General features: G+C 71.0%; 52 protein-coding genes and 1 pseudogene (2 of these 53 only partly in view). 14 read left to right on the top strand and 39 right to left on the bottom strand.

Annotated elements, in window-relative coordinates; translation table 11 throughout:
* Positions 1-748: the 3' portion of an adenosine deaminase gene (locus tag JNO44_RS30100; RefSeq protein WP_205366851.1), read on the top strand. The gene continues 275 nt to the left of window position 1, outside the view; only the last 748 of its 1023 coding nucleotides appear in the window; its start codon lies beyond the left edge, outside the window; its stop codon occupies positions 746-748.
* A gap of 229 nt (positions 749-977) precedes the next feature.
* Here the strand turns inward: JNO44_RS30100 and JNO44_RS30095 are convergent, their stop codons facing one another.
* The 3 genes from JNO44_RS30095 to JNO44_RS30085 form a co-directional block, all read right to left on the bottom strand.
* Positions 978-1586: an HXXEE domain-containing protein gene (locus JNO44_RS30095; protein ID WP_205366850.1), complete on the bottom strand. Its 609-nt coding sequence runs from the start codon at positions 1584-1586 to the stop codon at positions 978-980.
* Positions 1587-1658: 72 nt separating this feature from the next.
* Positions 1659-2840, bottom strand: a complete 1182-nt coding sequence (locus tag JNO44_RS30090) for a polyamine ABC transporter substrate-binding protein (protein WP_205366849.1) — start codon at positions 2838-2840, stop codon at positions 1659-1661.
* Between the two features lie 134 nt (positions 2841-2974).
* Positions 2975-4429 carry a gamma-aminobutyraldehyde dehydrogenase gene (locus JNO44_RS30085; RefSeq protein ID WP_205366848.1) on the bottom strand — a complete coding sequence of 485 codons (1455 nt, stop codon included), beginning with the start codon at positions 4427-4429 and terminating at the stop codon, positions 2975-2977.
* 180 nt (positions 4430-4609) lie between these two features.
* Here JNO44_RS30085 and JNO44_RS30080 point away from each other — a divergent pair, with 180 nt between their 5' ends.
* The 4 genes from JNO44_RS30080 (at position 4610) to JNO44_RS30065 (ending at position 8592) form a co-directional block, all read left to right on the top strand.
* A complete protein-coding gene (locus tag JNO44_RS30080) occupies positions 4610-5083 on the top strand; it encodes an Lrp/AsnC family transcriptional regulator (RefSeq protein ID WP_039640768.1) in 474 nt (157 codons plus the stop codon).
* Positions 5084-5085: 2 nt separating this feature from the next.
* A complete protein-coding gene (locus JNO44_RS30075; protein WP_039632344.1) occupies positions 5086-6447 on the top strand; it encodes an aspartate aminotransferase family protein in 1362 nt (453 codons plus the stop codon).
* Between the two features lie 241 nt (positions 6448-6688).
* Positions 6689-7429, top strand: coding sequence for an ABC transporter ATP-binding protein (locus tag JNO44_RS30070; RefSeq protein WP_205366847.1), 741 nt, complete (start codon positions 6689-6691; stop codon positions 7427-7429).
* Complete coding sequence (locus JNO44_RS30065; RefSeq protein ID WP_205366846.1) at positions 7411-8592, top strand: hypothetical protein; 1182 nt, start codon at positions 7411-7413, stop codon at positions 8590-8592. Before JNO44_RS30070 ends, JNO44_RS30065 begins: the two co-directional genes overlap by 19 nt.
* A gap of 991 nt (positions 8593-9583) precedes the next feature.
* Here JNO44_RS30065 and JNO44_RS30060 read toward each other — a convergent pair.
* The gene (locus JNO44_RS30060; protein WP_205366845.1) at positions 9584-10006 is read right to left on the bottom strand and encodes a RidA family protein; all 423 of its coding nucleotides are present in this window, start codon (positions 10004-10006) and stop codon (positions 9584-9586) included.
* 167 nt (positions 10007-10173) lie between these two features.
* Between JNO44_RS30060 and JNO44_RS30055 the strand changes: the two genes are divergently transcribed.
* The 3 genes from JNO44_RS30055 to JNO44_RS30045 all read left to right on the top strand — a co-directional run bounded on the left by JNO44_RS30055 (position 10174) and on the right by JNO44_RS30045 (position 13027).
* Positions 10174-10581 (top strand): MarR family winged helix-turn-helix transcriptional regulator, encoded by a 408-nt coding sequence (locus JNO44_RS30055; protein ID WP_102925966.1) that lies wholly within the window; start codon positions 10174-10176, stop codon positions 10579-10581.
* 1 nt (position 10582) lies between these two features.
* On the top strand, positions 10583-11752 hold the full coding sequence (locus JNO44_RS30050) for an LOG family protein (RefSeq protein ID WP_205366844.1): 1170 nt from the start codon (positions 10583-10585) through the stop codon (positions 11750-11752).
* 213 nt (positions 11753-11965) lie between these two features.
* The gene (locus tag JNO44_RS30045) at positions 11966-13027 is read left to right on the top strand and encodes a DMT family protein (protein WP_240167710.1); all 1062 of its coding nucleotides are present in this window, start codon (positions 11966-11968) and stop codon (positions 13025-13027) included.
* Between the two features lie 124 nt (positions 13028-13151).
* Here JNO44_RS30045 and JNO44_RS30040 read toward each other — a convergent pair whose 3' ends face one another.
* Both JNO44_RS30040 and JNO44_RS30035 read right to left on the bottom strand, forming a co-directional pair.
* Positions 13152-14288: a glycosyltransferase family 4 protein gene (locus JNO44_RS30040; RefSeq protein WP_205366842.1), complete on the bottom strand. Its 1137-nt coding sequence runs from the start codon at positions 14286-14288 to the stop codon at positions 13152-13154.
* A complete protein-coding gene (locus JNO44_RS30035; RefSeq protein WP_240167709.1) occupies positions 14194-15486 on the bottom strand; it encodes a glycosyltransferase family 87 protein in 1293 nt (430 codons plus the stop codon). Before JNO44_RS30035 ends, JNO44_RS30040 begins: the two co-directional genes overlap by 95 nt.
* A 485-nt stretch (positions 15487-15971) precedes the next feature.
* Here JNO44_RS30035 and JNO44_RS30030 point away from each other — a divergent pair, with 485 nt between their 5' ends.
* Both JNO44_RS30030 and JNO44_RS30025 read left to right on the top strand, forming a co-directional pair.
* Positions 15972-17126 carry a sensor histidine kinase gene (locus tag JNO44_RS30030; protein ID WP_205366840.1) on the top strand — a complete coding sequence of 385 codons (1155 nt, stop codon included), beginning with the start codon at positions 15972-15974 and terminating at the stop codon, positions 17124-17126.
* A complete protein-coding gene (locus tag JNO44_RS30025; protein WP_039632360.1) occupies positions 17120-17806 on the top strand; it encodes a response regulator in 687 nt (228 codons plus the stop codon). Before JNO44_RS30030 ends, JNO44_RS30025 begins: the two co-directional genes overlap by 7 nt.
* Positions 17807-17921: 115 nt before the next feature.
* Here the strand turns inward: JNO44_RS30025 and JNO44_RS30020 are convergent, their stop codons facing one another.
* From JNO44_RS30020 to rpsB, 9 genes are all read right to left on the bottom strand, one after another.
* Positions 17922-18992, bottom strand: coding sequence for an ABC transporter ATP-binding protein (locus JNO44_RS30020; protein WP_205366839.1), 1071 nt, complete (start codon positions 18990-18992; stop codon positions 17922-17924).
* Positions 18993-20642, bottom strand: coding sequence for an ABC transporter permease (locus JNO44_RS30015; protein WP_205366838.1), 1650 nt, complete (start codon positions 20640-20642; stop codon positions 18993-18995).
* Between the two features lie 53 nt (positions 20643-20695).
* Entirely contained in the window at positions 20696-21778 is a 1083-nt protein-coding gene (locus JNO44_RS30010; protein WP_205366837.1) for a thiamine ABC transporter substrate-binding protein, read from the bottom strand.
* A gap of 258 nt (positions 21779-22036) precedes the next feature.
* Positions 22037-23149 (bottom strand): dual-specificity RNA methyltransferase RlmN, encoded by a 1113-nt coding sequence (gene rlmN, locus JNO44_RS30005; RefSeq protein ID WP_205366836.1) that lies wholly within the window; start codon positions 23147-23149, stop codon positions 22037-22039.
* 167 nt (positions 23150-23316) lie between these two features.
* Positions 23317-24468: a phosphatidate cytidylyltransferase gene (locus JNO44_RS30000; RefSeq protein ID WP_205366835.1), complete on the bottom strand. Its 1152-nt coding sequence runs from the start codon at positions 24466-24468 to the stop codon at positions 23317-23319.
* Entirely contained in the window at positions 24468-25025 is a 558-nt protein-coding gene (gene frr / locus JNO44_RS29995; protein ID WP_016572240.1) for a ribosome recycling factor, read from the bottom strand. The genes JNO44_RS30000 and frr overlap by 1 nt, the downstream gene beginning before the upstream one ends.
* 175 nt (positions 25026-25200) lie before the next feature.
* Positions 25201-25971: a UMP kinase gene (gene pyrH / locus JNO44_RS29990; RefSeq protein ID WP_039632372.1), complete on the bottom strand. Its 771-nt coding sequence runs from the start codon at positions 25969-25971 to the stop codon at positions 25201-25203.
* A 161-nt stretch (positions 25972-26132) separates the two neighbouring features.
* On the bottom strand, positions 26133-26969 hold the full coding sequence (gene tsf, locus JNO44_RS29985) for a translation elongation factor Ts (protein WP_205366834.1): 837 nt from the start codon (positions 26967-26969) through the stop codon (positions 26133-26135).
* A gap of 107 nt (positions 26970-27076) precedes the next feature.
* The gene (gene rpsB, locus JNO44_RS29980) at positions 27077-27925 is read right to left on the bottom strand and encodes a 30S ribosomal protein S2 (RefSeq protein ID WP_039632376.1); all 849 of its coding nucleotides are present in this window, start codon (positions 27923-27925) and stop codon (positions 27077-27079) included.
* Positions 27926-28262: 337 nt separating this feature from the next.
* On the opposite strand from rpsB, the gene JNO44_RS45205 reads away from it, so the two are divergent.
* The gene (locus JNO44_RS45205) at positions 28263-29615 is read left to right on the top strand and encodes a peptidoglycan DD-metalloendopeptidase family protein (protein WP_420882703.1); all 1353 of its coding nucleotides are present in this window, start codon (positions 28263-28265) and stop codon (positions 29613-29615) included.
* 244 nt (positions 29616-29859) lie between these two features.
* Here the strand turns inward: JNO44_RS45205 and JNO44_RS29970 are convergent, their stop codons facing one another.
* From JNO44_RS29970 to JNO44_RS29890, 17 genes and pseudogenes are all read right to left on the bottom strand, one after another.
* Positions 29860-30399 carry a TetR/AcrR family transcriptional regulator gene (locus tag JNO44_RS29970; protein ID WP_205370751.1) on the bottom strand — a complete coding sequence of 180 codons (540 nt, stop codon included), beginning with the start codon at positions 30397-30399 and terminating at the stop codon, positions 29860-29862.
* Between the two features lie 416 nt (positions 30400-30815).
* Positions 30816-31652, bottom strand: coding sequence for an RNA polymerase sigma factor WhiG (whiG, locus tag JNO44_RS29965; protein ID WP_205366833.1), 837 nt, complete (start codon positions 31650-31652; stop codon positions 30816-30818).
* Positions 31653-32026: 374 nt separating this feature from the next.
* Complete coding sequence (gene dprA, locus JNO44_RS29960) at positions 32027-33436, bottom strand: DNA-processing protein DprA (protein ID WP_205366832.1); 1410 nt, start codon at positions 33434-33436, stop codon at positions 32027-32029.
* 346 nt (positions 33437-33782) lie between these two features.
* Positions 33783-35376 (bottom strand): annotated as a pseudogene (locus JNO44_RS29955) (YifB family Mg chelatase-like AAA ATPase); the annotation flags it as partial.
* Positions 35376-35774 carry a YraN family protein gene (locus JNO44_RS29950; protein ID WP_205370749.1) on the bottom strand — a complete coding sequence of 133 codons (399 nt, stop codon included), beginning with the start codon at positions 35772-35774 and terminating at the stop codon, positions 35376-35378. The pseudogene JNO44_RS29955 and the gene JNO44_RS29950, both read right to left, overlap by 1 nt.
* 599 nt (positions 35775-36373) lie before the next feature.
* The gene (locus JNO44_RS29945; protein ID WP_003980220.1) at positions 36374-36682 is read right to left on the bottom strand and encodes a DUF2469 domain-containing protein; all 309 of its coding nucleotides are present in this window, start codon (positions 36680-36682) and stop codon (positions 36374-36376) included.
* A 38-nt stretch (positions 36683-36720) separates the two neighbouring features.
* On the bottom strand, positions 36721-37197 hold the full coding sequence (locus tag JNO44_RS29940; protein WP_102925976.1) for an NUDIX hydrolase: 477 nt from the start codon (positions 37195-37197) through the stop codon (positions 36721-36723).
* A 199-nt stretch (positions 37198-37396) separates the two neighbouring features.
* On the bottom strand, positions 37397-38125 hold the full coding sequence (lepB, locus tag JNO44_RS29935) for a signal peptidase I (RefSeq protein WP_205366830.1): 729 nt from the start codon (positions 38123-38125) through the stop codon (positions 37397-37399).
* A gap of 54 nt (positions 38126-38179) precedes the next feature.
* Positions 38180-38953 carry a signal peptidase I gene (gene lepB / locus JNO44_RS29930; protein ID WP_039632387.1) on the bottom strand — a complete coding sequence of 258 codons (774 nt, stop codon included), beginning with the start codon at positions 38951-38953 and terminating at the stop codon, positions 38180-38182.
* A 130-nt stretch (positions 38954-39083) separates the two neighbouring features.
* Positions 39084-40121, bottom strand: a complete 1038-nt coding sequence (gene lepB, locus JNO44_RS29925) for a signal peptidase I (protein WP_102925978.1) — start codon at positions 40119-40121, stop codon at positions 39084-39086.
* Positions 40114-40878 (bottom strand): signal peptidase I, encoded by a 765-nt coding sequence (lepB, locus tag JNO44_RS29920; RefSeq protein WP_205366829.1) that lies wholly within the window; start codon positions 40876-40878, stop codon positions 40114-40116. The genes lepB (JNO44_RS29925) and lepB (JNO44_RS29920) overlap by 8 nt, the downstream gene beginning before the upstream one ends.
* Before the next feature lie 96 nt (positions 40879-40974).
* A complete protein-coding gene (rplS, locus tag JNO44_RS29915; protein WP_039632393.1) occupies positions 40975-41322 on the bottom strand; it encodes a 50S ribosomal protein L19 in 348 nt (115 codons plus the stop codon).
* A 134-nt stretch (positions 41323-41456) separates the two neighbouring features.
* A complete protein-coding gene (trmD, locus tag JNO44_RS29910; RefSeq protein ID WP_067346621.1) occupies positions 41457-42266 on the bottom strand; it encodes a tRNA (guanosine(37)-N1)-methyltransferase TrmD in 810 nt (269 codons plus the stop codon).
* Positions 42266-42811 carry a ribosome maturation factor RimM gene (rimM, locus tag JNO44_RS29905; protein WP_073447692.1) on the bottom strand — a complete coding sequence of 182 codons (546 nt, stop codon included), beginning with the start codon at positions 42809-42811 and terminating at the stop codon, positions 42266-42268. Before rimM ends, trmD begins: the two co-directional genes overlap by 1 nt.
* A gap of 184 nt (positions 42812-42995) precedes the next feature.
* The gene (locus JNO44_RS29900) at positions 42996-43235 is read right to left on the bottom strand and encodes an RNA-binding protein (protein ID WP_003980229.1); all 240 of its coding nucleotides are present in this window, start codon (positions 43233-43235) and stop codon (positions 42996-42998) included.
* Between the two features lie 2 nt (positions 43236-43237).
* Positions 43238-43678, bottom strand: a complete 441-nt coding sequence (gene rpsP, locus JNO44_RS29895) for a 30S ribosomal protein S16 (protein ID WP_039632400.1) — start codon at positions 43676-43678, stop codon at positions 43238-43240.
* A gap of 155 nt (positions 43679-43833) precedes the next feature.
* On the bottom strand, positions 43834-44424 hold the full coding sequence (locus JNO44_RS29890) for a hypothetical protein (protein ID WP_205366828.1): 591 nt from the start codon (positions 44422-44424) through the stop codon (positions 43834-43836).
* Positions 44425-44981: 557 nt separating this feature from the next.
* Between JNO44_RS29890 and JNO44_RS29885 the strand changes: the two genes are divergently transcribed.
* The gene (locus JNO44_RS29885; RefSeq protein WP_205366827.1) at positions 44982-45833 is read left to right on the top strand and encodes a methyltransferase domain-containing protein; all 852 of its coding nucleotides are present in this window, start codon (positions 44982-44984) and stop codon (positions 45831-45833) included.
* 79 nt (positions 45834-45912) lie between these two features.
* On the opposite strand, the gene ffh is transcribed toward JNO44_RS29885, so the two are convergent.
* From ffh to nsdA, 5 genes are all read right to left on the bottom strand, one after another.
* Positions 45913-47463, bottom strand: a complete 1551-nt coding sequence (gene ffh / locus JNO44_RS29880) for a signal recognition particle protein (protein WP_205366826.1) — start codon at positions 47461-47463, stop codon at positions 45913-45915.
* A gap of 146 nt (positions 47464-47609) precedes the next feature.
* A complete protein-coding gene (locus JNO44_RS29875; RefSeq protein WP_205366825.1) occupies positions 47610-50120 on the bottom strand; it encodes a [protein-PII] uridylyltransferase in 2511 nt (836 codons plus the stop codon).
* 70 nt (positions 50121-50190) lie between these two features.
* A complete protein-coding gene (locus JNO44_RS29870) occupies positions 50191-50529 on the bottom strand; it encodes a P-II family nitrogen regulator (RefSeq protein WP_205366824.1) in 339 nt (112 codons plus the stop codon).
* Positions 50526-51875: an ammonium transporter gene (locus JNO44_RS29865; protein ID WP_205366823.1), complete on the bottom strand. Its 1350-nt coding sequence runs from the start codon at positions 51873-51875 to the stop codon at positions 50526-50528. The genes JNO44_RS29870 and JNO44_RS29865 overlap by 4 nt, the downstream gene beginning before the upstream one ends.
* 180 nt (positions 51876-52055) lie before the next feature.
* Complete coding sequence (nsdA, locus tag JNO44_RS29860; protein WP_205366822.1) at positions 52056-53540, bottom strand: transcriptional repressor NsdA; 1485 nt, start codon at positions 53538-53540, stop codon at positions 52056-52058.
* A gap of 487 nt (positions 53541-54027) precedes the next feature.
* Between nsdA and JNO44_RS29855 the strand changes: the two genes are divergently transcribed.
* Positions 54028-54729, top strand: a complete 702-nt coding sequence (locus JNO44_RS29855) for a bifunctional DNA primase/polymerase (RefSeq protein ID WP_205366821.1) — start codon at positions 54028-54030, stop codon at positions 54727-54729.
* A 257-nt stretch (positions 54730-54986) separates the two neighbouring features.
* On the opposite strand, the gene ftsY is transcribed toward JNO44_RS29855, so the two are convergent.
* The gene (gene ftsY / locus JNO44_RS29850) at positions 54987-56222 is read right to left on the bottom strand and encodes a signal recognition particle-docking protein FtsY (protein ID WP_205366820.1); all 1236 of its coding nucleotides are present in this window, start codon (positions 56220-56222) and stop codon (positions 54987-54989) included.
* Between the two features lie 111 nt (positions 56223-56333).
* Positions 56334-56576, bottom strand: coding sequence for a hypothetical protein (locus JNO44_RS29845; RefSeq protein ID WP_073447683.1), 243 nt, complete (start codon positions 56574-56576; stop codon positions 56334-56336).
* 435 nt (positions 56577-57011) lie between these two features.
* Here JNO44_RS29845 and JNO44_RS29840 point away from each other — a divergent pair, with 435 nt between their 5' ends.
* On the top strand, positions 57012-57671 hold the start of the coding sequence (locus JNO44_RS29840) for a purine-cytosine permease family protein (protein ID WP_205366819.1). The gene runs 834 nt beyond the window's last position; only the first 660 of its 1494 coding nucleotides appear in the window; it begins with the start codon at positions 57012-57014; its stop codon lies beyond the right edge, outside the window.

Raw genomic sequence — 57671 nt, 5'->3', positions numbered from 1 at the left:
GATCCGCTACGCCGAGCTGACCATCACGCCCTTCAGCTCGGTCCGCCGCGGCATCCCGGACGCCGCCTTCGTCGAGGCCATCGAGGACGCCCGGAAGGCGGCCGAGTCCGAGTGGGGCGTGGTGCTGCGCTGGTGCTTCGACGTCCCCGGCGAGGCGGGCCTGGAGGCCGCCGAGGAGACCGCCCGGATCGCCTGTGAGCTGCAGCCCGAGGGCCTGGTCTCGTTCGGGCTGGGCGGCCCCGAGATCGGCGTCCCGCGGCCCCAGTTCAAGCCGTACTTCGACCGGGCCATCGCCGCCGGGCTGCGCTCCGTCCCGCACGCCGGCGAGACCACCGGCCCCGGCACCATCTGGGACGCCCTGACCTCCCTGCGCGCCGAGCGGATCGGCCACGGCACCAGCGCCACCCAGGACCCGAAGCTGCTGGCCCATCTCGCCGAGCACCGCATCCCGTTGGAGGTCTGCCCGACCTCCAACATCGCCACCCGCGCGGTGCGCACCCTGGAGGAGCACCCGATCAAGGAGATGGTCGACGCCGGCGTCCTGGTCACCATCAACAGCGACGACCCCCCGATGTTCGGCACCGACCTCAACACCGAATACGCCGTCGCCGCCCGTCTGCTGGGTCTGGACGCCGCGGGGGTCGCCGCCCTCGCCAAGAACTCGGTCACCGCGTCGTTCATGGACGACCCGGCCAAGGCGCGGCTGGCGGCCGAGATCGACGCCTACGCGGCGGGCTGGCACGCCTGACCGGCCTCCGGGTGGCAGCTGGGCGACTGGGCGGCGGCCGCCCGCGGCGCGTACCGCCTCGGCACCGGAACTCCCGCCTACCGCTTGCCGGTTGGCGGGTGCCTGTTGGGGGCCCGTTGGGGGGTGCCGGTCGGCGATCGGCGGCTGGCGATCGGCCTATCTTCGGCGGCGACGGGGACTCAGCCGCGCACCCGCCCCGCCGAGGGCCGGACCGAACCCCCGGCCGCCCTCACTCCTTGACCAGGCGCCGCGCCACGGCGTGCGAGACGACGGTGGCGGCGGCCGCGGCGGCGATCCCCCGTGCCGTGCTGCCCGGGGTCGTCGGCCGCAGCCGACCGGCCCGCCGCAGCCGACCGCGGGCCCAGAGCGTGAACGGGATCACGAGCACCGGCGAGGTGGCGACCCCGGGCGTGTAGCCGCGGACCACGGCGGCCTGCGCGAGGTGCATCAGGCCGTGCAGCCCGAAGCCGTCCAGCGTGGCCTGGAAGAACGCGGACCGGCCGCCGCTGCGGTACCCGCTGGCCGCCGCCGCGGCCACGATGCCCGCCATCACCGTCACCGCCACGGCGAACTCCCGCTCGGTGACGCCCTCCACGGCCCGCCAGACCCCCATGGGCACCTGCGGGAACCGCTTGCGCAGCGCCGGTACGTTCTCCCGCACCCAGCGCGGCCCGAAGGCCACCTCCTCGGCGTCGTGCAACGCCCAGGCGGCGAACAGCCCCAGGGTCACGGCCGGCGATATCCGGCCCCCGGACGACGCGCACGACTCGGACGCTCCACACGGCCCGGACAGCCCGGACGGCTCCGGGAACTTCGACTGCATCGCGGAGATCGACATAACCGCCAAGTCTGGCAGGCAAGTTGATCACCTCGGCCACCGCCCCACCCCGACCACGACCCCCACCAACGGCTACAGCCCCACGATCCCGTTCCACGCCTTGGCGAACTCGGGCCGCTCCTTGGCCGTGACATCCCGCGCGATGGCCAGCCGCCTGCGCATCGCCCCGTCGGGGAAGATCAGCGGATCCGCGGCGAGTTGGGCCTGCTCCTTGTCCTTGGACGAGGCGAGCACCTCACGCGCGGCCGGCACCGGGCAGACGTAGTTGACCCAGGCGGCCAGTTCGGCGGCGACCTCCGGCTGGTAGTAGTAGTCGATCAGTCGCTCGGCGTTCCGCTTGTGGGCCGCGAGGTTGGGGATCATCATGCTCTCCGCCCACAGCTCCGCGCCCTCCTCGGGGACCACGAACTCGATGTCCGGGTTATCCGCCTTCAGCTGGATCACATCGCCGGAGTACGCCTGCGCGGCGAGCACATCGCCGGAGTCCAGGTCCTTGATGTAGTCGTTGCCGGTGAACCGGCGGATGTGGCCCTTGTGGACCAGGGCGCGCACCTGGTCGATCATCCGGTGGAAGTCGGCGGCGGTCCAGCGGGTGATGTCCACGCCGTTGCCCTGGAGCAGCATGGCGAACGCCTCGTCCATGCCGGACAGCAGGGTGACCCGGCCGCGCAGGTCGTCCTTCCACAGGTCGGAGGTGTGCTTGATCTCCCGGCCCAGCTTCTTGCGGTTGTAGGCGATGCCGGTGATCCCCGACTGCCAGGGCACCGAGTGCGTGCGGCCGGGGTCGAAGTGCGGATCGCGCAGCAGCGGATCGAGGTACCGGGCGACGTTGGGCTGGGCCGCGCGGTCCATCGTCTCGACCCAGCCCAGCCGGACGTACCGGGCGCACATCCAGTCGCTGATGACGACCAGGTCGCGCCCGGTGGCCTGGTGGTTCATCAGCGCGGGGCTGATCTTCCCGAAGAACTCGTCGTTGTCGTTGATCTCCTCGGTGTACGTCACGGAGATCCCGGTGCGCTTCTGGAACGCGTCCAGCGTGGGGCGGCGCTGCGGGTCGTGGTCGTCGACGTCGATGTAGAGCGGCCAGTTGGCGAAGACCAGCTTGCGCTCGCGCGCGGAGCGGTCCGGGGCCTCGCGGTCGGCGGCCTCGACGTACGCCGGCGGCACCCCGCATCCCGTCATGGCGGCCAGCGCCCCGGTCACACCGATTCCGCCCATGCCCCGAAGCAGCGAACGCCGCGAAAGATCAGCCATGGCGAGCACTCTCACGTGCCGCGGGCGGAGGCGGCAAGAGACAGAGCGTCCATTGCCGGGCCTCCGCCCGCGACGGTGTGTCGAGCGTTCCGTGCCGCCCGACGGTGGGGATCCCCCGGTGGGTACCGGTCGGTTCAGCCGTCCAGCGAGGTCATCACGTGCTTGATCCGGGTGTAGTCGTCGAAGCCGTAGGCGGACAGGTCCTTGCCGTAGCCAGACTTCTTGAAGCCGCCGTGCGGCATCTCGGCGACCAGCGGGATGTGGGTGTTGATCCACACGCAACCGAAGTCGAGGGCCTTGGACATCCGCATCGCGCGGGCGTGGTCCTTGGTCCACACCGAGGAGGCCAGGGCGTACTCGACGCCGTTGGCCCACTCCACCGCCTGCTTCTCGTCGGCGAAGGACTGCACGGTGATGACCGGGCCGAAGACCTCGTTCTGGACGATCTCGTCGTCCTGCTTCAGGCCCGAGACGACGGTCGGGGCGAAGAAGTAGCCCTTCTCGCCGACCTGTTCGCCGCCGGCCTCGATCTTGGCGTGCGCGGGCAGCCGCTCGATGAAGCCCTTGACCTGCGCCAGCTGGTTGGCGTTGTTCAGCGGACCGTAGAGCACGTCCTCGTCGTCGATCGCACCGGTCTTGGTCTCCGAGGCGGCCTTGGCCAGCGCGGCGACGAACTCGTCGTGGATGGACTCCTGGACGAGCACACGGGTGGCGGCCGTACAGTCCTGGCCGGCGTTGAAGTAGCCGGCGGTGGCGATGTCCTCGACGGCCTTGGCGATGTCGGTGTCCTCGAAGACCACGACCGGGGCCTTGCCGCCGAGCTCCAGGTGGACTCGCTTGAGGTCCTTGGACGCGGACTCGGCGACCTGCATGCCGGCGCGCACCGAGCCGGTGATCGAGGCCATCGCCGGGACCTTGTGCTCGACCATCAGGCGGCCGGTCTCCCGGTCGCCGCAGATGACGTTGAACACGCCGCGGGAGTGGCCCAGTTCGTCCAGGACGCCACCGATGATCTCGGCGATCAGCACCGTCGAGGCGGGGGTGGTGTCGGAGGGCTTGATGACCACGGTGTTGCCCGCGGCGAGCGCCGGGGCGAACTTCCACACGGCCATCATCATCGGGTAGTTCCACGGCGCGACCTGGGCGCAGACACCCACCGGCTCACGACGGATGATGGAGGTGAAGCCGTCCATGTACTCGCCGGCCGAGCGGCCTTCGAGCATCCGGGCGGCACCCGCGAAGAAGCGGATCTGGTCCACCATCGGCGGGATCTCCTCGGAGCGGACCAGGGCGATCGGCTTGCCGCAGTTCTCGGACTCGGCGGCGATCAGCTCCTCGGCACGCTCCTCGAAGCGGTCGGCGATCTTGAGCAGGACCTTCTGGCGCTCGGCCGGGATCAGGTCACGCCAGGCGGGGAACGCGGCTTCCGCGGCCGCCATGGCCGCGTCCACGTCCGGGGCGCCGGAGAGCGGGGCGGTGGCGTACGGCTCACCCGTGGCCGGGTTGACCACCTCCGTGGTCCGCCCGTCGGCGGCATCCCGGAACTCCCCGTCGATGTAGTTGCGCAGACGACGCAGTGCGGTGGTCACTGTGCGCCCCCTTCAATGTCAGATGTCCGGTGGTTGCGACCCCACACTATCCGCGGGAGCCACGTTTTCAACACACCCACACGGCTCGAACAACGAAATCAGTGAAATCCACCTCGATCAACAACTGATTTCATCGCTTTGGGGTTGCCATACCGTCGAACCTCGTGCACAGTGAAGGACGTGGCCACTCGTGACAGAAACGGCACTCCGTCGATCGACTCCGTCTCCCTGGCGATCATCGAGCAGCTCCAGGAGGACGGGCGCCGTCCGTACGCCGCGATCGGCAAGGCCGTGGGCCTGTCCGAGGCGGCAGTGCGGCAGCGCGTACAGAAGCTGCTCGACCAAGGCGTGATGCAGATCGTCGCGGTCACCGACCCCCTCACGGTCGGTCTCCGCCGGCAGGCAATGGTCGGCATCAACGTCGAGGGCGACCTCGACCCCGTGGCCGACGCCCTGACGACCATGGAGGAGGTCGAATACGTCGTCATGACGGCAGGCTCCTTCGATCTCATCATCGAGATCGTCTGCGAGGACGACGACCACCTTCTGGAAATGATCAACAAGCGGATCCGCACGCTTCCCGGCGTCCGATCCACCGAGAGCTTCGTGTACCTCAAGCTCCGGAAGCAGACCTACACCTGGGGAACGAGATAGCAATGAGCGCCGACCTCTCCAAGACGGCGTACGACCACCTGTGGATGCACTTCACCCGCATGTCGTCGTACGAGAACGCCCCCGTGCCCACGATCGTGCGCGGCGAGGGCACCAACATCTACGACGACAAGGGCAAGCGCTACATCGACGGCCTCGCCGGCCTCTTCGTGGTCAACGCCGGCCACGGCCGGGTCGAGCTCGCCGAGACTGCCTACAAGCAGGCCCAGGAGCTGGCCTTCTTCCCCGTGTGGTCCTACGCCCACCCCAAGGCCGTGGAGCTTGCCGAGCGCCTGGCGAACTACGCCCCGGGCGACCTGAACAAGGTCTTCTTCACCACCGGTGGCGGCGAGGCGGTCGAGACCGCCTGGAAGCTCGCCAAGCAGTACTTCAAGCTCACCGGCAAGCCGATGAAGCACAAGGTCATATCCCGCGCGGTCGCCTACCACGGCACCCCGCAGGGCGCCCTGTCGATCACCGGCCTGCCGGGCCTGAAGGCCCCCTTCGAGCCGCTGGTCCCCGGCGCGCACAAGGTCCCGAACACCAACATCTACCGCGCCCCGATCCACGGCGACGACCCCGAGGCCTTCGGCCGCTGGGCCGCCGACCAAATCGAGCAGCAGATCCTCTTCGAGGGCCCGGAGACCGTCGCCGCGGTCTTCCTGGAGCCGGTGCAGAACGCCGGTGGCTGCTTCCCGCCGCCCCCCGGCTACTTCCGTCGGGTCCGCGAGATCTGCGACCAGTACGACGTGCTGCTCGTCTCCGACGAGGTCATCTGCGCCTTCGGCCGCCTCGGCACGATGTTCGCCTGTGACAAGTTCGACTACGTCCCGGACATGATCACCTGCGCCAAGGGCATGACCTCGGGCTACTCCCCGATCGGCGCCTGCATCATCTCCGACCGCCTCGCCGAGCCGTTCTACAAGGGTGACAACACCTTCCTGCACGGCTACACCTTCGGTGGCCACCCGGTCTCCTCGGCCGTGGCGCTCGCGAACTTCGACATCTTCGAGCGCGAGGGCCTCAACCAGCACGTGCTCAAGAACGAGGGCAACTTCCTCAGCACCCTGCAGAAGCTGCACGACCTGCCGATCGTCGGCGACGTCCGCGGCAACGGCTTCTTCTACGGCATCGAGCTCGTGAAGGACAAGGCCACCAAGGAGTCCTTCAACGACGAGGAGACCGAGCGCGTCCTCTACGGCTTCCTCTCCAAGGCCCTGTACGACAACGGCCTCTACTGCCGCGCCGACGACCGTGGCGACCCGGTCATCCAGCTGGCCCCGCCGCTGATCGCAGACCAGCCGGTCTTCGACGAGATCGAGCAGATCCTGCGCTCCGTCCTCACCGAGGCGTGGACCAAGCTCTGATCATCGCGTCACCTCCTGGTGCGCCAGTGGATAGCTGAACAACTGAACACCAGTGCACAACTGCACATCCGACGGCCTGGATTCGCTCGTTCCCATCCATACGAGTGAATCTGGGCCGTTGTGGCTGCCGAGCCACAAATGACCGAGGATGCGATTCCTTACCGTGCTGGTGACCGATACCCTCCGTGGTCGTTCCCCCCGCCGGGGGAAGCGAGCAGCGAAACAAGCGAGAGGTGTGCAGATGGTGGCCCCGCCTGACAACGACGTTCTGCGGGCCCACGGCCTGCACCACACACACGGCGCCACCGTCGCCCTCACCGATGTCTCGCTCGATGTCCGCGAAGGCGAGATCTTTGCCGTCTCCGGCCCCCGCGGCAGCGGCAAGACCACGCTCCTCAAATGCCTGTCCGGACAGCTCGTCCCGACCCAGGGCGAGATCTGGTTCAACGGCTCCCCCGTCCACACCCTCTCCTCTCCCAGCCGCGAACGGCTGCGTCTCGACCGGTTCGGCTGGATCGACACCGAACCCCATCTCGTTCCCGAACTCAGCGCCTGGGAGAACGCCGCCCTCCCGCTCCTGCTGCGCGGCGCCGGCCACCGCGCGGCCAAGCACACCGCCATCGAGTGGCTGGAACGCCTCGACGTGGGCATGTGCGCCCGCCGCCGCCCCGGCCGGCTCGACCAGTCCCAGCGCCAGCGCGTCGCCATCGCCCGCGCCCTGGTCACCACCCCGCAGGTGCTCTTCGCCGACGAACCCACGGCTCCCCTGCACAGCGCCGACGGCACCCAGGTACTGCGCACCCTGACCACCGCGGCCCGCTCGCACCACATCACCGTTGTCCTGGCGACCTACGACCCCAAGGTCGCCGCCCTCGCCGACCGGACCATCGCGCTGCTGGACGGCCGCCGCTCGGGCGCCGTTCCCGAGACCGCCGGCGCCTCCGATGAGGAAAGCAGGGCAGCGTGCTCGCTCTCCGTCTAGCCCGCGGCACCCACCCCCTCGTCCTGCTGCGCCGTCTCCTCGTCACCGCCGCCGCGGCCGGCACCGGCTTCCTGGTGCTGGCCGCCCTGGGCCACGCCGCCGCCCACCCCGCCACGGCCGGCGACTCCCTGGCCCGGCTCCTGTGGTGCACCGCCCCGCTCGCCGCCACCGCCCAACTCGCGGTGTCCATGGCCCGTACGGACCCGGCCGCCCGGCTGCAGCGCGGCATGGCCGCCGCCGGCCTCGGCCCGTTCCGGCTCACCCTGCTCGCCGCAACCTCCACCGCCCTCTTCTGCGCCCTCGGCGTCCTCCTCTCGCTCGTCGTCTTCCTGGCCCTCCGCGGCGACCTGGGCACCGCCGCCTCCGGCACCGCCACCGGCTCCCGCGCCATCGACTCCGGTTTGCTCGGCGCCGGTCACCCGCTGCCGTGGATCGGCGCCCTCATGCTGATCTCCGTCATCCCGCTGACCGCAGCCGTGGCCACCGCCTTCTCGCTCCGGCCCCGCACCGAAGCGGGCGCCGTCGACACCGACACTCCTTCGACCACCGAAGCCCCCTCAGGTCTCCCCTGGGGTGTCGCCCTGGCCGCGGCGGGTCTGGCCATCGAGGCATACACCAGCCCCGCCGCCGGCGCCGCCGGCGAACTCCTGCCCCTCTCCGGTCGGCTGATCGGCAGCCCGCCGGGCATCCTGGCCGGCTGGGCCCTCGCCGCCATCGGTCTCGTACTGGCCGGCCCCGGCCTGGTCTATCTGTCCGGCCAACTGCTGTGCGCAGGCCGTCCCGGCGCACTGCGCCTGCTGTCCGGGCGCGTCCTCCAGGAGGAGTCGCACCGGCTGGGCCGCCCCCTCGGCGTCCTCTGCGCGGTCGCCTCCGGCGTCTACGCCGCCGGCGTGCTGCACCAAGCCGCTCCTTCCCGTCCCCTCGGTCCGTTCACCGCGATCGGCGCAGCGGTCGTCCTTGCCTGCGTCACCGTCAGCGCGTTGAGCTCCGCCCTCGAATCCCGGGCGGCCCGCGCCCGCAGCACGGCCACCCTGCGCCGGCTGGGCGCATCCGCCTTCGTCCTCCACCGCGCCACGGCCCTGCGCGCCACGGCCCTCGTGCTCGTCCTCGGCCCCCTGACCTGGACCGTCGCCGAGATGGCAACGCTTCCGCTGGTGCATTGAGTCGCGGCGTGCAGAGCTCGGGCGCGCCGGCTCCCGTGCGTTGCACTTGGGTTGGGCAGCTCCTGGCACATGGGAGTGTGCGCAAGCCGCTGATGTCTGCGGCGGAGTCCCGTGAAGCGGCGTTCCTCCAGTCGACGTTCTCCTTCAGGCGACATTCCTTGAGGCGCTGTTCCTTGAGGCGGTACCTCTCTGAGGCGACATTTGTCGAGGCGGTGTTCGTCGAGGTGGTGATGCCCGGTGCCGCCTGGTCCGCAGCGTCGAAGGGCCATGTGGCGAGTTATGACGCGGCATAGGGCTGTGTGTCGTGGATCTGTGTGTCGTAGGGCTGCTCCGCGAAGGGCCGTGTCGTGAGGGGCCGTGCCGTGAAGGACGGCAGGGCAACGGGGAACCCCGGAACGTGGTGTGCCGAAGTCCGGTGCTGGTTCTGTCCGTTCCCCTCTACGTGTTCCTCTCTGCGTTTCCCTCCCTGTGTGTTCCTCCCTGTGCGTGCGTCGTTCGGTGTTTTGCCGGGTGCCTCCTTCTGGTGTGGCGGGGTGCGACAGGAAACGATGGTGATGCGCTCGTGTGGCCGCGGGCGCGAGCCGGCCCGGCCGGAGAAGGCGGAGAAGCAGCCAGAGGAAACGCAGAAGGAGCCCTGCTGGGCCTGCTCGGTCTGGTGGGTTGAAGTCGGGCGTTGAGGTGGCCGTCCGGTGGGTGGGCAGGGCGGCTCGAGCAGGCTGTGACACGACGCGGTAGATGCGGTGAATGCCCTGGATGCGGTCGGCGCCGTTACTGGGGCCTGTGGGGTCGTTGGGTTGGCGGCTCGGCGAGGCCCGGCCAGTCCGGGTTCCTTCGGTGTCGGCGACAACGGATACCGGGATCTCTCCCAGTGTCGAGCCGCGGTGCCGGGCCGGGCGAAAGGCGTCGGTCGGTCGGGGCGCGCCCGGCCGGGACGGAGTCGCGTAGCGCGGTGCGGGCCGACCAGCGACCGACGGGGATGCGCGCCCGGCCGTCAGCGGGCGAGGGCGGTGGCCTCGACCTCTATTCGCCACTCCGGCTGGGCCAGCGACGAGACTTCGAGCAAGGTGTCCGCGGGATAGGGCTCTGACAAGAACTCCTCGCGCAGGGTGATGACATGGGCGAGGTCGGCGGCCATGTCCGTGACGAAGATGCCGACCTTCACCACATCGGCGAGCGACGACCCGGCCTCGGCGAGGACCCGCCCGACGTTCGCGAACGCCTGACGGCCCTGGGCCAGGAAGTCGTCCGAGACGGTCCGCCCCTGCTCATCGATCCCCGCCTGACCGGATACGTGGATCAGTCCGCCGGCCTTGATGGCCTGTGAAATCTTGTACGGCTCATACCAGTCCGGTGTGGTCGCGATCCGCTGGATCTCCTGGGCACTTCCCGCTTCCGTGACATCCGTCGACGACATAACACTCCCCCTCACATTTCCATGTACACGCATCCCTTGCATGCACATACATAAGTTTCAGGCGCATGTACGCTGCTGTCAAGAGCTCAGTGGGAAACGCCTCGGAACGCCGGAGAGCAACGCCGGACAGGCCAGACACCAGAAGAGAACAGAAGAGAGCGGAAACGATGGACGCGGAGCACTGGGACCGGTTCGGAGCACTGCACACACGCATCGAGCAGGAGTTGGCGAAGGCCCTGCAACAGCATCACCGACTCGGCCTCTCCGAGTACCGCGCGCTGGCTCGTCTCGCGGATTCGGAGGACGGCGAACTGCGGATGCAGGAACTCGCCGATCTGATCGGTCTCAACCAGAGTTCGGTCAGCCGACTCGCCTCGCGTCTGGAGTCGTCCGGCCTGACCCGCCGGGACCTGTGCCCCGACGACCGGCGCGGCGTCTACAGCGTGATCACCGACGAGGGCCGCGAGATGCAGAGCAGGGCGCGCCCGACATACGACAGTGCTCTGCGCACCGCTCTCGACGCCGCCGCCGAAGACGGTCTGCTCGGCCCCCTGGTGAAGTCCCTGCGGTCCTAGCATGGCGGATGTGCAGTCGAGCGCAGAGCCCCCGGTGCCCCTCGGTTCCCAGGAGCACGGCGGCGAGATCGGCGCGCTCGCGGAGTTCGACCGGGTCGCCGCGACCGGCAGGCTCGCCGGATATCGCATCCGCTCCCTCGACCTGACGGACCGTACGTTCGCCCTGCTCGCCACGGACACCGCGGATGCCGTCTTCCTCGGCTGTGCGATGGAACCGGACGCCGCCGTGAAGGTACGCGCCGGTGGCGCCCTGGTCTTCCCACCGGCTCCGGGCCTGCCGTTCGACCCCTATCGCGGCACGCTCTACACTCCGGACGAACTCTTCGCGGGACTGCTCGACGCCGGCTACGACGCCACCCCGGACGCGCGCACCTACCGCTGGTACCAGGAGACGAAGGCGACCGGCGATGTGGTCGCCGGCATGCTGCGCAGCATCCACGACGACACCGTTTCCGACGCTCTCGACGAATATCTCGCCGGGGCACGCGTGGTGGGGGTCCTGGGCGGGCACGCCATGGAGCGCGGCTCCGCTGCCTATGCGGGAGCAGCCACGCTGGGGCGCCGGCTCGGCCGCACCGGCCTGACCATCGCGACCGGCGGCGGCCCCGGTGCGATGGAAGCGGCGAACCTCGGAGCGTACGCGGCGCCGTTCGAGGACGCCATGCTCGACGAAGCGCTGGACCTCCTCTCCACGACCCCGCACGTCAGGCCCTCGGTCACAGCATGGGCGAGCGTCGCGTACGAAGTGCTCCGGAACCGGCCGGGCGGCGGAACGTCCATCGCCATGCCCACCTGGTGCTATGGGCACGAGCCTCCGCATGCCTTCGCCACCCACATCGCGAAGTACTTCGCGAACGCGCTGCGCGAGGAGGGGCTGCTGGCCCGGTCCAACGCCGGTGTGGTGTTCCTGCCCGGCGCGGCGGGGACCGTGCAGGAGGTCTTCGACGCCGCGACCCTCAACTACTACCGGTCGGACAGTGGACCGACCCCCATGGTGCTGGTGGACCGCGAGTACTGGACGGAGACGCTGCCTGTCTGGCCCCTGCTCCGGACGCTGGCGACCGGACACCCGATGACGGCCCGGATCGCCTTGGTCGATTCCGTCGACGATGTCCCGGAGGCGCTGACCCACCTCACCTCTACCGCGACCGACCCTGACGACCATCGCTGAAAGTCGCTCCCCGGTTGCCGTTCCCGACGGCCGCGCGGGAGCCCCGGGAGCCGGCGGGGAGCCTCGTCCGGAGCCCGCCACGGTCGCGTGTTCTGTACCCCGGCTTTCGCCGGCTGGAGAACTTTTCGCCCGCCGAGGCAACTCACGTCCCGAAATGCGCGTCTGCCAAGCCAGGTAATGAACAGGTAATGCAGCACGCGAACGGAGCCCTCGGTGATCATCGGCCTTCTGACGGCCATAGCAGCGTCCGTCTGCTACGGCACCGGTTCGGTCCTTCAGGCGGTGGGCTCGCGGAAGTCCGCGCGCCGGGAGGCTGCGAAGGCAACTGGTGGTGCTGTCACCCAGCACGGCGGCCCCAGCCTGTCGTCCACCGCCAAGGCAGCCGTGACCTGGGAATTCATGGTCGGCACCGTGCTGGACTTCATAGGCTTCGGGCTGGGTGCGCTCGCCGCGCGGCTGCTGCCGCTGTTCCTTTCGCAAACCGTGATCAGCGCCAACCTCGTGATCACGGCCGTACTCAGCATCAAGCTCCTCAACATCCGGCTCACCCGTAACGAATGGGTCTCCATCGGCGTGGTCTGCTCGGCGCTGGTACTGCTGGCCACCGCCGCCGGGCCGGAGGGCAGCGGCCATACCCCGATCGGCACCCACTGGTGGCTGCTGGTGGCCTCGGTCGTGATCATCGGTGGCGGCACCCTGATCGTGCGCCTGCTCGGCGGACGGGCGGCGATCCTCGCGGGTCTGCTGTCCGGCCTGGGCTTCGGCGCGCTCGGCGTCGGCGTACGCGTGCTGAACGGTGTGGATCCGTTCCATCTGCCCTCCCTCCTCGGCGATCCGGCGCTGTACGCGATCCTGGTCGCGGGCATGGGCGGCATGTATCTCCATACTGTCGCCCTGCAGATCGGTTCGGTGAACGGGGCCACGGCGGCTCTGGTGGTGGGCGAGACCGTCGTGCCCGGCATCCTCGGCGTGCTGTGGCTGGGGGACTCCTCTCGTCCGGGCTTCGCCTGGATGGCGATCCTTGGTTTCGTGGTCGCTGTGGCCGGGGCCGTCGCGGTCGCCTGGTTCGGCGAGCCGGAGACGGCTCCGGAACAGGGTGCGGATCAGCAGGTGCGGAAGGCGGGACCGGGTCCGGATACGGGCGCCGATCCGGCGTGGGGGGCGGACCGGGAAAGCGCGTCGGGGCAGGAGTCCGGCTGGATGGGTCCGGACGGCGGCAAGCCCGCCGGCGCCGAGAGCTCTTCTTCGGAGGGGGCGCGTCAGGCGGCAGTGTGAGCCGCTGCCTGCGCCGAGCGTGAGCCCCCTCGCCACAGCTCGTCGTACGCGGTCGGGCGCACGGTCGTCTCCAGCGTCGCCGGCGCCGGAGTGGGACGGCGGGTTCCCCGCCCCCTGCGATCGCTCATGGATCTCTGGCCAACAACCGTGCCAGCCGCTCGTAGGAACGGTCCCAGCCCCACTCTTCCGCCACCCAGGCCCGCCCCTTCTCTCCCATCGCCCGCGCGGCTTCCGGGTTGGTCAACAGGGCGATCAACCGCTCGGCCACGGCATCCGGGCTTCGACCGTCGATGACGTGCCCCGTCTCCCCGTCGCGGACCGTATCGGGTGCACCTCCCGAATCGCCGACCAGTACGGGGAGCCCGGCGGCCGCCGCCTCCAGGAAGACGATTCCCAACCCCTCGACCTCAAGTCCGCGCCGCCGGGTGCGGCACGGCATCGCGAAGACATCGGCCGCGGCGTAGAACGCCGGGAGGGTCCGGTGCGGCTGGGCGCCCGCGAAGACCACGCCCTCGTCCAGGGCCTCGGTGGTGACGAGCCGGCGCAGTCGCGGTTCATCGGGGCCGCCGCCGACGAGCAGCACCACCGCGTCGGGCACCCGGCGACGAATCTGCGTCAGCGCGCGGATCAATGTGTCCTGGCCCTTCCGCGGCACGAGCCGGGCCGCACACAGGATCACCCGCCGTCCGGCGAGGCCGTAGCGCTGGCGCACGGCACGCCCGTCGAGCCCGGGGCGGAATGCTTCGGAATCGACTCCGGGGACGAGTCGCGCCATGCGGCCCGCGGCGGCGGGCCCGATTGCGGCCGCTATCGGTGCCCGGGTGCTCGCACCGAGGTACGTCACCGCATCCGTCGCCGCACCGATCCTACGGAGCAGCGGACGAGCCCCAGGGGTCCGTGCCCACCAGACCTCGTGGCCGTGTGTGGTGGCCACGATCCTGGCCACTCCCGTTTCCCGCCGCAGTCGCGCGGCCATCAGTCCGAGCGGCGCCGCGGCTCCGAACCACACGCTGTCACATGCGTATCGGCGGGCGAGAGCAGCGGCACGGGACGTGATGCGGTGCGTAGGGAGCAGCATCGGGGCCGGATCGCGGATCACCGGGAAGGGCAATGCGGCGTCATGGGCCGGTGCCCCGGGTTCGGACGACGTGTAGACGACCACCGCATCATGCGGGAAGCGGGTGGCCATGGCATGGACGAAGGTTTCGATACCGCCTTGGCGAGGCGGGAAGTCGTTGGTGACGATCAGCGTGCGGCTCATGGAGCCGTCTCCTCTCCAGGTTCGGGGTCGGCCCGCTTCCGGCCCGCCCCGCCCCGCCCGCCGTCTGTGGAGGGCCGCTCAAAGGTCGTTCGCCGCAGCGACGTTCACGGTCGTCGGCCCGACGCTGGTGCGGATGGGGAACTGCGCCGGATCGGGAGTGCCCGGGTGGGGCGGCCGACCTTGCGGAGTCCACCAGGGGCCGGAAGGGCGAGCAGTGACCGGCCGGCGTGCGTGATCCGGCCGGGGCATGCGCCAGGCACGGCCATGCCCAGAGCATCAGGGGATAGACGAGGTACCCGAAGCGGGTGGCCGGCATCAGTGCCATGGCGAGCGCGAGCCCCATCGCCAGACGGTCGGCCGCCGCCGGCACCGTCCGCGGCGGCCGGATCAGCAGCGACGCGGCGATGCCGAGGGCCGCCACCGCGAGCAGCACCATCGCGATGAGCGTCCCGCCGGGGACGTAGGCGGCCAGGAGTCGCCCGGGCAGCGGGCTTTCGGCAGGTGATGCCGTCGTCCCCAACCCCAGCGGGAACGCCAGGACGTTCTCGGCGAAGCCACGGGGGTCGATCAGCAAAAAGGGGAGCACCGCTGTCGCTACCGCGAGGATGGCGGTGGCGCCACAGGTGAGGGCCTGACCTCGGCCATGGCGGGTGGCCACGAGGGCAAGGGCGACCGGCAGGGCGGGCCAGGCCGTCCACTTCAGCGCTGCCGCGATGCCCAGCAGGAGCCCCGCGCGCACCGGCTTTCCGCGGCCGGCCGTGGCCAGTCCCCAACACATCAGGCCGATGACCGGGAGGTCGATGCCGCCGACGACCAGCGGCAGGGCCACCAGAGGGCAGACCGCCAGCCACAGCGCGGCAGACACGCCGTCTCGGCGGGATGCACCGCGAGGCCCCGTCCGGTGATCGGGGGCGGCCCGAGCGCTGCGGACGAGCGTGGTCACCGCGCCGGCCGTCGACAAGAAGAACGTTCCGGCCATCCACCATCGGGCGTCCGTCAACGGCCCGTCACCGAACAGCGCGTGCGGCAGGCCGAAGACCGCCATGCCCGGCAGGTACGGGTTGTAGTCCGCGACGGTGGCGGGCGCGGGTATGTAAGGACTGCCGGAGTGCAGCAGCAGGTCGCCCGAGCGCTGGACGACCGCCACTTCGAGTTGTGCGCTGCCGGCCAGTACGAGAAGGAGAAGCGGCAGGCCCACCGTCCCCACCACGGCAATCGCCAGGGGCAGTCGAGTGCTGATCGTGGGGGCGCGCGGTGTGCCCCACCGTCTCGCGCGGAGCGCCGTGACCACCGCGGCGCAGCCGTAACCGACCGCCGCGATAAGACCCCACGTGCGGTGCGGCGGAAGGCTGGTGAGCAATCCGAGGCCGAGCGCGGCGACCGCGCACGCGCTCCACCCCCATACCTCGTGGTTCCTGTGCCCGCGGTTCCCGCCGTCCCAACGCCACGGTGCGCGCGCAGCCCGCAGCGACGCACGACACGACGCCAATTCCCTTTTTCGAAACGCAAGTTGACTCTTCATGACGCTCCCGTCCTCGCCTTGATCACGAGGCTATGGACGGTCGGATCACGGGGCGTCAAACGAGCAACCTAACTTCGGCGTCAACCCGTGGCATGACATGCCGATCGTGGATCAACCCGTGCTGCGATGCGGCTGCCACCGCGAGCCGAAAAAATAGCGGCATGAGCACTTCTCTCCGGCAGCGGCTGCGCACATGGGTCGCGTCGCCGTTCTATCCCTGGACCTCCGGCGGGGCGCTCACGGCGTTCGCGGCCGTGGAGCTGCTGGTCGTGCCACGGCACTCACTGGTGATCGCGCTCGGCGTGCTGCTGTCCGCGGCAGCACTGGCGTGGCGGCGTTCCCATCCGGCCACCGCTGCGCTCTCGGCCGCAGCGGTCCTGGTCAGTTTCGCCGCCGGGACAGACCTCTATATCGCGGCGACCGCCAGCGGCCTCATGGCGTGCTACACCCTCGGCCGCCACCGCGTGGCGCATCCGGCGCTGCTCGTCGGCGGCGGCTCGGCGCTCTCCCTCGCGGTGAACGTCTGGCACATCGTCTCCTGGCACCCGAGGTCGTACTCCTTCGATCTGCTCGCCGAGTGGTTCGTGCTGACCGTCGCGATCCTGGCGGCTGTCTCGATGGGTGACGCGGTACGCGCGCGCGAAGAGACGCAGCGGGAGCGGGCGGCGGCACAGGCCCGGGTCCTCGCGATGGAGCGACGACAGGCTGCCGAGGCCGAACGGGCGGCGATCGCCCGCGAGTTGCACGACGTCGTCTCGCACTCGGTCTCGGTGATCGCGGTGCAGGCGGAGAGCGCCACCTACACCACACCGGACCTGTCGCCGCAGGCTCGCGAGGGCTTCCAGCAGATCGCCGCGTCCGCCCGCGCGTCGATGACCGAACTGCGCCGGCTACTGGGCGTGCTGCGGACGGACCCTCAGGACCGCACCGGTACGGCACCGCAGCCGACGCTGGAAGCGCTGGGTGATCTGATAGCGCAGCACCGGTCGGTGGGCGGCGAGGTGGAGCTGCGGGTCAGCGGAGATCGGGTCGAATTGCCGACGTCCTGCGAGCTGTCCGCGTATCGCATCGTGCAGGAGGGGCTGACCAATGTGCGCCGGCATGCCCCAGGGGCACACGCGGTGGTGGAGATCGACTACCGGCCGGACCGGCTGGCGGTGCGGATTGCGGACGACGGGCCGGGCCAGCCGGGCGTGGTCCACTCCGGTCATGGCCTGGCCGGTATGCAGGAGCGGGCGGCATTGCTCGGCGGAAAGCTCACCGCCAGCCCGGGCCCGGACGGCGGCTTTCTCGTGGAGGCGGAGCTCCCGTGGTGATCAGAGCAATCGTGGCCGACGACCAGGCCATCGTCCGCACCGGGTTCGTCAATCTCCTGGGCACCCAGGACGACATCGAGGTGGTGGGCGAGGCCGAGGACGGTGTCCAGGCGGTCCGGATCGCCGCCGAGCAGCGTCCGGACCTCGCGCTGCTCGACATCCGGATGCCGCACAAGAACGGTATCGAGGCCGCCCGCGAGATCACCCGGGCGTCCGGTGGTGCCACCAAGGCGCTGATGCTGACGACGTTCGGGCTCGACGAGTATGTGTACGACGCGCTGGCGGCCGGGGCGAGCGGGTTCCTGCTGAAGGACACCACGTTTCCCGAACTGCTGCATGCCGTAAGGGTCGTGGCGGAGGGCAATGCGCTGCTGGCGCCCGAGCTGACCAAGCGGTTGATCGCGGAGTTCGTCAAACAGCGGTCGGCACCGGTTCCCGTGCGCACGGTGGAGGAGCTGACCGGCCGTGAGGTGGAGGTGCTCGTCCACATCGCCCAGGGACTGTCCAACGCGGAGATCGCCACCCGGCTGACGATCACCGATCACACCGTCAAGACCCACATCAACCGGCTCTTCACAAAGATGGGCCTCCGTGACCGCGCTCAGGCGGTGATCCTCGCGTACGAACTGGGGCTGGTCGTCCCGCAGGGCCGACGCCCCGCCCCGCCCCCACGCGCCTAGGGCGTGTCGTCACCTTCCCGTCGTCGCGCGGGGCGGGCGGGAAGGTGATGACAGACCCCCATGGCGCCCGATCCTTCAGGAGCGATCCATGACACAGCGGCGCAACGCGGCGCGGCTAGTCCGCGGCGGCGTCCAGCACCACCACGTCCTCGGCGGCGAACGAGATCCCCACCCGGTCTCCCGTCTCCGGTGCCTCATGGAGTGGGCACGCCGCCTCCATCTGCGGCCCGCCCGACGGTTGGAGCAACAGCGCGACATGCGTGCCGCGGAACGTCCGGGCCACGACCGTGCAGGGCAGGCCGTCCGCGGCCGAGGTCAGCCGGACGCCGGCCGGGCGTACGAGCAGCCGGCAGGGGCCGTCCGGAGTGCCGGCCGGCACCGGCACCTTGCCCCACGGGGTGGCGGCGGCCTCGCCCTGCACGGTCGCCTCGACCACGTTGTCGAAGCCGAGGAAGCGGGCGACAAACGCGGTGGCGGGCCGCTGCCAGACCTCCAGCGGGGTGCCGCTCTGGGCGATCCGACCGTCCCGCATCACCACGACCCGGTCGGCGAGCGCGAACGCCTCCCCCTGGTCATGGGTGACGGCGAGTACCGTCGTCCCCAACTCGCGGAAGAGCCGCCGCAGTTCGACGACGAGACGCTCGCGCAGCCCTCGGTCCAGTTGCCCGAGCGGCTCGTCCAGCATCAGCAGGCGCGGGCTCGGGGCGAGTGCACGGGCCAGCGCGACCCGCTGCTGCTCGCCGCCGGACAGCGAGGCCACGGCCCTGCGCTGGGCACCCGGCAGCCCGACGAGGTCCAAAAGTTCAGTGACGGTGCGCTCCTGGTCGGCGCGGGAGGTTCGCCGCATCCGCAGCCCGAAGGCGACATTGCCCGCGACATCACGCTGTGGGAAGAGCTGGTGGTCCTGGAACATCAAACCGACGCCGCGCCGATGGGTGGGGATCGCCGCCTGATCGCGCCCTTCCAGCAGGACCGTGCCCTCGTCGGCGTGCTGCAGCCCGGCCACCACCCGGAGCAGGGTGGACTTGCCGCTGCCGCTGGGGCCCAGGACGCAGACGATCTCGTGCGCGGCGACGTCGAGGTCGACCGCGTCGAGGGCGGGGGCTGTGCCGAGCGTGCCGAAGCGGACGGTGACGCCGTCCAGTCGCAGCATGTGCGGTGCCGCGGTCGGGGCCTGTGCCGTCATCTAGAACTCCCCGGAGTGGTCGATGGGAAGGCGTTCCAGGGCCAGCAGGGCGGCCGCGCACACCACCATCAAGATGGTCGAAAGGGCCATTGCCTGGCCGTAGTTGAACTCCCCCGCGCGGCTCAGCAGCCGTGTCACGGCCACCGGCAGGGTGGGCTGGTCCGGCCGTGCGATGAAGACGGTCGCGCCGAACTCGCCGAGCGACACGGCGAACGCGAAGCCCGCCGCGATGAGCAGCGCCCGCCGCACCATCGGCAGGTCCACCTCGCGCCAGACCTGCCAGGGCGAGGCGCCGAGGACGGCCGCCGCCTCCCGCAGTCGACTGTCGACCGCGCGCAGCACCGGCAGCATCGTGCGGACCACGAACGGTACGCCCACCAGGGCCTGGGCGAGCGGCACCAGCCACCACGAGGACCGCAGATCCAGCGGCGGCTTGTCGAGGCTGATCAGAAACCCGAAGCCGACGGTCACGGCCGACACGCCGAGGGGCAGCATCAACAGTCCGTCGAAACCGCGCAGGAGCCGGGTGATCACCGGTGTCCGTCCGGACGGCCCGGGCTCCGGCCGGGAGCGGGTCAGCGCGGCCGCCGCCAGACCGCCGACCAGCAGTGCGATCGCGGTGGCCGCGGCACCGTAGGCGAGGGAGTTCCAGAGGGCGTCGAGGGGGGCGACGGCGAAGGTGCTGTCGGCGGACGCCGCGGATCGCAGCGTCTCGTAGAAGGCCAGGCCGTAGCCGTCGGGCCCGGCGAAGGATCGCTCGACGAGCACGGCCAGCGGCAGGACGAGCAGCACGGTGATGACCGCGAGCGTGCCCCACAGCAGTGCCCACTGGCCGGGGCCGTGCGGCCGGCGGGCGGTCAGGGAGGCGTCGACGAGCCGCAGGGTGGATTCGCGGCGCCGTACCGTCCAGGCGTGCAGCGCCAACAGCCCCAGTACGGCGGCGAACTGGATCACGGTCAGTACGGCTGCGGTGGGCAGGTCCAGGAAGTCGGCGGTCTGCCGGTAGATCTCCACCTCCAGGGTGGAGAAGGTGGGACCGCCCAGGATCTGCACGACACCGAAGGAGGTGAAGGTGAAGAGGAACACCATCAGCGCCGCGGCGGCCACGGCCGGTCCCAGCGCGGGCAGCGTCACCTTCCGCCAGGCGGCGAACCGTCCGGCTCCCAGGACCCGGGCCGCCTCTTCCTGCCGCGGGTCGAGCTGGGCCCAGAGCCCGCCGACGGTCCGCACGACGACCGCGTAGTTGAAGAAGACGTGCGCCAACAGGATCGCCCACACCGAGGTGTCCAGCCGCACGCCCCACAGCTCGTCGAGCAGGCCGCCCCGGCCGACCAGCGCAAGGAAGGCGGCGCCGACGACGACGGTCGGCAGCACGAACGGCACCGCCACCGCGGCCCGCAGCAGTTGTTTGCCGGGGAAGTCGAAGCGCGCGAAGACGTAGGCGCCGGGCAGGGCGACCAGCAGTGTCAACGCGGTCGAGGCGGCGGCCTGCCACAGGGTGAACCACAGCACGTGGAGGATGTCCGGGTGGCTGAGGACGGTCCCGAACCTGCCGAGCTGCCACTGCCCGCCGTCCTTCACCCCCCGTCCGACGATCTCGACGACGGGGTAGGCGAAGAACAGGGCGAAGAAGACAAGTGGCAGAGCCATCAGGCCGAGCCGCGCCGCCGTTCCGCGCGCGGGCCCCCTTCGGCGGGTGGGGGCTACTTCAGAACGAGCGAGGACCACTGCTTGATCCACTGGTCACGGTTCTTGTTGATCGTCTCCGGTGCGAGCGTCGCCGGCTTGTCGATCGTCGCGCCGTAGCGGGTGAACAGCTCCGGCACCTTGGCGTCCTTGCGTGCCGGGTTGACGAACATCTGCAGTGGCATGTCCTCCTGGAATTTCTTCGACAGGAGGAAGTCGAGCAGCGCCTTGCCGCCCTTCTCGTTCTTCGCGCCCTTGAGCAGGCCGCCGAATTCGATCTGCCGGAAGCAGGTGCCGGTCGCGACGCCGGTCGGGGCCTCCTTGGGTGCGGGCGTCTTGCCCATCACCTCGGCGGGCGGGCTGGAGGCATAGGAGACCACCAGTGGCTTGTCGCCCTTGCCCTTACCGGCCGCTGAGCCCGAGAAGCGCTCGTTGTACGCCTGCTCCCAGCTGTTGACGACCTCGACGCCGTTGGCCTTGAGCTTCTTCCAGTAGTCCGACCAGCCTCCCCCAGCGCCGTGGGTGGCGATGGTGCCGAGCTGGAAGGCGAGCCCCGGAGAGGAGGTGGCGGAGTTCTCCGTGACGAGCAGCCCCTTGTACTGCGGCTTGAGCAGGTCGTCGAAGCTCTGCGGCGGCGTGAGCTTGTGCGCGGTGAAGTAGGCGCGGTCGTAGTTGACGCAGATGTCGCCGTAGTCGAGAGGCGTGACCCGGTGGGCGTCCTTGTCGAGCTGGAGGTCGGCGGGGACGCTGTCGAGACCCTGGGCCTTGTAGGGGGTGAAGAGACCGGCGTTCAGACCACGCGAGAGCAGCGCGTTGTCGATCCCGAAGAAGACGTCGCCCTGCGGGTTGTCCTTGGACAGGATCGCCTTGTTGACGGCCTCGCCGGCGTCGCCGCCCTTGATCATCTTGACCTTGTAGCCGCTCTCCTTCTCGAAGGCGGCCAGGACGGACTTGGAGGCGTTGAACGAGTCATGGCTGACGAGCGTGACGGTCTTGGCGTCCGCGCTGCCGCTGTTTCCCGAGCTTCCGCACCCGGCGAGTGCGGTCATGCCGGCCGCGGCGGCGAGCGCTGCCGCGGTGATCCTGCTGGTGGTGCTCACTGATTTCCTCCTGGCTGGCCAGGAAGAGACGCGGCCCCGCCCGGTGCCCGCTGCGTTCTGCGTCGGTGACGTTCGGCAACGGACGGTGGGCGGGGCGCAACAGCATGAGTGACGACCGAACTTCCTACCCGGAATGACCCGGGCGAGGTTCAAGGGTCTGCGGGCGCCGTAGGGCTACGACGTCTCCGCACTCTCAGCGCTGTGGCGCTCCCCTGTCGGAATGTGCGTTTGTTCGACGACACCGTACCAGCGGGTGGCTCAGCGCTCCGAGGCCGCGAGCTGCCCGCAGGCGCCGTCGATCTCCTGGCCTCGGGTGTCCCGGACGGTCACCGGCACGCCGTGTGCCTCGATGGCCCGTACGAACGCCAGCTCGTCCTCTGGCCGCGAGGCGGTCCACTTCGAGCCCGGCGTCGGATTGAGCGGAATGAGGTTGACGTGGACCCGCTTGCCCTTGAGCAGCCGCCCCAGCAGGTCACCGCGCCACGCATGGTCGTTGATGTCGCGGATCAGGGCGTATTCGATCGAGACCCGGCGGCCGGACTTCTCTGCGTACTCCCACGCCGCGTCCAGCACCTCGCGGACCTTCCAGCGGGTGTTGACCGGTACGAGGGTGTCCCGCAGCTCGTCGTCGGGCGCGTGCAGCGACACCGCGAGGCGGCACTTGAAGCCCTCGTCTGCGAACCGCAGCATCGCCGGGACCAGCCCGACGGTGGAGACGGTGATGCCGCGCTGGGAGAGGCCCAGGCCGTCCGGCTCGGGGTCGGTCAGCCGCCGGATGGCGCCGACCACCCGCTTGTAGTTGGCGAGCGGCTCCCCCATGCCCATGAAGACGATGTTGGACAACCGCGCCGGACCACCGGGGACCTCTCCGTCGCGCAGCGCCCGCATCCCGTCGACGATCTGGTGCACGATCTCGGCGGTGGAGAGGTTCCGGTCCAGACCGGCCTGTCCGGTGGCGCAGAACGGGCAGTTCATGCCGCAGCCGGCCTGCGAGGAGATGCACATGGTGACCCGGTCCGGGTAGCGCATCAGGACGGACTCGACGAGGGTGCCGTCGTGCAGCCGCCACAGGGTCTTGCGAGTGGTGTCGTCGTCGCACGAGATGTGCCGCACCACCGACATCAGGTCCGGCAGCAGCTCCGCCGCCAGCTTCTCACGGGCCGCCGCGGGGATGTCGGTCCACTCCGCCGGGTCGTGCGCGTAGCGGGCGAAGTAGTGCTGCGACAGCTGCTTGGCGCGGAACGGCTTCTCACCGATCGCGGCCACCACCTCCCGGCGCTCGGCCGGACTGAGGTCGGCGAGGTGTCGAGGGGGCTTCTTGGCGCCGCGGGGGGCGACAAACGTCAGTTCTCCCGGGGCCGGGCGTGCCATGGGCGGAAACTCCTCTGTGCAACGAGGCCGGGCGGCTGCCGCCGGCGCGGAACCAGGTCCGGACGGGGCCGGAACCAGGAGACCTCACGGATCACCCCCGCGGTCGCGGGGACGGAAAGGGCGCGCCGCAAACGTGCGACGCGCCCTTCAAGGGTAACCGGCGGCGCTCAACCCGATCCCACGAAGATCACGAACAGCAGCCAGACCACCGGGGCGGTCGGCAGCAGGGAGTCCAGCCGGTCCATGATGCCGCCGTGGCCGGGCAGCAGGGTGCCCATGTCCTTGATGCCCAGATCCCGCTTGATCATGGATTCGCCGAGGTCGCCGAGAGTGGCGCTGACCGCGACGGCAACGCCGAGCAGCAGCCCCTGCCACCAGGCGCCGTCCTTGATCAGGAACTGCATGCACAGTGCGCCGGCCACCATCGCGAAGAGGACCGCGCCGACGAGCCCCTCACGGGTCTTGCCGGGGCTGATCCGCGGCGCGAGCTTCTTCCTCCCGAAGCGCCAGCCGATCGCGTAGGCCCCGGTGTCGCTGACGACCGTCAGCAGCAGGAACGTCAGCACCCGCTGCGGCCCATCGTCCGCGGCGGCCAGCATCAAGGCGACGAACGTCGCCAGGAACGGGACGTAGAACGCCGAGAAGACCGCGGCCGTGACATCCCGGAGGTAGTTCTGGGGCGCCTCTGTCATCCGCCAGACGAGGACGGCGAGCGCGGTGAGCGCCATGGCCACCCATGCGCCCTCGGCGCCGCGCACATATCCGGCGATCACCATGGCGGTGCCGCCGATCGCGAGCGGGACCAGCGGCACCCGGATGTCCTTGCGCTCCGCCAGCCGCGAGGTCAGTTCCCACAGGCCCACGACGACAGCGATCGCTATGACGCCGATGAACACCGGCTTGTAGACGAAGAGCGACGCGAGGATGACGGCGCCGAGTCCGACGCCGACCCCTATGGCGGCGCGCAGATTGCGCCCCGCGCTCTTCTTCTGCGGTTTCACTGGGTCACTGTCGGACCCGGGGGGCGAGGTGGGCATGGGCTCCTGCGGCCTGTCGTCGCGGAACAGGGGGCCGCTCAGGCGAGCAGCCCCCCGGTGCTCCGGGTTGTCCCGGTCCTCCCGGATGTCCCGATGGTCATCCTGGTGTCCGCCCGGCTCGGGCACGATGGGCATGGGCCGAGTCTGCGCCGCGCCGCCCCCGTCGTGCACGGGACCCGCCGGGACGGGAGGCGCCGCCCCGCGCAGCGAGGCGGCCGATCCGTGGTCGGGCGGTCCCCAATGGCCGGCGCCGGACGGGGTCCCCCAGGATGACTCGTTCATCAGACCTCTAGGAGCTCGGATTCCTTGTGCTTGAGGAGCTCGTCCACCTGCGCGACGTACTTCGCGGTGACGTCGTCGAGCTCCTTCTCGGCGCGGCGCACCTCGTCCTCGCCGCTCTCCTTGTCCTTGACCAGCTTGTCGAGCGACTCCTTGGCCTTGCGCCGCACGCTGCGGATCGAGATCTTGGAGTCCTCGGCCTTGTTCTTGGCGACCTTGATGAACTCGCGACGGCGCTCCTCGGTGAGCTCCGGGAACGTCACACGGATGATGTTGCCGTCGTTGCTCGGGTTGACGCCGAGGTCCGAGTCACGGATCGCCTGCTCGATGTTGCGCAGCGCGCTCTTGTCGAACGGAGTCACCACGGCCATCCGCGGCTCCGGCACCGAGAACGACGCCAGCTGGTTGATGGGCGTCATGGCACCGTAGTAGTCCGCCACGATCTTGTTGAACATCGCCGGGTGCGCACGCCCGGTGCGGATCGCGGCGAAGTCCTCCTTGGCGACCACGACGGCCTTCTCCATCTTCTCCTCGGCTTCGAGGAGGATCTCTTCGATCACCACTTGCTCCTGGTCTTTTCGGTAAGAAGCAGAGCCTCGCCCCTGCCGCGCGTCTTCTCCTGCACGGTGTCCGACCGGCAGGCGGTTGTCCATCCCCGTACCGAGGTCTTCCCACGACCGGGGGTTGCCGCCCGTACGGGCCGACGCCCGCACGGAATCACGGCAGTTGAGGCCGTCAGGCCCGGGTGTTCTGATCGCTGACGAGCGTGCCGATCTTCTCACCCTTCACCGCACGCGCGATGTTCCCCTCGGCGAGCAGCTCGAACACGAGGATCGGGAGCTTGTTGTCCCGGCACAGCGTGATGGCCGTGGCGTCGGCGACCTTCAGGTCGCGCGTGATGACCTCGCCGTATTCGAGGGCGTCGAACTTGACCGCGTCCGGGTTCTGCTTGGGGTCGGAGTCGTAGACCCCGTCCACACCGTTCTTGCCCATCAGCATCGCCTCGGCGTCGATCTCCAGGGCGCGCTGGGCGGCGGTGGTGTCGGTGGAGAAGTACGGCATGCCCATGCCGGCGCCGAAGATGACGACCCGGCCCTTCTCCAGGTGGCGCACCGCGCGCAGCGGGATGTACGGCTCCGCGACCTGGCCCATGGTGATCGCCGTCTGAACGCGGGAGTCGATGCCCTCCTTCTCCAGGAAGTCCTGGAGGGCCAGGCAGTTCATGACCGTACCGAGCATGCCCATGTAGTCGGAACGGGCCCGGTCCATACCGCGCTGCTGCAGTTCGGCGCCGCGGAAGAAGTTGCCGCCGCCGATCACGATGGCGATCTCATAGCCGTCACGAACCACCGCGGCGATCTCGCGGGCGATGGCGTGCACGACATCGGGGTCGACACCCAGTCCGCCGCCACCGGCGAAGGCCTCGCCCGACAGCTTCAGAAGGAAGCGGCGCCTGCCGCCGTTCCCGGCTTTGTGTGTGTCCGCGCCGTCGGCACCGTGATTCATTGAGCTCTCCTCGTGCACATACGAAGAAGGCCATTGCCGTGGGTCTGGTCAGATCCCTGTCCGGCAATGGCCTCCTCGTCACATCTGCGGCCGACCGATGAGCGGCCGACTGCGTACGACCCTAGCGGGGCCGTAGGTCATTCGCTGCCTTCGCGGCAGGCTCAGATGCCGACCTTGATGCGCGAGAAGCGCTTCAGGGTGACACCGGCCTCCTGGAGGACCTTCTCGACGGACTTCTTGTTGTCGAGCGCGTACGGCTGACCGAGCAGCGTCGCGTCCTTGAAGAAGCCGTTGAGGCGACCCTCGACGATCTTCGGCAGGGCGGCCTCGGGCTTGCCCTCGGCGCGGGTGGTCTCCTCGGCGACGCGACGCTCGGCCTCGACGACCTCGGCCGGGACGTCCTCCTTGGAGAGGTACTTCGGGGCGAAGGCGGCGATGTGCTGCGCAATGCCCTTGGCGACCTCGGCGTTCTCCTTGTCGAGCTCGACAAGGACACCGATCTGCGGCGGCAGGTCAGGCATGGTGCGGTGCATGTACGCCATCACGTAACCGTCGGCGAACTGCGCGAAGCGGTCCAGGACGATCTTCTCGCCGAGGTTGGCGTTGGCCTCGTCGACGAACGCCTGGACGGTCTTGCCGGCCTCGATCTCGGAGGCGAGCAGAGCCTCGATGTCGGCCGGGTTGGTCTTGGCGACGTGCGCGGCCAGGGCGTTGGCGACGGACTGGAACTTCTCACCCTTGGCGACGAAGTCCGTCTCGCACTTCAGCTCGAGGATGATGCCGGAGGTGTTGTCGTCGGCGATCAGGGAGACCACCGCGCCGTTCTCGGCGGAGCGGCCCTCGCGCTTGGCGACGCCCTTCTGACCCTTGACGCGCAGGACCTCGACGGCCTTGTCGACGCTACCCTCGGCCTCTTCCAGGGCCTTCTTGCAGTCCATCATGCCGGCGCCGGTGAGCTCGCGGAGCTTCTTGACGTCAGCGGCGGTGTAGTTCGCCATGGTCTGTGAATCTCTTCTCGGAATCGCGGAAGTCGAAAGATCTACGGGTGGACGGCGGGGGAGGCGCTTGTGGCGCCCTCCCCCGCCGTCATCAACCGGTCTTGAGGTCAGCCCTGCTCGGCCGGCTTCTCGGCCTCGGCGGCCGGGGCCTCGGCCTTGGGGGCCTCGTCGTCGGACTTCTTGTCGCCCTCGAGCAGGTCGCGCTCCCACTCGGCGAGCGGCTCGCCGGCCTTCTCGCCCGGCTTCTGGTCGCCGGTGGCGGCGCCGGAGCGGGCGATCAGGCCCTCGGCGACGGCGTCGGCGATCACGCGGGTGAGCAGGGTGACGGAGCGGATCGCGTCGTCGTTACCCGGGATCTTGTAGTCGACCTCGTCCGGGTCGCAGTTGGTGTCGAGGATCGCGACAACCGGGATGTTGAGCTTGCGCGCCTCGCCGACGGCGATGTGCTCCTTCTTGGTGTCCACGATCCAGACGGCGCTGGGCACCTTCTGCATCTCGCGGATACCACCGAGGGTCTTCTCCAGCTTGGCCTTCTCGCGGGAGAGGACCAGGAGCTCCTTCTTGGTGAGGCCGGAGGCGGCCACGTCCTCGAAGTCGATCTGCTCAAGCTCCTTGAGGCGCTGCAGACGCTTGTAGACGGTCGAGAAGTTGGTCAGCATGCCGCCGAGCCAGCGCTGGTTCACGTAGGGCATGCCCACGCGGGTCGCCTGCTCGGCAATGGCCTCCTGGGCCTGCTTCTTCGTACCGACGAACATCACCGAGCCGCCGTGGGCGACGGTCTCCTTGACGAACTCGTAGGCGCGGTCGATGTACGACAGCGACTGGAGCAGGTCGATGATGTAGATGCCGTTGCGCTCGGTGAAGATGAAGCGCTTCATCTTCGGGTTCCAGCGGCGGGTCTGGTGCCCGAAGTGGACGCCGCTCTCCAGCAGCTCCCGCATCGTGACGACGGCCATGGCCGTACTCCTTGTTTTCTCGGTTCCACCACGACCGGTCGGCCGCGGTGCCTGACGCCCCGACGCGCCTGCCAGGGAGGAACCGGGTGGAACCTTCCGAGGACCGAGAGCGCGGCCGACGTGCTGCCCGAATGGGACTGCTGCACTGGTGGCGGGGCGTGCGAAGTCGACCCGGTGACCCGGATCGCCATCAGAAGTGTACGGGACGGGCGATGCACCGGGCGACACGCACCATTTCGCGCCCTGCAGGGGTGACGCCGTTATCCACAATCGGCCCGTCGTCCACAGCTTTTGACCAAGATCCGCGCGCCGGTCCCGCATCCGCCATGGTCAACACATGCGACGACTCACCGGCCCCGCAAGGCGGCGCCCCCTCACCACACGCCCACCCTCCCGACGACAGACCGTGCCCCGCCCACGACGCTCCGCCCACAAGCCCGACCAGCACACCCGCCAGAAGCCACCCCCTGACGAACGCCCCCGCCAGCCCCACGTGCCACGCCCCCGTCACCCACACCCACGCCCACACCCACGGGACCACCAGGGCCCACCGCCCACAGGCCGAGCGTCGGCACCATCACCGGACCCGCCTGCGGAAGTCCCGCCTCCGGGGCCGACGGCCCCCGGACGGGGGCCGGAACCGGAGCAGGAGGTGGCACCAGGATCGGAAACGGAATCCGAAACAGGAACGGGAAGAGGACCGGGACCGGGGCCAGGACCAGCGTCGGCTTCGGATAAGGCGACGGCGAGACAAGCACCGCCCGTGGCTCGTGACGGCAGCGCCGCCACCGGACGGCGCTGGCTTCCTGCCCTCGCCATGTGCGCCCTGCATGTCGTGGTCGTACCCGCGGTGGGGGTGGGCACGATCGAAGTGACAACGGGGGTGGCCGAGGCTGCGGCGCCGTATGCCGAAGCGGCACCGGGCCCCGGACCAACGACTCCGACGCTGGAGCGTTCCTGGCCCGTCGACGGTCCTGCCGGCACACGACCCGCAGTGTTACGCGGCTGGGAACCTCCCCCAACCCCATGGGCGGCGGGGCACAGAGGCGTAGACCTGGCCGCATCCGGCGGCGCAGTCGTCAGGGCCGCCACGCCCGGACAGATCGCATTCGTCGGCACGGTCGCCGGCCGCGGCGTCCTCACCATCGAGGTGTCCGGCTCGGGTCACCCTCCCTTGCACACCACGTACGAGCCGGTCCGCGCCACCGCCCGCAAAGGCCAACGCGTCACCGCAGGCCAGCCGGTCGGCATGCTGGAGGACGGCCCTTACCACTGCCGTGCTCCCTGCCTCCACTGGGGCCTGCGCCGCGGTACGGCCTACCTCAACCCCCTCTCGCTCATGCCGCCAGCCGCGTTCCGCAACGGACCCTCACGACTGCTCCCCGTCTTCGGCATCCCCTTACCGGGAGGCGTCCCGGCAATCGGACCGTCCCGTCCGCATCGTGAGCATCGTGAGCACCCTGCGCCAACGGCCCACGAAACGACGGACGTGTCGGCGGGAACCACGGGCGCGGCCCTACTCGGAGCGATCACTCTCGCGGGCGCTGCGCTGTGGGCCTTGGGGCGGCTCCGTCGTCCACCGGAGGCGAGCCGGCGAGCCCGACTTCGCAGCCCTAGCCGTTGGGCTGCGATCGGGAAAAGGCAGCGGAGGCGATGCGGCGCGAGAGCGGCGGTGAAGAGCGGCACGTAAAGGAGAGCGGGGCGATGCCTATGCGAACGGTACGAACGTAGGGCCCGGTTTGCCGTGCCCTACGGGCCCCGCCATGCGGTGCGCGCGATACGCGATAGCAGACCATTTCGAGCTGCTGGTTGCCGGCTGCCGGCTGACAGGGGTGGTGGAGGAGGAGCGGGGGCGGGGGGCGGGGGGCGGGGGCGGGGCCCCAGGGGGCAGAGAGGCCGCCCCCCAAGGCCGCCCCTCAAGCCCGCACCAGGCTTCAGCCGCGCACCCCGTTGAGGACCATGGCCACCGCTGCCTCGGTGATCTCTTCCGGGTTCTCGGCGGCGCCGAGTTCGATACGACGGACCGCGGCGTCGACGACGCCCTGAAGCAGCATCGCGGCGAGGCGGGGTTGGGTGTGGCCGAGGGCGGCCAGCGCCTCGACGATCATGGCGATCAGTCCGCCGTGCGCCGCGCGGATCTTCTCCCGCGCCCCGGCGTCCAGTTCTCCGGCGGAGATGGCGACGACGGCGCGGTGCCGTCGGTCACCGACCAGTGCCAGTTGCCGGCGCACATACGCCTCGACCTTCGCCTCGGGCGTCTCGGCGCCCTCCATCGCCGCCTCGACTTCCGCGGCCCATACAGGGAAGTCGACGGCACACAGTTCTTCGACGACAGCCGCTCGGGAGCGGAAGTACTCGTATACGGAGGAGCGCGCGAGTCCCGTGCGCTCGGCGAGGGCAGGGAAGGTCAGCGCCTCCGTTCCGCCCTCGGACAACAAGGTGCGGGCGGCGTCCAAGAGGGCGCCGCGCTGCATCGTCCGGTGCTCGGCCACCGAGGCCGCTCGAATCCTGGGCACGTCACCACTCTACGGATGGCGTCCTCGCCGTGGCACTCCGCATCGCGACACAGATCTGTGCCAGTGCGGCCGTCGGCTCCTCATCGGCCTGTCACCCGCAGGGCGATCAAGGACGCAAAGGGCGGCAAGCGGCACCTCGTTCCCCTCCCCCTTCCCCGCTGGGCGCATAGACTGCCCCACCCACCACTCCAGGCCCAATCCGCCTGGTGGGCCCGAGAACCGCCGTGCCCCAGCAGTAGTCCGGTCGCCCCTGTCCGGTAGTCCGGTCGTCCCCCTAGCCCGGTCGCCGGGAAGCCACCCCACACAGCGGCGCACCTAACCCCTCCCAGCCGTCGCCGGTTCGGCTCGACGCTCGCGTCCCGGGCGCCTGGCCCTCAGCGTCCGACGTCCGCCAGCTTGGCGCGGAGCTGGAGGACGGACTTGGTGTGGATCTGACTGACCCTGCTCTCGGTGACGCCGAGGACGTTGCCGATCTCGGCGAGGGTGAGGCCCTCGTAGTAGTAGAGGGTGACCACGGTTTTCTCACGGTCGGGCAGGGTGTTGATGGCGCGCGCCAGCAGCCGTCTCAGTTCGCGGTCCTCGGCGATCTCGACGGGGTTCTCGGCGGCGGTGTCCTCCAGGGTGTCCATCAGGCTGAGGCGCTCACCGCCCTCGCCACTGACGTGGAGCAGTTCTTCGAGCGCGACGACGTTCGCCAGGGACAGTTGGCTGAAGACGCCGTGGAGTTCCTCCAGCGGGATGCCCATCTCGCCGGCGACCTCGGCCTCGGTCGGCGTGCGGCGCAGCTGCGCTTCGAGGGTCGCGTAGGCGCGCTCCACGGCACGGGCCTTCTGTCTCACCGATCGGGGAATCCAGTCCAGGGCACGCAGTTCGTCGATCATCGCGCCGCGGATGCGGGTGATGGCGTAGGTCTCGAACTTGATGGAGCGTTCGGGCTCGAACTTCTCGATGGCGTCGATCAGTCCGAAGACTCCGGAGGAGACGAAGTCGGCCTGCTCGACGTTGGGGGGCAGGCCGACGCTGACCCGGCCGGCGACGTATTTGACCAGTGGCGAGTAGTGCAGGATCAGCTGTTCCCGCAGGCGTCCGTCGCCTGATGCCTTGTAGGAGCGCCACAGCTCGTCGACCGAGGAGGGCGGGGCGGGGCGCACGCTGCCGCGCGCGGCGGGTGGTGCTGCCGCGCGGTCAGACCCGGAGGTGTGCTGGGGCATTCGTCGCCTTGAGCCGTTCTGCCGAGACGGGGGTGGGTGGATGCATGAGGCTTGAACTGTCGTGAGCGTAGCGTGACCGCGGCGTCGCGGTGTGCGAGGAAGGCGGGTTGGGTGTGCGCAGATACGTTCCGCTGCCCGCACCTCAGGGTTACTTCGCGCGACACGGCGGCACCCGGAAGGAGTCCCGGGGGCGCGTCCGCCGGGGGCGCCCGCCGGGCGGGCGCCCCCGGCGGACGCGCCGGCCTGGCGTGCGGGAACCCGTGCGTACGTTGTGCCGTGCCGTCGCGCTCCAACGGGTCGGCCGCACGCGCCGAACCACGGCAAATCTGGATTCTGCGGTCATTCCCCTCACCCTTTCACCCGTTCGCGCCAGGTCAAGTACCGCCTCGCCGGGAACCTTCGGTCGAGTTGACACGGCGGGCCAACTCCCAGCGTTCACCGCACCTTTGAACGAATCCCAAGGACTGCAGCTCGAAGAGCTTGCCCCGGGTGAGGTCGCGGGGCGTGCCCGACTCCCGCGCGACGTGTTCGGTATCGGCGCCGCCGCGGGCGGGCAGCGCTTCGAGCACGCTGCGGGCGACCGGGTCCAGCAGGTCGTGCGCGAGGGTCGGGCCGCGGCGCTCGGGGGCGAGGTCTCCGATGCTGCCGACGAGTTCGATGACCTCGTCGGCGTCGGTGACCACCGCCGCCTCGCCGCGCAGGAGTTGATGCACCCCGGCGGACAGTCCGCTGGTGACCGGACCCGGCATGCCCATCGTGAAGCGTCCGAGGGCCAGGGCGCGCCGTGCGGTGACCAGTGAGCCGCTGCGGAGTTCGGCTTCCACGACGACCGTGCCGCGGGTGAGGGCGGCGATGACGCGGTTGCGCTGGATGAAGCGGCTCCGGGTGGGGTGGTCGCCGGGCGGCAACTCGGCCACGAGCAGGCCCTGTTCGGCGATCCGGTCGATCAACTCGGTGTGTCCGCGCGGATAGGGATGGTCCACTCCGGAGGCGAGCACGGCGACGGTCGCCCCGTCCGCGGCGAGCGCGCCGCGGTGGGCGGCACCGTCGATCCCGTACGCGGCCCCGGAGACGATGGTCCAGCCGCGGTCGGTGAGTCCGGCGCCGAGGGTGGTGGCGAGGTGGGCGCCGTATTCGGTACAGGCGCGTGCTCCGACCACGGCGACCGAGCGCAGCGCCCAGATCCGCAGGTTGGCGGTGCCGCGTACCCAGAGGCCGATGGGGCGGGCGTCTCCGAGATCGTCCAGCTGGCCGGGCCATTCGTCGTCGCCGGGGCAGATGAAGCGTCCGCCGAGCGCGGCGACGGCGGCGAGGTCGGCTGCGGGGCGGGCTCGCGCGGCGCGCAGCCGGAGGCCCGCGATCTTGGTGAGGCTGGCGCCGAGGGGCGGGGGCACGTCGTCCTGGGAGAGAGCGTGCCAGAGGGCCACCGGGCCCATCTCGCGCAGCCAGCGGCCGGCGGTTTCGTCACCGGGTTCGAGGATGCGGGTGAGGGCGGCGCGGGCCGCTCGCTGTGGTTCGTAGGATTCGTGCGCGGTGGGTGCCGGGCGGTGTGCGCGGGGCTTTCGGGGTGTGCTGGGCCTTGCCGTCGGACGCTCGATGGGCGTCGTCGTGGCGCGGTCGGCGTCTGGGCGTGCGCGGTGGGTGGGACAGGGTCCGCCGGCCTCCGCCCCCGTTCCCGGTCCTGTCCCCGTCGCTGGCTGAGGCTCAGGTACCGGTTGCGGGTCGGCTACCGGTTTCGGCTCCTCCTCACCTGTGACGAAGCCCCATTCATCGATGGTGTTCATCGTTCACCTCGGCCGTCCGGGGCGGGGGCGAGGGCGATCCGCGGGCGGGGGTCCGGCGTCTTTCGCAGCCTCTCCCCCGGTGCTGTCACCGGTGACGTTCCTGCGCCGGCCGTGCCCGTTTCCGCGCCCCTGCTCCCGGTGTCCGGTTCCTCTCCCGTCTCAGCGGTATGAGCCGGTGCGGTCCTTGCTTTCTCTCGTGCGGCGGCTCTCGCTCGGTCGCTGGGTCGTGTCGCCGCCCCCGGGCCCCCTCCGGCCCCGGCCCTTGCGCCGTCGTGCGCTCGTGTCCCCACTGCCGTTCCCCCCGCCGCCCTTCCCGTCGTCGGCTTTCCCGTCGTCGGCTTTCCCGTCGTCACCGCGCCGCGTCGTACCCCCGTGCGGAGTTCCAGCGCCCAGTTGACGTCCTCCTTCGTCGGGCGGTCGCGGCCGGCGAGGTCGGCGGCGGTCCAGGCGACGCGCAGAACGCGGTCGAGGCCACGGGCGGTCAGGAGGCCGCATTCCAGGTCGCGTTCGGCTTGGGCGAGGGCGCCGGGGTGGACCGGCCAGCGGGTGCGCAGTTCGTGGCCCGGTACCTCGCTGTTGGTCTGCCAGGGCGTGCCGGCGAAGCGGGCCGTGGCGCGCTCGCGGGCGGCGCGGATGCGTTCGGCGACGGCGGCGGTGGATTCGGCGGCGCGGCCGAGTGCGATGAGTTCGGAGCGGGCGACCGGTTCCACGGAGATCCGTAGATCGACCCGGTCCATCAGCGGCCCGGAGAGTCGGGCGCGGTAGCGGCGGACCGAGGAGGGCCGGCACTCGCAGCCGCCGGCGGTGGTGCCGTGACGTCCGCACGGACAGGGATTGGCCGCGAGGGCGAGCAGGAAGCGTGCGGGCATCCTCATCATGCCGCCGGCGCGGGCCACGACGATGTGGCCGGATTCGAGCGGTTGGCGGAGTGCGTCCAGGACGCGTGGGCTGCATTCGGCGGCCTCGTCGAGGAACAGCACACCGTGGTGGGCGAGCGAAACGGCCCCTGGGCGGGGCAGGCCGGTCCCACCGCCGACGAGGGAGGCCATGGTCGCGGAGTGGTGCGGGGCGCAGTAGGGCGGGCGGTGGACCAGTGGCTGGCCCGGCGGGAGGGTGCCGGCGACCGAGTGGACGGCGGTGACCTCCAGGGATTCCTTGGGGGTCAGAGGCGGCAGCAGTCCGGGGAGGCGTTCGGCGAGCATGGTCTTGCCTGCGCCCGGTGGGCCTTTCAGAAAGATGTGGTGGCGTCCGGCGGCGGCCACTTCCAGGGCACGTCGGGCGTCGTGCTGGCCCGCGACGTCGGAGAGGTCGGGGAGGTGGTCGCCGTGCGGCAGTCCCGCGGTGACGCCGGTGCCGGGCATGACGAGCCCGGCCAGGAGCGGGTCGGGGCGGCCTTCGTCGAGGGGGTTTTCCTCGTCGAGGACCGGTTCGTCGGCGAGGACGGCGATGAGTTGCCGCAGGCTGCGGATGCCGAGGACGGAGACGCCGGGGACGAGTGAGGCTTCGGCGACGGTCTGTTCGGGCACGACGACCTGGCGGTATCCGGCGTCGGCGGCGGCGAGGACGGCGGGCAGCACGCCGCGGACGGGGCGGACGCGGCCGTCGAGGCCGAGTTCGCCGATCATCATCAGGTCGGTGAGCTCGCGGGGGTCGAGGCGTTCGGCGGCGCCGAGGACCGCGCAGGCCACGGCGAGGTCGAAGCCGCTGCCGCTCTTGGGGACGGATGCGGGGCTGAGGCCGACGGTGAGCTTCTTCTGCGGCCATTCGGCGCCGGAATTGACGACGGCTGCGCGGACTCGATCCCGGGATTCGACCAGGCTCTTGTCAGGCAGTCCGACGAGGGTGAAGGCGGCCACGCCGGGCTCCAGGTCGGCCTGGACCTCGACGACGACTCCTTCGACGCCCACGAGGGCGACGGAGCAGGTGCGGGCGAATCCCATCACGCCACCCCTCGTACGTGTTCGACCACGGGGGCGCCGCGGGCGGGCAGCAGGATGCCGATGACGTCGATGCGTACGCCGCCGGGTGGTGGGCCGCCGTGCCGTTCCAGCCAGCGTTCGGCCAGTAGGCGCAGCCGAGTGGCCTTCTCGGGGCGGACGGCCGCCATGGGGTGTTCGTACCAGCCGGCGCGGCGGGTCTTGACCTCGCAGATGACCAGGGCGTCACCATCGACGGCGACAATGTCGATCTCTCCGTGGCGGCAGCGCCAGTTGCGGGCGAGGATCCGCATGCCGGCTTCTGTGAGTCGCCGGACGGCCAGGTCTTCGCCGTAGCGACCGAGGGCGCTGCGGGACGTGGTCGGTGGAGCCGGCCGCGCGGGCTGTGCCGGGCGCGCGATCTGCGGTGCGGACGCCGTCTGCGCCGTGTCCGTCGTTCGTGGCGCCGGGGATGGCTTCCCGGTCGCCGTCGAGGGCCTCTCCCCGGCTGTCGGGGGCCTTTCCCGGGCCGTCGTCGGGGACCGGTCTTCCGGGTGCCTTCGCCGCTTGCGATGCCGCGCACCGGGGCCCCGGCCCGGGGTCCCGGACGTGCGGCGCGCGGCCCCCGGCCTGTGGGGATCGGCGCCTGATCCGTGCGTCCCGGCCCTGGCCCCGCCGGCCCCGGCCGCCGCCCCACCATCGCCGTCGCGGTCGCGGTGGTGGGCTGCCGGATCGGCGTTCCCCGGTGTGTGCGGTGTGTACGGCGTGTGCTGTGCGGTGCGTGCGGTGTCCTCGGCCTGGCGGCCGGTCTGTGTGGCGTTCATGCGGTACCACCTCCGGCACCGACTGTGACGCCCCCACCCGGATCTATTGGATCTTGGTGGACAACCGCATGGTTGTGGATAACTCCGTCACCCGTCAGGGCGACGCACGGCGGCCGGGCAGCCTGCAGCGGCCGGCGCCAGGCCGGCCGAACCAGCGGGCCTAGCGCCGGAGGCTCGGCTCCGCGATGCGGGGGGGCTCAGCTCCCCGGAAGATCCAGATCGCTCTTGTTCAGCTCTTCGATGTTCACGTCCTTGAACGTGAGTACCCGCACCTGCTTGACGAACCGGGCTGGTCGGTACATGTCCCAGACCCAGGCGTCGGCCATCGAGACCTCGAAGAACACTTCACCCTGGACCGAGTGCACCTGCATCTCGTAGTCGTTGGTGAGGTAGAAGCGACGCTCGGTCTCGATCACATATTTGAACAGCCCGACGACGTCGCGGTACTCCCGGTAGAGCTTCAGCTCCATCTCGGTCTCGTACTTTTCGAGGTCCTCGGCGCTCATGGCAGATCCCCTTCAGCCGTGCGTCCCCCTATTGTGCGTCAGACCCTCTCGGTCTCCAGGAGCACCGGCGCACTCGGGGGCCCTTCGTCGAGCAGTGTGCGCAGCAGCTCGGCGAGTCTGGTCGGATACACCGTCTCATGCGACGCCGACAGTTCCTCCGAGGTCCACCACTTCAGTCCGGACACACTGCGCCGTTCCAGGTCCGTGTGGCCGGCGGTGTCGGTGGCGGTCCGGTCGGTCCGCGCCAGGTAGTACCACTCGTCCTGCTCCCAGCGTCGCCCGTCGAAGGGGAAGGCGCAGCGGCGCTTCCACAGGAGGGGCCCGAGGGTGGCCTCGGTGATGCCGGTCTCCTCAGCAAGTTCGCGGAGGGCCGCCTCCGCGCGGGTCTCCGTGCCCTCCAGGCCGCCGCCCGGGGTGAACCACCAGGTCTCGGTCGGACGGTCCGGTTCGAAGCCGTGGAGCAGCAGGATGCGGTCCTGGGAGTCGAGCAGCACCACGCGGGAGACCTGGCGCACGGCGGTGGCCCGATCGACCCCGCCGGCCTCAGCGGCCCTCGCGCCCGCGGCGGCGGCAGGCGGCTCAGCGGACTCGATGGCCTCATCGGCCTCAACGGTCCGACAGCCCCCGGCCAGCTCGCCGGTCAGGCCGGACTCTCCGGCGGCTCCGCCGGCCGCCCCGTGCCGTTCCGGCGCCCGCCCCCGGTCCTGCTCCCGCTCATCCACGTCCGCGTCCCTTCCGCCGTGCGAGCGGCCCGTATGCCGCACCACCAAGGATGAGCACGGCACCGGCGACGACCGCCAGGACGATGGGGCGGAGCGGTCCCGGCTGGGAGGTGCCCCCGGGGAGCGCGGCGAAGCTCTCGGGACGCTGGAGCATGCCGACGCTGCCGAGCGGCCAGGCGCGGGCGTCGACCCGGGCGTCCACGGCGCTGCGCGGCACGGAGCCGTGGTCACCGTCGGTGAGGTGGACGCGGGAGTCGAGGGAGACGTTGCGGTGGTCGCCGAGGAGGAAGAGCTGGTCGGTGGGGACGGTGGCCTTGAAAAGGGTGGGCGAGGCGGGGCCGTCGCCCTGCAGGTACGGCTCCTCGATGGGGGTTCCGTTGACCGTCAGCAGGCCCTTCTTGCTGCAGCAGGCGACCGTGTCGCCGCCGATGCCGACGACCCGCTTGACCATCGGCAGGTCGCCCCAGGAGGCGTCCTTGAAGACGACGATGTCGCCCCGGCGTATCTCGGAGCCGTTCACCTTCTCGGCGAGGACCCGGGCGCCGGCGGCGATGGTGGGAGTCATGGAGTCCGTCGGCACCGTGTACGGGCGGTAGATCAGCGCCCCCCAGACGAAGCCGCCCAGGAACAGCACACAGCCGACGGCCACGGCCAGACCGGACAGCACACTGCCCGTGGTCCGGCCGTGGCCGTCCGTCGTACGTTCCGTACTGCTGCTCATCCCAGCGCTCCCGCCCCGCGGGACACGCCCGCGTCGAAGATCCGGGACGGCACCTTACCTGGGGTTACGCGCTGCGGTCAGCCTCCGGCGACGCCAGATCACGAGCGGAACGGCGCCGACCAGGCCCAGGGCCGCCGGAGCCGCACCCATTGCCTTGTTGATCCCGGGTTGGTCGAAAGTGTCCGGTACCGGAAGGGTCGCCCAGCGGTTGATGGGCCAGGCGATGGTGAAGGCGCGACCGACGACCTCGTTCTCGGAGACCGTGCCGTTGCCCGGGAGGTTCTGGTGGTAGCGGGAGTCGAGGGAGTCGTCGCGGTGGTCGCCCATCACCCAGATCCGGCCCTTGGGGACGTGGATCGGGCCGAAGGGACGGTCGCCGCACGGGGTGGCGCCGGGGTAGACGTAGGAGTCTTCCTTGAGGGCCTTGCCGTTGACCTTGACGGGGCCGACGCCCTGGCACTCGACGGTGTCCCCGCCGACCGCGATGACCCGCTTGATCAGGTCCTTCTCCTCGGCCGAGGGCATCAGGCCGATGAAGCTGAGGACCTTCTGGACGGGGTTGGGCTGCGGGGTGGGCGTCTCGTTGAGCCAGCCGCCCGGGTCGTGGAAGACGACGACCTCGCCGCGCTGCGGCTTGGAGCCGAACCACGGCGTCAGCTTGTCGACCAGCACCCGGTCGCCACGCTGGAGGGTGTCCTGCATGGAGTCGGACGGGATGGAGAACGCCTGCACCAGGAACGTCTTGATGAGCAGGGCGAGGAGCAGCGCGATGCCGATGAGGATCGGCAGCTCCTTCCAGAAGGCACGCGGCTTCTTGCCTTTGGTCACGCTGCCGGTCGCCTCCTCGTCGGCCGCTGCGTCCGACTGCTTCGATGGATCTGTGCGCGGCAGGCCCGACGCGGACCCGCCTGACTGCGCCTGTGGCTGATGTACGGAACTCGTCGCCTGCCGCGCGGACTCACCGCGACCTGCCGGCTCTTCGGGCTCTTCGGTTCCGGACCGCGCGCCGACCGCCAAGTCCCCCACATCTGCTCCTCACTCCGCGCTCTCGCCTGCCCGTCAACCGGTGCAGGCCCACCACTCCCATAACGAGCGGGAGTTCCGCAGGGGTCGGGAGTACGGTCAAACTCTCGGAGGACACCCTATGCGCTGCGTCCGCTGCCGCCGCCTTCGCGCCCGGCGCGTCGTGGACGGTGGCGAAGGTGTCGGGCTCTTCGAGGAACCGCCAGTGGCTGAACGGCCAGGCGATGACCACGGCCCGGCCCACGACGTTGTCCACCGAGACCGTGCCGTGGTACGGCTCGTCCAGGTGGTACCGCGAGTCCGCCGAGTTGGAGCGGTGGTCGCCCATGACGAAGATCCGCCCGGTGGGGACGGTCACCGTGAACTTCAGCTGGGAGGGCGGGTTTCCCGGGTGCACGTAGGGCTCGGTGAGCGGCGTGCCGTTGACCGTCACCCGACCCTTGGTGTCGCAGCAGCGGACGGTGTCGCCGCCGACCGCGACCGCGCGCTTGATCAGGTCCTGTTCGTTGGCCGACGGGAGCAGCCCGATGAAGGTCAACAGGTCGTTGATCGGGCCGGGATTGCCTGCCGACTGGTTCTGCTCGCCCTTGAGCCAGCCGCCGGGGTCCTTGAAGACCACGACGTCGCCGCGGTGCGGCGTGGCGCCGAACCACGGGGTGAGCTTGTCGACCAGCACCCGGTCGCCGATCTTGATCGTCTGCTCCATGGAGCCGGACGGGATGACGAACGCCTGCACCAGGAACGTCTTCAGGACCAGCGCGATGGCCAGCGCCACCCCGATCAGGATCGGGATCTCCTTGAGGTAGGAGCGGCGTCGGCGGCGCTTGATGCGCTTGGCCTGGCGGCGGCGCTCGGCCCGCCCGCCGGTCGCCGCACGGGTGCCGGACCCGCGGTCGTCCTCTGCGGTGCCGCCGTGCATCGCGCCCTCGGTGGCGTCCTCGCGCCCGTGGCGGGGGCGTCCGCGGTTACCCATGGGGGCCTGCCGGGGCCGGTATACGGGCCAGGGACCCCGGGGTGTCGATGGTGCTCCAGCGGCCGACCGGCCAGGTGATCAGGTCGGCGCGGCCGATCACCTTGTCGACCGGGACGGTGCCGCCGCCGGGCTGGCCGAGGTGGTCGCGGGAGTCGCTGGACCGGGAGCGGTGGTCGCCCATGACCCAGAGCCGGCCCGCCGGCACCACGATGTCGAAGGGGACGGCGGAGGGCGCGTCCCCGGGATGGAGATAGCCCTCGGTCACCGGCTCACCGTTCACGTCGATCCGCCCCCGTTTGTCACAGCAGGTCACATGGTCTCCACCGACGCCGATGACGCGCTTGACGTAGTCGGTGTCGTCGGACCGGGCCAGGCCCAGCGCCGCGCCTGCCGTGCGCAGCAGTCCCGTGACGGGATTCTCCCCCTGCTCCCTGTGAACGAAAGATCCGGTGCCGTCGAAGACGATGACGTCGCCGCGCCGCGGGCCGGCGCCGAAACGGTACGCCAGCTTGTTCACCAGAACCCGGTCACCGACCCGCAGGGTGTTCTCCATGGAGGTGCTGGGGATCAGGAACGGCTGCGCGACGAAGGTGCTGAGCAGGAACAGGAAGGCCAGGCAGAGCACGAGGAGGGTGACCGGCCGGTACCGCAGCTGCGCCGTCCGGGACCGGAAACGCGCGAAGCGCGACCGTCGCTCCAACCCCTGAGCGGGGTCGGAAGCGGGGTCGCGCTCCGTGAGCTGTGCGTCGGTGTCCATGGGGCCCAGAGCCTATCCGGCCGGGCCCGGACGCCGGTCGCGAGCGTGGCCTCGCGGTGCACCGGGGCGGATTTCCGCTGCCCGGTGCGGCGCGGCTCAGCGCTCGCGCTTCTCCTTGATCTTGGCGGCCTTGCCGCGCAGCTCGCGGAGGTAGTACAGCTTGGCGCGGCGGACGTCACCGCGGGTGACGACCTCGATCTTCTCGACGATCGGGGTGTGCACGGGGAAGGTGCGCTCCACGCCGACCGAGAAGCTGACCTTGCGGACCGTGAAGGTCTCGCGCACGCCGGAGCCCTGGCGGCGGATGACGACGCCCTTGAACTGCTGCACACGGGAGCGGTTGCCCTCGATGACGCGGACGTGGACGTTGACGGTGTCACCCGGGCGGAAGGCCGGGATGTCGCTGCGCAGTGCGGCGGAGTCGACGGAGTCGAGAAGGTGCATGACCTACTGCTTTCTTCGCTGATGCCACAGGTCATCAGCGGAATCATTCGGAAAGGTTGATGTACTGCCGAGCTGCCGGGCGGACGTCGTTCCCCCTGTGGCAGGGGCGCACACCGGGCGCAGACAGCAGCGGCTCATTCTTCCATGGACTGACTCGTCCGCCCAAATCGGCCGTCCTCGCCCGGTGCCCAGCCCAGGATCGAGAGGATCTCCCGGTCCTTCTTGTCGAAGGCGGCGGGGTCTGCGCGCTCGATCAGATCGGGGCGGTTGCGGTCGGTGCGGCGGAACGCCTCGTCGCGGCGCCAGCGGGCGATCTTGCCGTGGTGGCCGCTGAGCAGCACCTCGGGGATGGTGCGGTCGCGCCACTCCGGGGGCTTGGTGTAGACGGGGCCTTCCAGGAGGTCGGCCATGGCCCCGGGGGCGAAGGAGTCGTCCTGGTGGGAGGCGGCGTTGCCGAGGACGCCGGGCAGCAGCCGGGCGATCGCCTCGACCATGACCAGGACCGGGGCCTCGCCGCCGGCCAGCACGTAGTCGCCGATGGACACCTCGCGGACGTCCAGGCGGTCGCCGTACTCCTCGATGACGCGGCGGTCGATGCCCTCGTAGCGGGCCGGGGTGAACACCAGCCAGGGCTTGGCGGAGAGTTCGACGGCGAGCTGCTGGGTGAACGGGACACCGCTGGGGGTGGGGACGACGAGGACGGGTTCCCCCTCGCCGGACGCCAGGATGCCGTCCAGCGCCTCGCCCCACGGCTCGGGCTTCATGACCATGCCCGGCCCGCCGCCGTAGGGGGTGTCGTCGACCGTGTGGTGCTTGTCGTGGGTGCACTCCCGCAGGTCGTGGATGCGCACGTCGAGCTGTCCGCGGGCCCGGGCCTTGCCGACCAGCGAGACGTTCAGCGGTTCGAGGTACTCCGGGAAGATCGTGACGACGTCGAGCCGCATCAGCTGTCCTCGCGGGCGGAGGCGATCTCGGCCTGGGCCTCGTCGAGGAGTCCCGGCGGCGGGTCGATGACCGCGCGCTGCTCCTCCAGGTCGATCTCGGGCACGATCTCGCTGACGAACGGGATCATCACCTCGCTGCCGTCGGGGCGCGCCACGATCAGCAGGTCCTGGTAGGGCAGGTGGGAGACCTCGCTGATCCGGCCGACGGCGGTGCCGTCGCGGGTGACGACGTCGAGGTCGATCAGCTGGTGGTCGTAGAACTCCTCGGGATCCTCGGGGAGTTCCTCGGGGTCGACCTCGGCGATCAGCAGGGTGTTGCGCAGCGCCTCGGCGGCGGTGCGGTCCGCGACGCCCTCGAAGCGCAGCAGCAGCCGGCCGCTGTGGACCCGGCCCGTGGCGATCGTCAGCGGCCCGACGGTGGACGGGGCGGTGGCGAGGACGGCGCCCGGGGCGAGCCGGAGTTCCGGTTCGTCGGTGCGCACCTCTACGGTGACCTCGCCCTTGATGCCGTGGGCGCGGCCGATCCGGGCGACTACCAGCTGCACTGTGCTCCTCTTTGCGGCTAGGCCGCCGCCGCTTTCGCGGAGGTGGCCGAGGAACGTCGGGGTTCCTCAATGGATGGTGACGGTGCCGGATCCGACCGGGTCGCGGTGGTTCCAGCCTCACATACGGACGCGGGCCGGGGACGGCCCGAAGGCCCTCCCCGGCCCGAGCCGGTGTTCAACTTGATCAGCGAACTTGGTCGACGTCGACGAGGTCGACGCGGATGCCCCGGCCGCCGATGGCGCCGACGACGGTCCGCAGTGCGCGGGCGGTCCGGCCGTTGCGGCCGATCACCTTGCCGAGGTCGTCGGGGTGGACCCGGACCTCCAGCACGCGCCCGCGACGCAGGGTGCGCGAGGCTACCTGCACGTCGTCGGGGTTGTCGACGATGCCCTTGACGAGGTGCTCAAGGGCCTCCTCAAGCACGCTCAGTCCTCGGTGGACTCGGAGGTGGACTCGGCCGCGGCCTCGTCCGCCTTCTTGTCGGCCTTCTTCGCCTTCGGGGTGATGGCCTCACCCTTCGGCTCGTCACCGGAAGCCTTGGCGGCGGCCTCGAAGAGGGCGCGCTTGTCGGCCTTCGGCTCGGCGACCTTCATCGGCGCCGGGGCCGGCAGACCCTTGAACTTCTGCCAGTCGCCGGTGACCTTGAGGATGGCCAGCACGGGCTCGGTCGGCTGCGCGCCGACACCCAGCCAGTAGGCGACGCGCTCGGCGTCGACCTCGATGCGGGAGGGGTTCTGCACCGGGTGGTACAGGCCGATCTCCTCGATGGCGCGGCCGTCCCGGCGGGTGCGGGAGTCGGCGACGACGATGCGGTAGTGAGGCGAGCGGATCTTGCCCAGACGCTTCAGCTTGATCTTGACTGCCACTGGAGTGGTGTCTCCTGGTCTTGACGTGGTGGGGCACAACGAGATGCCACGTGGGGTTGCGGTACTCGGGGCCCCGATGGACGCGTCAGCCGGAGGAGAGAGGGGTCCTGTGCGACTGTCGAGTACAGCAGGCAATTGTGCCACACGCCCGAGGGTCAGCCGACCGCGGCCACCTCGGGGATCCGGAAGGGCTTGCCGCAGCCGCCGCAGACGATCGGCGCCTGGGCCAGCACGGAGGGGACGACCCGCACATTGCGCCCGCAGTCGCAGACGGCCTTGACGCGGACACCGCCCCCGGAGGAGCCGTGCCGGGCGGCCGGTCCGCGGAAGCTGCGGGTGGTGTCGGTGGCGGTGGCGGCACTGTGGGCCTTGAGGGCTCTGGTGAGCCGCTCGATGGTGGGGCGGTAGCGCCGTCTCGCCTCGGGGTTGAGTGCGACCAGCGAGAAGCCGCTGCTGGGATGCGGCTCTTCGGTGTGGTCCAGGCCCAGCTCCTCGGCGATCGCCAGGAACCGGCGGTTGTGGTAGCGGCCTGCCCGGGAGGTGTCGCGGATGCCGCGGGCGGCGGCGATGCCGTGGACTGCCTCATGGAGCAGCCGTTCGAAGGAGAGCTCGGCGCCACAGGCGGACGACGACTCTCCGATCAGGGATTCGGGCGCGGCCAGGTCCGGCAGCTCGGGGTGGTGCCGTTGAATGTCGGCCCACGCGAGCGCCAGCTCGGCGGCGAGAACAGGCGGTGTCGTGCTCACGTCGTGACAACGAGCCGGGGTCTCCCAGTGTTCCGATTCCGGGGCATCCCAAATAATTTGCACGTACCGGTCAGTTTCCGGGCATGGGGCGTGGCCCGTGCCCGGTACGCCGATCTGCGGAGAAGGCGCCCCTGGGGCGGCAAGCCGGTACGTAGGGCGCGTACCCCCGCGTACACCACATGGCGTAAGCCCGCCGCATGTCAGGGCGTCGGACGCGCGGCGATGTTACCGGCGGTATGAGGAGCCGTGGACACCGACCCCACCCGTCCACCGTAGGACAGCGGGATCCGGCGGCGACACGCGGGAGGCGAGGGCCGGGGCGACCTGCGGCGCCGCTGCCGTGGCGGGACGGCACTCCCCGGGGCACCCTGGAACGGCGCTCCGGGAGTGCGGTGGGCGGCGCACACAGGGGCGCGCGGGAGCCAAACCCCGGCGCACCCTCTGGACGCCCGGTCGGATGCGCAGTTGTCTGGATCGCGGGGGCGCACAACGCTCGGAAACACGGGGGCGGACGGTACTGATCAGCTTCGGGTTCTCGGCGAATAGGGGCGCTATCGATGTCTCCCACGCTCGTGCGGCACCAGCTTCCGAACACCGGGTCCGTGCACGATGACGGCCCGGCCGCGCCGACCGGCACCCGCGCCCGTGACTGGGCGGAGATCCAGGAGCGGATGCTGGTGCCCCTCTACGAGGCCGCGTACGACCGGCTGGGCATCGGGCCCGGCACCCGGCTGCTGGGGCTGGGCTGCGGGTCCGGGCTGGCGCTGCTGCTCGCGGCGGCGCGCGGGGCGCAGGTCAGCGGCGTGGACGCGGACGAGCGCCGGTTGGAGCTGGCGCGCGAGCGGCTCACGCCGGACGGCATGCCGGAGGTCACCCGGCTGGTCAGCGGCGGGCTGGCGGACGCGGCGCCCAAGGGTGCGGCGTTCACCGTGATCACGGCGTTCCACCCGGTGGGCTGCGGCGGCGGTGCCCAGGAGCTGGCCGCGGCGCTGACCGCGGCGACCGCGCTGGCCGAACGGGGCAGCGCCGTGGTGTTGGGTGGCTGGGGCCCGGTGGAGCGGTGTGCGGCGGCCGGCGTGCTGCGGGTGGCGCAGCGGCTCGCCGCCCCGGCGCCGGGTTTCGGCGCGGGCTGGCGGCCGGCCGGCCGGGACGACCTGGAGGAGCTGGCGGAACGGACGGGGCTGCGGCCCGACGGGTCGGGGCGGGTGGCCTGCCCGTTCGGGTACGCGGACATGGCGAGCGCGGTGCGCGGGATGCTGTCGACGGGCCTGTTCGACGGGGCGTTGGAGGCGGCCGGGCCGCGGCAGGTGGAGAAGGAGCTGGTCGAGGCGCTCCATCCGTATCAGCGGGGAGACGGGACGCTCTGGATGGCGAACGTCTTCCGGTATCTGATCGCGCGGACCCGCTAGAGCGTGCCCCGGAACGCGACGGACGAGCCCCCGGCCACGCAGGGGTGGCCGGGGGCTCGTCGGGTGGTGCGGGTGCCGCTCAGTTCATGAACTTCTTGAACTCTTCGGGGAGTTCGAAGTTCTGCGGTTCCTGGCCGGCCTGCGGCAGGCCGAGCGGGTTGCCGGTCGCGGCCGCCTCGCGGCGCGCCGCCGCGGCCTCCTCGTCGGCCTTGCGCTTCATCGGGTTGCCGCTCTTGCGCTTGCCCTTGGCCTGCTTGATCTGCTTCTTCTTCCGGGCGGCGCCGCCCCCCATGCCGGGGATGCCGGGCATGCCGGGCATGCCGCCGCCCTGGGCCATCCGCGACATCATCTTGCGCGCGTCGAAGAACCGCTCGACGAGGTTCTTGACCATGCTGACGTCCACACCGGAACCGCGGGCGATGCGGGCCCGGCGCGAGCCGTTGATGATCGTCGGGTCCTGGCGCTCGGCCGGGGTCATCGACTTGATGATGGCGGCCGTGCGGTCGACCTCGCGCTCGTCGAGGTTGTTGATCTGCTCCTTCATCTGCGCCATGCCGGGCAGCATGCCGAGCAGCTTGGAGATGGAGCCCATCTTGCGGACCTGCTCCATCTGGGCCAGGAAGTCGTCGAGGGTGAACTCCTTGGGGCCCTTCGCCAGCTTGGCCGCCATCTTCTCGGCCTCTTGCTGGCTGAAGGTCTGCTCGGCCTTCTCGATGAGCGAGAGCATGTCGCCCATGCCGAGGATGCGGGACGCCATGCGGTCCGGGTGGAACGCGTCGAAGTCGTCCAGCTTCTCGCCGTTGGAGGCGAACATGATCTGCTTGCCGGTGACGTGCGCGATGGAGAGCGCGGCACCACCGCGGGCGTCGCCGTCCAGCTTGGAGAGCACCACGCCGTCGAAGCCGACGCCGTCGCGGAACGCCTCGGCGGTGTTGACCGCGTCCTGACCGATCATCGCGTCGACGACGAAGAGGACCTCGTCGGGGCTGACCGCGTCGCGGATGTCGGCGGCCTGCTGCATCATCTCGGCGTCGATGCCGAGGCGGCCGGCGGTGTCGACGACCACGACGTCGAACTGCTTGGTGCGGGCGTACTCGATCGAGTCCTTGGCGACCTGGATCGGGTCGCCGACGCCGTTGCCCGGCTCGGGGCCGTAGAAGCCGACGCCGGCGCGCTCGGAGACGACCTGGAGCTGGTTGACGGCGTTGGGGCGCTGGAGGTCGCAGGCGACCAGCAGCGGCGAGTGCCCCTGGCCCTTGAGCCAGCGGCCGAGCTTGCCGGCGAGGGTGGTCTTACCGGCACCCTGCAGACCGGCCAGCATGATCACCGTCGGCGGCTGCTTGGCGAAGCGGAGGCGCCGGGTCTCGCCGCCGAGGATGCCGATGAGCTCCTCGTTGACGATCTTGATGACCTGCTGGGCCGGGTTCAGCGCCTGGCTGACCTCGGAGCCGAGCCCGCGCTCCTTGACCTGCTTGATGAAGGCGCGGACGACCGGCAGCGCGACGTCGGCTTCCAGCAGGGCGATCCGGATCTCCCGCGCGGTGGCGTCGATGTCCGCCTCGCTCAGGCGGCCCTTGCCCCGGAGGTTTTTGAAAGTACTCGCCAAGCGGTCGGAAAGCGTATCGAACACGGCGGTCGTCGATCCTCGGGGTCGGGGGCTTAAGGTCCAGTCGGGTTCTAGGGTATCGGGCCCCGCAAGCGAACCCTCTCTGGCCCGCGCCCGGCCCGTGCTCCGGCCGCCGGTGGAGCGCGCCCCGGAGCGCATCCCGCCCGGTATCACTGGAGCGCGGCCTCGACCGCCTCGGCCACCTTGTGGGCCACCGCGTCGGGCAGCGGCGTCCCGTCCGGCCCCGTGACGTAGAAGGCGTCCACGGCGTTGGCGCCCAGCGTGCTGATGTGGGCGCTGCGCACGGCGACCCCCGCCGCGTCCAGGGCCCGGCCGATCCGATGCAGCAGTCCGTGCGCGTCCTGCGCCCGGACCTCGATGACGGTGGCGGTGCGGGAGCTGCCGGCGGCGATGGTGACGCGGGGCGGCGGGGCCAGGGCGGCGCGGGAGCGGCGGGCGTAGGCGCGTTCGCGTTCGGCGAGGCGGCCGGGGACGTCGAGGGAGCCGTCCAGGGCGCGGACCAGGTCGGCGCGGAGCCGGCCGGCCTCGGGCAGCGAGCCGTACTCGGCGGCCACCCGCCAGCTGAGCAGCAGCACCGGGCCCTGTCCGATGGGGTCCAGGGTGCGCAGGTCGGCGGCGCGGACGGTGAGGCGGTGCAGGGCCAGCACGCCGGCCGCGGCGGGCAGCACGCCGGGCTGGTCAGGGACGGCGATGAGGAGTTCCACGCCGACCGGTTCCGGGTCGGCGTCGGCCGGGGCGGCGTCCGGCGGTGCGGTCTCCGGGCGGGTGTGCAGGGCCAGGGCGGGGCCGCCGGTGCGCGCGGCCTCGACGGCCAGGCGCTCCTGTTCGGCGGTGGGGACGTCGGTGCCGCGCGGGTCCGGCGCGGGCTCCCCGGCGAGCCGGTCGGCGACGCGCTGGACGAGGCCGGAGACGAGGCCGGCGCGCCAGGAGCTCCAGGCGGCGGGCCCGGTGGCGAGCGCGTCGGCCTCGGTGAGGGCGTGCAGGAGTTCCAGGGTGCCGGGGCTGCCGACGGCGTCGGCGACCGCTCCGACGGTCTCCGGGTCGTCCAGGTCGCGCCGGGTGGCGGTCTCGATGAGCAGCAAGTGATGCCGGACGAGGGCGGCGATCACCTCGGTGTCGCCGGGGCCGAAGCCGAGCCGGGCGGCCACGTCGCGGGCGATGGTCTCGCCGGCCACCGCGTGGTCGCCGGGCCAGCCCTTGCCGATGTCGTGCAGCAGGGCGGCAACCAGCAGCAGGTCGGGCCGGTGGACGCGGCGGGTCAGTGCGGCGGCGCGGACCGCGGTCTCGACCAGGTGGCGGTCGACGGTCCAGGTGTGCACGGGGTTGCGCTGGGGGCGGCAGCGGACGCGCTCCCAGTCGGGCAGCAGGCGGGCGATGACGCCCTCGGCCTCCAGGGCCTCCCATACGGGGACGGTGTGCGCGCCGGCGCCGAGCAGGGTGACCAGCTGCTCGCGGGCCTCGGCTGGCCAGGGCACCGGCAGCAGTGCGGCGGCGTGCGTGGCGGCGCAGCGGCGGATGGCGTGGGTGGCCAGCGGCAGTCCGGCCTGGGCGGCGGCCGCGGCGGCGCGCAGCAGCAGGACGGGGTCGCGTTCGGGGCGGGCGGTGCGGGCCAGCACCGCCTCGCCGTCGAGTTCGACGACGCCGTCGGCGAGCGGTGAGCGTTCGCCGCGGTCGGCGGTGCGGCCGTGCAGCAGCCCGCGCAGCACCGGTTTGACGGATCGGGCGCGCAGCACCCGGCCGACCTCGCGCCAGGTGACGTCGGCGGCGTAGGCGATGGTGCGGGCGGATTCGTAGGTCCGGCGGAGCAGGGCGTCCGCGTCGAGCAGGCCGAGGGCGCCGGCGACCTGGTCCTGCTCCTGGAGGGAGAGCCGGTCGGTGGCGCGCCCGGTGGTGAGGTGGAGGGCGTCCCGGGTGTCCAGGAGCCGGGTGCGGGCGGCCTCCAGTCCACCGCGGGGGGCGTCGGCGAGCCAGGAGGCGGCGATGGCCCGCAGTGCGGTGGCGTCCCGCAGGCCGCCGTGGGCCTCCTTGAGGTCGGGTTCGAGGAGGTACTGGAGTTCGCCCTGGCGGGCGGCGCGCTGTTGGCAGAGTTCGCGGAGTTCGGGCAGCCGCCGGGGGGCGCATTCCCGCCAGTCGGCGTAGGCGGCGGTGCGGAGCGCGGCGGTCAGTGCGGGGTCGCCGGCGACGTGGCGGGCGTCGAGCAGGCCCAGTTGCACCTTGAGGTCGTCGCGGGCGGCGCGGCGGGCCTCGGCGGGGGTGCGGACGGAGTGGTCGAGGTCCAGGCCGAGGTCCCAGACGGGGTACCAGAGGCGGTCGGCGAGGCCGGCGAGGTCGCCGGGGGCGGCATGACCGTCGTGCAGCAGCAGGAGGTCGAGGTCGCTGCGGGGGGACAGTTCGCCGCGGCCGTAGCCGCCGACGGCGACCAGCGCGGTGCCCGGAGCGGCCGGGCCGCGGGCGGCGCGGCCGCTGGAGGCAGGGGCGGACGCCTCGGCCAGCAGGGCGGCGAGCCAGTCGTCGGTGAGCCGGGCGAGGGCGGCGCGGCGGTCGGGGCCGGCGGCGCCGTCGTCCCGGAGGAGGCGCAGCCGGGCGGCGGGGTAGCCGCCGGGTGCGTCCGCCGGGGCCGTGGCGGCGGGGTGTGCGCTGGGTTCGACGCTCTCGGTCAACTCGGGCTCTCCTCGGTCGTGTTGTCCCCCGCGGCGCTTCCGCCGCACCCCGCCGCCCTCGGCCTGCGGCTCACAGCGCGTCGGGTCCGCGCTCCCCGGTCCGCACCCGTACGGCCTCCTCGACGGGGACGCTCCACACCTTCCCGTCGCCGATCTTGCCGGTGCGGGCGGCCTTGACCACGACCTCCACCAGCTCCTCGACGTCCGCGTCCTCGACGAGCACCTCGATCCTGATCTTGGGCACCAGGTCGACGGTGTACTCGGCGCCCCGGTACACCTCGGTGTGCCCGCGCTGCCGTCCGTAGCCGCTGGCCTCGGTGACGGTCAGGCCGTGCACGCCGAACACCTGCAGGGCGTCCTTCACCTCGTCGAGCCGGTGCGGCTTGATTACTGCCGTGATGAGCTTCACGCGTCCACCTTCTTGGTCGGGGTTTCGCCCAGGGCCGTGGTCCTGCGGGCCGTCGTGCCACCGCCCGCGCCGGCGAAGTCGTACGCGGTCTCGGCGTGCGCGGCCTGGTCGACGCCGGTGATCTCCTCGTCCTCGCCGACCCGGAAGCCCATCACCAGGTCGATGGCCTTGGCAAGGACGTAGGAGACGACCAGCGAGTACAGCAGGACGCACACCACGCCGACGGTCTGCTTGCCGAGCTGGCCGAAGCCGCCCCCGTAGAAGAGGCCCTTGGCGTCGCTCTGCACGCCACCGGTGGCGAACAGCCCGATCAGCAGCGAGCCGACGATGCCGCCGACGAGGTGGACGCCGACGACGTCCAGGGAGTCGTCATAGCCGAACTTGTACTTGAGGCCGACGGCCATGGCGCACAGCACCCCGGCGATCACGCCGATCGCGATGGCGCCGAGCGGGCTGACCGCACCGCAGGCGGGGGTGATGGCGACCAGTCCGGCGACCGCGCCGGAGGCCGCGCCGAGGGTGGTGAACGAGCCGTGCCGGAGCTTTTCGTAGGCGAGCCAGCCGAGCATCGCGGCGGCGGTGGCGACCTGGGTGTTGACGAAGGCGACCGCGGCCACGCCGTCGTCGTTGTTGAGCCAGGAGCCGGCGTTGAAGCCGAACCAGCCGAACCACAGCAGACCGGCGCCGAGCATCACCAGCGGCAGGCTGTGCGGCCGCATCGGGTCCTTCTTGAAGCCGATGCGCTTGCCGACGACGAGGATCACGCCGAGCGCCGCGGCACCGGCGTTGATGTGCACCGCGGTGCCGCCGGCGAAGTCGATGACGCCCAGTTTGAACAGCCAGCCGCCGTCGCCCCACACCCAGTGGGCGACGGGGAAGTAGACGACGGTCACCCACAGCGCGATGAACAGCGCCCAGGCGGTGAACTTCACCCGGTCGGCGAGGGCTCCGCTGATCAGCGCGGGGGTGATCACCGCGAACATCAGCTGGAAGACGGCGAAGACGTAGACGGGGATGGTGGTGGTGCCCCACAGCTGGGTCAGGCCGATGTGGCCGAGGCCGGCGAAGTCGCTGCTCCAGCCGATGATGCCGCCGGTGTCGGTGCCGAAGGCGAGCCCGAAGCCGTAGAGCACCCACAGGAGCGTGACGATGCCCAGGCTGATGAAGCTCATCATCAGCATGTTCAGGACGCTTTTGACCCGGACCATGCCGCCGTAGAAGAACGCCAGGCCGGGCGTCATGAGCATCACCAGCGCGGAGCAGATGAGCATGAACCCGGTGTTGGCGGGACTGAGGGTGGCTTTCTCCGCGAGGCCGTCTGCGAGCGTAAGGATGCCTGGGGGCATCGGCGTCTCCTCGTCGTCGATGCGGCCCGTGCGGGTGTGGGGTGGGCCGGCTTCGCGATGAGAGTGTCGCGGCGCCGTTTCGGCCAAACCTTGCCGGTGTTTCACCGGGGTGACGAAGTGGTCCTCCGTGTTACGCGCCGATGAATTCCGAGATCCTCAGGGATCCGGCGAGCGGTCGGGTCAGCCGGCGAAGGCGGTCTCCGGGAGCTGGCGGGAGAGCTCGTCGCTGAGCTTGATCACCTCGCTGACGGTCCCGAATTCCCGCACCGCGGTGTCCACCGTCTTGCGGAGCCGGGTGTTGACCCGTTCGGAGCGGACCTGGCGGGCGAACGGTATCGCCTGCTGGGCCATCACGGCGCACGCCTCCGGCTCCTTCTGGAGCAGGTGGACGGTGGCCATGCCGATCAGGTTGAGCGCGTAGGAGCGCTGGTGCTCGGGGTCCTTGCCGAACAGTTCGACGGCGCGCCGCATGACCGGTTCCGCGAGCGAGGCGTAGGTGGGGCTGCGGCCGGCCACATAGGCGAGGTCGCGGTAGGAGTGGGCGTTCTCGGCGTTCAGCTCGGCCTCGGAGAAGAAGCGGATCCAGTCCGGCTCGGTCTCGCCGGGGGCGATGTCGGAGAAGGTGTCCTCGGCCATCCGCACCGCCCGCTTGACCTTGCTGGGCTGGCCCATGCCGGCGTAGGCGCGGGCCTCCATCGCATACAACATCGCCTGGGTACGGGGGGTGGCGGTCTCCCGACTGCCGTACTGGGCGAGGTGGATCAGCTCCAGGGCGTCGTCGGGCCGGCCGAGGTGGATCATCTGCCGGCTCATGCTGGAGAGGATGTACGAGCCCAGGGGGCGGTCGCCGGCCTCCTTGGAGGCGTGCAGCGCGAGCACGAAGTACTTCTGGGCGGTCGGCTGGAGGCCGATGTCGTAGCTCATCCAGCCGGCCAGTTCGGCGAGTTCGGCGGCGACCTTGAACAGCCGCTTGGACACCTCGGGCGACTGGGGCTCCTGGAGGAGGTCGGTGACCTCGTGGAGCTGGCCGACCACCGCCTTGCGCCGCAGGCCGCCGCCGCACTGGGCGTCCCACTGCCGGAACATCGCGGTGGTGGCCTCCAGCAGCTCCAGTTCGGGCCGGGAGAGCCGGGCCGGGCGGCGGGCCCGGTCGAGCTGCGCGGGGACCTCGCCCGGGGCGACGGGCACCGGCACCAGCCAGCGCTGCATCGGCTCGACGAGGGTGGGGCCGGCGGCGAGCGCGAGGGAGGTGCCCAGGAAGCCGCGGCGGGCCAGCATCAGGTCGCTGCGGGTGAACTCGCTGATGAGGTTGACCGTTTGGGGGCCGGCCCAGGGGAGGTCCACGCCGGAGACGGACGGGGACTGGTGCGCCGAGCGCAGCCCGAGCTCCTCGACGCCGACCACGCAGCCGAAGCGTTCGGAGAAGAGTTCGGAGAGGATCCGCGGGATGGGCTCCCGGGGCTGCTCGCCATCCAGCCAGCGGCGCACCCGGGAGGTGTCGGTGCTGATGTGGTGGGCGCCCATCTGGCGCGCCCGGCGGTTGACCTGCCGCGCCAGCTCGCCCTTGGACCAGCCGCTGCGCATGAACCACGAGCCCAACTGCGCGTTGGGACGCTTGACGGCATCCGTGCCGCTCGTGCTGGTGGAGCCGGCGGTGCCGTCCATGCCGCCCACAGGGATGCCCCCATTCCGATAGCGCTCGTCCGCGAATCCCCCACAGGATGCCGCCTGTTGCGGCGCCCGTTCCGCGCTACATCTACCCGACCGCGGAATCCGGCCACACCTCCGGCCGCCGCCCGCACGGACGTTGCCACCGGCATACCAGTGCGAAGGGTGCCTCTCCGGGTTCGTGCACCGAAAGTAATCCTACGATCACGCCCGTCGGGAGGTCGATTGCGGAAACGCCACCATTCGCCACCCCTTCGATGGAACTCCCCGACCGGCTCTCGCGATTGACTTGACACAGGTCGTACGGGGAGAGGCGGAGCGGAGCGCGCCAGGGCGTGCACACCGCATCGCACCACCCGACATACGACGCGACACCACCGGCACCGCGGACCGCCGACGGAGCGTGAACACCAGCGTGAAGAACCGTCTCCTCGTCAACTCCCCGACTCGTAACCACTCGTACGCGCCACCCGTTGGAGGGGGCATGGGTTTCACGATCGGCGGCATCCTGGACCTCCGTTCCGGGTCGCGCCGCCGCGTCCGCTCGGCCGAGGGCACCGCGGTGGCGGAGTACACGGGGCTGTGGGGGTGGGACGTCGTCCCGGGGGCCCGCGCGGTCCGGGCCGGCGGCCGGACGGAGTGTTCGTGCGGTGTCCCGGACTGCCCGTCCCCGGGCGCCCATCCGCTCTCCTTCGGCCGGGAGCTGGCGGCCGGCGCGACGCTGGAGAAGGCGCTGGCCGCCTGGGCCGAGACGCCGGGCGCGGCGGTGCTGCTCCCGGTGGGCCACACCTTCGACATCCTCGACGTGCCGGAGGACGCGGGCCGGGGCGCGCTGGTGCGGCTGGAGCGGATGGGCCTGCCGCTGGGACCGGTGGCCGCCGCGCCCACCGGGCGCGCGCTGTTCTTCGTCGCCCCGGGGGCGGCCGCGGCGCTCCCCGACCTCCTCTACCGCATGGGGTGGGACGACGCGGATCTGGACCTTCGCCCACTGGGCCCCGGCGACCACATCACCGCGCCGCCGTCCGACTTCGGCGGTCTGGGGCCGATGCGCTGGCTGCGCCCGCCGACCCTGGACACCGCCGGCCGGCCGCCGCAGGCCCGGCTGCTGCTGGGGGCGCTGGCGTATGTGTGCAACCGGGCGGCGGGCCGGGCGGCCGTCGCCCCGGCCGGGCTGCCGGTCCGCTGAACGAGGGCAAATCGTTTCGTCGTCGGCCCACCGCCTGCCGCGCGGGCCGGTGCGGCGCCGTTCCGCATTGGCCGGATGTCTGCACGGGCGGCGCCGGCCCGCCGGCTTGGCCTGATCCGTGCGCCGCGGGCGCTCCGACCGGGGCAGCCGGAAGGTGACGACAGGTCCCGGGGAAACGGCGGCGGCCCCCGTCACCCGTCGTCCGCGGGTGGCGGGGGCCGCCGCCGTCATGCCGTGCCGCTGGCTCAGCCGGCCGGTCAGTCGATCAGTGCGTCCACGAACGCCTCGGGCTCGAACGGCGCCAGGTCGTCCGGGCCCTCGCCCAGGCCGACCAGCTTGACCGGAACGCCCAGTTCGCGCTGGACGGCGATGATGATGCCGCCCTTGGCGGTGCCGTCGAGCTTGGTGAGCACCACGCCGGTGATGTCCACGACCTCGGCGAAGACCCGCGCCTGCACCAGGCCGTTCTGACCGGTGGTGGCGTCGAGGACGAGCAGCACCTCGCCGACCGGGCCGTGCTTCTCGACGACGCGCTTGACCTTGCCCAGCTCGTCCATCAGGCCGGTCTTGGTGTGCAGCCGGCCGGCGGTGTCGATCAGGACAACATCGGCGGACTCGGCGATGCCCTCCTTGACCGCGTCGAAGGCGATGGACGCCGGGTCGCCGCCCTCGGGGCCGCGGACCGTACGGGCCCCGACCCGCTCGCCCCAGGTCTGGAGCTGGTCGGCGGCGGCGGCACGGAAGGTGTCGGCCGCGCCGAGCACCACGGACTTGCCGTCGGCGACCAGGACGCGGGCGAGCTTGCCGGTGGTGGTGGTCTTGCCGGTGCCGTTGACGCCGACGACCAGCACGACGCCGGGGATCTCGTCGCCGCCGTTGCCGATGCCGTTGGCGGTGTGCACGGTGCGGTCGGTGTCGGTGCCGATGAGCGCGAGCAGCTCCTCGCGGAGCAGCCGGCGCAGCTCTTCGGGGGTGCGGGTGCCGAGCACCTTGACCCGCTCGCGGAGCCGCTCGACCAGTTCCTGGGTGGGGGCGACGCCGACGTCGGCGGTGAGGAGGGTGTCCTCGATCTCCTCCCAGGTGTCCTCGTCGAGGTGTTCGCGGGACAGCAGGGTCAGCAGGCCCTTGCCGAGGGTGTTCTGGGAGCGGGCGAGGCGGGCGCGCAGCCGGACCAGGCGGCCGGCGGTCGGCTCGGGGACCTCGACGGCGGGCGCCGCGGGCGCCTCCGGCTCGGCGACGGGCGCCTCGGCCTCGGCCGCGGGGGCCTCGGCGACGGGCAGCTCGACTTCTTCGATGGTGCGACGTTCTTCGTCGCGCGGGGTCTCGGCCTCCTCGCCGACCTGCGGTTCGGCGGGGGGCGCGGTGACGGAGGGCTTGGGGGTGGCCGGCGGGGGCGGCGGCAGCTGCTTCTTCTTGCGGCCGCTGACGACGAGCCCGCTGATCGCGCCGAGCACGACCACGGCGATGACTACAGCAAGGATGACGGTTTCCATAACCCCTCCAGTATCAGCCACGCCCCACCGGGGACGGCCGCACGCGCGCGGGGTTCCGCCCCGGGTCCCGGTGGGGCCGCCCCGGCTCCCGGGGCTCCTCGGTGCTCCTCCTCAGGACTCCCTGCGCTCCTCCGGGCGCCAGCGCTCCAGCGTGGGGTCGCGGTGCGAGTCGTATGTCCCCGACCCCCGGCAGTGCCGGCACTCGCCGGCCCGCTGGACGGTCTCGTAGGGGCCCCTGAACGGATCGACGCCGGGGGCGTAGGCCAGGGCCTGGGACACATAGCCGGTGCCCTGGCACCACTGACACGTCATGCCGGACACATCGGCCTCCTGCGGGTGGTCGCTGTCGTTCATCGGGATCACCTTGCACCAATTCCGATGCCTCATGCCCGGGGCGTCGTTATCCCGCCGTTCGGCGTCCGGACGGTGGCCGGCCAACGGCGCTCAAACGAGACATGCATCTCTCCGACGGGCTCCGCGCGGGGTGCGGAACCGTCGGCAAGTACGGAAGGGGAGTCTCCGGTTCGCCTGCCAGGCAGTCCATCACGTCTTGTATGTCCTGATCAGGGTGGTGTGACTGGATCCATCGACAGGATCGCCGATTCCGTGTCATCGTCAAGGGGTCCAAGGGGGCGGACCAGTAGAAGTTGGACCAAAGTACGATGGTGGACGGCTGCGCAACGCGCGTAGAGTCCTGGCAACCACTTTCTGGCCAGGCACCACAGCCGCTGCCTGCACCTCCTCCCCGGGGGGTGCCCCCCAGACCCCCGCACGGAGACGGCCGCACCCATGGGCACCAGCACCACGTCCGCACCCACGTCCACCCCAGAAGTCGACGGCGCCGTCGAGACCCGCGGAATCGAGCCGGTTCCCGACCACGAACGCCGGGGCCGGGTCCGCGAGCTCTTCCCGACCTGGGTGGCCGCCAACATCAGCGTGCTGCTGCTCACCATGGGCGCCTCGCTGGTGATCAACAACGGTCTGAACTTCTGGCAGGTACTGGTGGTCGCCGCGATCGCGTCGACCATCTCGTTCGGCATCGTCGGCCTGCTGTCGGTCTCCGGGAAGTGGGGCGGCGCGCCGGGCGCGATGCTCTCCCGGGCCGCCTTCGGCGTGCGCGGCAACTACTTCCCGGGCGCGATCCTGTGGGTCGCCCGCTTCGGCTGGGAGACGATCAACGCGGTCAGCGGCGCCTACGCGATCCTGACCGTGCTCCGCCTGGTGTTCGGCATCAAGACCAACAACGTGCTGGTCGTGGTGACCCTGCTGGGCTTCGTCGCCTGCACCTTCCTGGTGAGCGGCATGGGCCGCAAGGCGCTCAACGTCTGCAACAAGTACTCCACGTACCTCTTCAGCCTCATCAGCGTCGTCGTCCTGGTCTACCTGATCGTCGAGATGCCGTGGGGCGCCATCTTCGCCAAGTCGCCGGGCAGCGGCGCCATGATGATC

This window comes from Streptomyces noursei, assembly GCF_016917755.1.
Lineage (GTDB): Bacteria > Actinomycetota > Actinomycetes > Streptomycetales > Streptomycetaceae > Streptomyces > Streptomyces yunnanensis.
The sequence above is the reverse complement of the archived record's forward strand: the minus strand, read 5'-3'. Positions and strand labels throughout refer to the sequence as shown.

Coding starts and splice junctions, on each gene's coding strand:
- JNO44_RS45205 (WP_420882703.1), top strand. CDS start 28,263: ATGCGACGACTCACCGGCCCCGCAAGGCGGCGCCCCCTCACCACACGC.
- rplS (WP_039632393.1), bottom strand. CDS start 41,322: ATGCACCTTCTCGACTCCGTCGACTCCGCCGCACTGCGCAGCGACATC.
- JNO44_RS30020 (WP_205366839.1), bottom strand. CDS start 18,992: ATGACGGCACAGGCCCCGACCGCGGCACCGCACATGCTGCGACTGGAC.
- JNO44_RS30070 (WP_205366847.1), top strand. CDS start 6,689: ATGGTGGCCCCGCCTGACAACGACGTTCTGCGGGCCCACGGCCTGCAC.
- JNO44_RS29945 (WP_003980220.1), bottom strand. CDS start 36,682: ATGAGCGCCGAGGACCTCGAAAAGTACGAGACCGAGATGGAGCTGAAG.
- rlmN (WP_205366836.1), bottom strand. CDS start 23,149: ATGGCACGCCCGGCCCCGGGAGAACTGACGTTTGTCGCCCCCCGCGGC.
- lepB (WP_205366830.1), bottom strand. CDS start 38,125: ATGAGCAGCAGTACGGAACGTACGACGGACGGCCACGGCCGGACCACG.
- JNO44_RS29865 (WP_205366823.1), bottom strand. CDS start 51,875: ATGCCCCCAGGCATCCTTACGCTCGCAGACGGCCTCGCGGAGAAAGCC.
- JNO44_RS30000 (WP_205366835.1), bottom strand. CDS start 24,468: ATGAACGAGTCATCCTGGGGGACCCCGTCCGGCGCCGGCCATTGGGGA.
- JNO44_RS29845 (WP_073447683.1), bottom strand. CDS start 56,576: ATGAACGACAGCGACCACCCGCAGGAGGCCGATGTGTCCGGCATGACG.
- JNO44_RS30040 (WP_205366842.1), bottom strand. CDS start 14,288: ATGAGCCGCACGCTGATCGTCACCAACGACTTCCCGCCTCGCCAAGGC.
- JNO44_RS29885 (WP_205366827.1), top strand. CDS start 44,982: ATGTCTCCCACGCTCGTGCGGCACCAGCTTCCGAACACCGGGTCCGTG.
- whiG (WP_205366833.1), bottom strand. CDS start 31,652: ATGCCCCAGCACACCTCCGGGTCTGACCGCGCGGCAGCACCACCCGCC.
- ftsY (WP_205366820.1), bottom strand. CDS start 56,222: ATGGAAACCGTCATCCTTGCTGTAGTCATCGCCGTGGTCGTGCTCGGC.
- JNO44_RS30075 (WP_039632344.1), top strand. CDS start 5,086: ATGAGCGCCGACCTCTCCAAGACGGCGTACGACCACCTGTGGATGCAC.
- JNO44_RS29970 (WP_205370751.1), bottom strand. CDS start 30,399: ATGCAGCGCGGCGCCCTCTTGGACGCCGCCCGCACCTTGTTGTCCGAG.
- JNO44_RS30060 (WP_205366845.1), bottom strand. CDS start 10,006: ATGTCGTCGACGGATGTCACGGAAGCGGGAAGTGCCCAGGAGATCCAG.
- nsdA (WP_205366822.1), bottom strand. CDS start 53,540: ATGGACGGCACCGCCGGCTCCACCAGCACGAGCGGCACGGATGCCGTC.
- JNO44_RS30055 (WP_102925966.1), top strand. CDS start 10,174: ATGGACGCGGAGCACTGGGACCGGTTCGGAGCACTGCACACACGCATC.
- trmD (WP_067346621.1), bottom strand. CDS start 42,266: ATGCGGCTCGACGTCGTCACGATCTTCCCGGAGTACCTCGAACCGCTG.
- JNO44_RS29855 (WP_205366821.1), top strand. CDS start 54,028: ATGGGTTTCACGATCGGCGGCATCCTGGACCTCCGTTCCGGGTCGCGC.
- rpsB (WP_039632376.1), bottom strand. CDS start 27,925: ATGGCCGTCGTCACGATGCGGGAGCTGCTGGAGAGCGGCGTCCACTTC.
- dprA (WP_205366832.1), bottom strand. CDS start 33,436: ATGAACACCATCGATGAATGGGGCTTCGTCACAGGTGAGGAGGAGCCG.
- lepB (WP_102925978.1), bottom strand. CDS start 40,121: ATGGGTAACCGCGGACGCCCCCGCCACGGGCGCGAGGACGCCACCGAG.
- JNO44_RS30090 (WP_205366849.1), bottom strand. CDS start 2,840: ATGGCTGATCTTTCGCGGCGTTCGCTGCTTCGGGGCATGGGCGGAATC.
- lepB (WP_205366829.1), bottom strand. CDS start 40,878: ATGGACACCGACGCACAGCTCACGGAGCGCGACCCCGCTTCCGACCCC.
- JNO44_RS30030 (WP_205366840.1), top strand. CDS start 15,972: ATGAGCACTTCTCTCCGGCAGCGGCTGCGCACATGGGTCGCGTCGCCG.
- tsf (WP_205366834.1), bottom strand. CDS start 26,969: ATGGCGAACTACACCGCCGCTGACGTCAAGAAGCTCCGCGAGCTCACC.
- pyrH (WP_039632372.1), bottom strand. CDS start 25,971: ATGAATCACGGTGCCGACGGCGCGGACACACACAAAGCCGGGAACGGC.
- JNO44_RS30095 (WP_205366850.1), bottom strand. CDS start 1,586: ATGTCGATCTCCGCGATGCAGTCGAAGTTCCCGGAGCCGTCCGGGCTG.
- JNO44_RS30015 (WP_205366838.1), bottom strand. CDS start 20,642: ATGGCTCTGCCACTTGTCTTCTTCGCCCTGTTCTTCGCCTACCCCGTC.
- JNO44_RS30050 (WP_205366844.1), top strand. CDS start 10,583: ATGGCGGATGTGCAGTCGAGCGCAGAGCCCCCGGTGCCCCTCGGTTCC.